The 56,503-nt window shown below is 72.8% G+C and carries 50 protein-coding genes, 2 pseudogenes and 1 riboswitch (2 of these 53 running past the window's edge); of the genes and pseudogenes, 29 read left to right on the forward strand and 23 right to left on the reverse strand.

What is annotated here, in order from left to right; all coding sequences use genetic code 11:
• Positions 1-484, forward strand: the 3' portion of a protein-coding gene (locus LIX60_RS01755) for an aminoglycoside phosphotransferase family protein (protein ID WP_227956874.1). 422 nt of this gene lie to the left of the window's left edge; only the last 484 of its 906 coding nucleotides appear in the window; its start codon lies off the left edge, out of view; its stop codon occupies positions 482-484.
• Positions 485-519: 35 nt separating this feature from the next.
• On the opposite strand, the gene LIX60_RS31670 is transcribed toward LIX60_RS01755, so the two are convergent.
• Both LIX60_RS31670 and LIX60_RS01765 read right to left on the reverse strand, forming a co-directional pair.
• Positions 520-975: a barstar family protein gene (locus tag LIX60_RS31670; protein ID WP_227956875.1), complete on the reverse strand. Its 456-nt coding sequence runs from the start codon at positions 973-975 to the stop codon at positions 520-522.
• Between the two features lie 51 nt (positions 976-1,026).
• Entirely contained in the window at positions 1,027-2,238 is a 1,212-nt protein-coding gene (locus LIX60_RS01765) for an MFS transporter (RefSeq protein WP_227956876.1), read from the reverse strand.
• Between the two features lie 211 nt (positions 2,239-2,449).
• On the opposite strand from LIX60_RS01765, the gene LIX60_RS01770 reads away from it, so the two are divergent.
• Complete coding sequence (locus tag LIX60_RS01770) at positions 2,450-2,587, forward strand: hypothetical protein (RefSeq protein WP_227956877.1); 138 nt, start codon at positions 2,450-2,452, stop codon at positions 2,585-2,587.
• A 180-nt stretch (positions 2,588-2,767) separates the two neighbouring features.
• On the opposite strand, the gene LIX60_RS01775 is transcribed toward LIX60_RS01770, so the two are convergent.
• Positions 2,768-3,010: a DUF397 domain-containing protein gene (locus LIX60_RS01775; RefSeq protein WP_227956878.1), complete on the reverse strand. Its 243-nt coding sequence runs from the start codon at positions 3,008-3,010 to the stop codon at positions 2,768-2,770.
• Between the two features lie 26 nt (positions 3,011-3,036).
• Positions 3,037-3,879, reverse strand: coding sequence for a helix-turn-helix transcriptional regulator (locus tag LIX60_RS01780; RefSeq protein WP_227956879.1), 843 nt, complete (start codon positions 3,877-3,879; stop codon positions 3,037-3,039).
• A 349-nt stretch (positions 3,880-4,228) separates the two neighbouring features.
• Between LIX60_RS01780 and LIX60_RS01785 the strand changes: the two genes are divergently transcribed.
• The 4 genes from LIX60_RS01785 (at position 4,229) to LIX60_RS01800 (ending at position 7,821) form a co-directional block, all read left to right on the forward strand.
• Positions 4,229-4,810 (forward strand): GNAT family N-acetyltransferase, encoded by a 582-nt coding sequence (locus tag LIX60_RS01785; protein WP_227956880.1) that lies wholly within the window; start codon positions 4,229-4,231, stop codon positions 4,808-4,810.
• 214 nt (positions 4,811-5,024) lie between these two features.
• A complete protein-coding gene (locus tag LIX60_RS01790; RefSeq protein WP_227956881.1) occupies positions 5,025-5,618 on the forward strand; it encodes an ALF repeat-containing protein in 594 nt (197 codons plus the stop codon).
• Positions 5,619-5,777: 159 nt separating this feature from the next.
• Entirely contained in the window at positions 5,778-6,320 is a 543-nt protein-coding gene (locus tag LIX60_RS01795) for an ATP-binding protein (protein ID WP_227956882.1), read from the forward strand.
• 370 nt (positions 6,321-6,690) lie between these two features.
• Complete coding sequence (locus tag LIX60_RS01800) at positions 6,691-7,821, forward strand: PP2C family protein-serine/threonine phosphatase (RefSeq protein ID WP_227956883.1); 1,131 nt, start codon at positions 6,691-6,693, stop codon at positions 7,819-7,821.
• Positions 7,822-7,863: 42 nt separating this feature from the next.
• Here the strand turns inward: LIX60_RS01800 and LIX60_RS01805 are convergent, their stop codons facing one another.
• Together LIX60_RS01805 and LIX60_RS01810 are read right to left on the reverse strand one after the other, a co-directional pair.
• A complete protein-coding gene (locus LIX60_RS01805; RefSeq protein ID WP_227956884.1) occupies positions 7,864-8,790 on the reverse strand; it encodes a transporter substrate-binding domain-containing protein in 927 nt (308 codons plus the stop codon).
• 15 nt (positions 8,791-8,805) lie between these two features.
• The gene (locus LIX60_RS01810) at positions 8,806-9,429 is read right to left on the reverse strand and encodes a hypothetical protein (protein WP_227956885.1); all 624 of its coding nucleotides are present in this window, start codon (positions 9,427-9,429) and stop codon (positions 8,806-8,808) included.
• Between the two features lie 658 nt (positions 9,430-10,087).
• On the opposite strand from LIX60_RS01810, the gene LIX60_RS01815 reads away from it, so the two are divergent.
• From LIX60_RS01815 to LIX60_RS01835, 5 genes and pseudogenes are all read left to right on the forward strand, one after another.
• On the forward strand, positions 10,088-10,729 hold the full coding sequence (locus LIX60_RS01815; protein WP_227956886.1) for a DUF4956 domain-containing protein: 642 nt from the start codon (positions 10,088-10,090) through the stop codon (positions 10,727-10,729).
• Positions 10,726-11,559 (forward strand): polyphosphate polymerase domain-containing protein, encoded by an 834-nt coding sequence (locus LIX60_RS01820; RefSeq protein ID WP_227956887.1) that lies wholly within the window; start codon positions 10,726-10,728, stop codon positions 11,557-11,559. The genes LIX60_RS01815 and LIX60_RS01820 overlap by 4 nt, the downstream gene beginning before the upstream one ends.
• 253 nt (positions 11,560-11,812) lie before the next feature.
• Positions 11,813-13,648, forward strand: coding sequence for a CotH kinase family protein (locus tag LIX60_RS01825; protein WP_227956888.1), 1,836 nt, complete (start codon positions 11,813-11,815; stop codon positions 13,646-13,648).
• Positions 13,649-13,887: 239 nt separating this feature from the next.
• Positions 13,888-15,774 (forward strand): CotH kinase family protein, encoded by a 1,887-nt coding sequence (locus LIX60_RS01830; RefSeq protein ID WP_227956889.1) that lies wholly within the window; start codon positions 13,888-13,890, stop codon positions 15,772-15,774.
• A gap of 216 nt (positions 15,775-15,990) precedes the next feature.
• Positions 15,991-17,109, forward strand: a pseudogene (locus LIX60_RS01835) (glycoside hydrolase family 43 protein); the annotation flags it as partial.
• A gap of 27 nt (positions 17,110-17,136) precedes the next feature.
• Here the strand turns inward: LIX60_RS01835 and LIX60_RS01840 are convergent.
• Positions 17,137-18,183 (reverse strand): helix-turn-helix domain-containing protein, encoded by a 1,047-nt coding sequence (locus LIX60_RS01840; RefSeq protein ID WP_227956890.1) that lies wholly within the window; start codon positions 18,181-18,183, stop codon positions 17,137-17,139.
• A gap of 375 nt (positions 18,184-18,558) precedes the next feature.
• Here LIX60_RS01840 and LIX60_RS01845 point away from each other — a divergent pair, with 375 nt between their 5' ends.
• The 3 genes from LIX60_RS01845 (at position 18,559) to LIX60_RS31355 (ending at position 20,916) form a co-directional block, all read left to right on the forward strand.
• Positions 18,559-19,515, forward strand: a complete 957-nt coding sequence (locus LIX60_RS01845; RefSeq protein ID WP_227956891.1) for a hypothetical protein — start codon at positions 18,559-18,561, stop codon at positions 19,513-19,515.
• Positions 19,516-19,595: 80 nt separating this feature from the next.
• Entirely contained in the window at positions 19,596-20,069 is a 474-nt protein-coding gene (locus tag LIX60_RS01850; protein WP_019708175.1) for a hypothetical protein, read from the forward strand.
• 283 nt (positions 20,070-20,352) lie between these two features.
• Positions 20,353-20,916, forward strand: coding sequence for a peptidoglycan-binding protein (locus LIX60_RS31355; RefSeq protein WP_265584778.1), 564 nt, complete (start codon positions 20,353-20,355; stop codon positions 20,914-20,916).
• A gap of 46 nt (positions 20,917-20,962) precedes the next feature.
• Here LIX60_RS31355 and LIX60_RS01860 read toward each other — a convergent pair whose 3' ends face one another.
• The 5 genes from LIX60_RS01860 to LIX60_RS01880 form a co-directional block, all read right to left on the reverse strand.
• Positions 20,963-22,372, reverse strand: a complete 1,410-nt coding sequence (locus tag LIX60_RS01860) for a HAMP domain-containing sensor histidine kinase (RefSeq protein ID WP_227956892.1) — start codon at positions 22,370-22,372, stop codon at positions 20,963-20,965.
• 22 nt (positions 22,373-22,394) lie between these two features.
• Positions 22,395-23,072: a response regulator transcription factor gene (locus tag LIX60_RS01865; protein ID WP_039818088.1), complete on the reverse strand. Its 678-nt coding sequence runs from the start codon at positions 23,070-23,072 to the stop codon at positions 22,395-22,397.
• A 19-nt stretch (positions 23,073-23,091) separates the two neighbouring features.
• Positions 23,092-23,352, reverse strand: a complete 261-nt coding sequence (locus LIX60_RS01870; protein ID WP_227956893.1) for a hypothetical protein — start codon at positions 23,350-23,352, stop codon at positions 23,092-23,094.
• Positions 23,353-23,992: 640 nt separating this feature from the next.
• A complete protein-coding gene (locus LIX60_RS01875) occupies positions 23,993-26,212 on the reverse strand; it encodes an NADP-dependent isocitrate dehydrogenase (protein ID WP_227956894.1) in 2,220 nt (739 codons plus the stop codon).
• Between the two features lie 515 nt (positions 26,213-26,727).
• Complete coding sequence (locus tag LIX60_RS01880; protein ID WP_227956895.1) at positions 26,728-27,789, reverse strand: hypothetical protein; 1,062 nt, start codon at positions 27,787-27,789, stop codon at positions 26,728-26,730.
• Positions 27,790-27,923: 134 nt separating this feature from the next.
• Between LIX60_RS01880 and LIX60_RS01885 the strand changes: the two genes are divergently transcribed.
• Positions 27,924-28,571, forward strand: coding sequence for a TetR/AcrR family transcriptional regulator (locus LIX60_RS01885; RefSeq protein ID WP_227956896.1), 648 nt, complete (start codon positions 27,924-27,926; stop codon positions 28,569-28,571).
• 69 nt (positions 28,572-28,640) lie between these two features.
• Here the strand turns inward: LIX60_RS01885 and LIX60_RS01890 are convergent, their stop codons facing one another.
• Complete coding sequence (locus LIX60_RS01890) at positions 28,641-28,964, reverse strand: Rho termination factor N-terminal domain-containing protein (protein ID WP_227956897.1); 324 nt, start codon at positions 28,962-28,964, stop codon at positions 28,641-28,643.
• A 201-nt stretch (positions 28,965-29,165) separates the two neighbouring features.
• Between LIX60_RS01890 and LIX60_RS01895 the strand changes: the two genes are divergently transcribed.
• The 7 genes and pseudogenes from LIX60_RS01895 (at position 29,166) to LIX60_RS01925 (ending at position 35,117) form a co-directional block, all read left to right on the forward strand.
• Positions 29,166-30,068, forward strand: a complete 903-nt coding sequence (locus LIX60_RS01895; protein ID WP_374117952.1) for a Scr1 family TA system antitoxin-like transcriptional regulator — start codon at positions 29,166-29,168, stop codon at positions 30,066-30,068.
• Positions 30,065-30,274, forward strand: a complete 210-nt coding sequence (locus LIX60_RS01900; protein WP_227956899.1) for a DUF397 domain-containing protein — start codon at positions 30,065-30,067, stop codon at positions 30,272-30,274. The genes LIX60_RS01895 and LIX60_RS01900 overlap by 4 nt, the downstream gene beginning before the upstream one ends.
• Before the next feature lie 157 nt (positions 30,275-30,431).
• A pseudogene (locus LIX60_RS01905) lies at positions 30,432-30,848 on the forward strand (class I SAM-dependent methyltransferase); the annotation flags it as partial.
• A 214-nt stretch (positions 30,849-31,062) separates the two neighbouring features.
• A complete protein-coding gene (locus LIX60_RS01910) occupies positions 31,063-31,977 on the forward strand; it encodes an ABC transporter ATP-binding protein (protein WP_227956900.1) in 915 nt (304 codons plus the stop codon).
• A gap of 140 nt (positions 31,978-32,117) precedes the next feature.
• The gene (locus LIX60_RS01915) at positions 32,118-32,846 is read left to right on the forward strand and encodes an ABC transporter permease (RefSeq protein WP_374117778.1); all 729 of its coding nucleotides are present in this window, start codon (positions 32,118-32,120) and stop codon (positions 32,844-32,846) included.
• Between the two features lie 55 nt (positions 32,847-32,901).
• The gene (locus tag LIX60_RS01920) at positions 32,902-33,609 is read left to right on the forward strand and encodes a response regulator (protein WP_227956902.1); all 708 of its coding nucleotides are present in this window, start codon (positions 32,902-32,904) and stop codon (positions 33,607-33,609) included.
• On the forward strand, positions 33,606-35,117 hold the full coding sequence (locus tag LIX60_RS01925) for a HAMP domain-containing sensor histidine kinase (RefSeq protein ID WP_227956903.1): 1,512 nt from the start codon (positions 33,606-33,608) through the stop codon (positions 35,115-35,117). The genes LIX60_RS01920 and LIX60_RS01925 overlap by 4 nt, the downstream gene beginning before the upstream one ends.
• Before the next feature lie 485 nt (positions 35,118-35,602).
• Here the strand turns inward: LIX60_RS01925 and LIX60_RS01930 are convergent, their stop codons facing one another.
• On the reverse strand, positions 35,603-36,451 hold the full coding sequence (locus LIX60_RS01930; RefSeq protein WP_227956904.1) for an alpha/beta fold hydrolase: 849 nt from the start codon (positions 36,449-36,451) through the stop codon (positions 35,603-35,605).
• A gap of 70 nt (positions 36,452-36,521) precedes the next feature.
• On the opposite strand from LIX60_RS01930, the gene LIX60_RS01935 reads away from it, so the two are divergent.
• Together LIX60_RS01935 and LIX60_RS01940 are read left to right on the forward strand one after the other, a co-directional pair.
• Complete coding sequence (locus LIX60_RS01935) at positions 36,522-37,472, forward strand: GlxA family transcriptional regulator (RefSeq protein ID WP_227956905.1); 951 nt, start codon at positions 36,522-36,524, stop codon at positions 37,470-37,472.
• A 359-nt stretch (positions 37,473-37,831) separates the two neighbouring features.
• Entirely contained in the window at positions 37,832-38,758 is a 927-nt protein-coding gene (locus tag LIX60_RS01940) for a hypothetical protein (RefSeq protein WP_227956906.1), read from the forward strand.
• 126 nt (positions 38,759-38,884) lie between these two features.
• On the opposite strand, the gene LIX60_RS01945 is transcribed toward LIX60_RS01940, so the two are convergent.
• Positions 38,885-39,970: a hypothetical protein gene (locus tag LIX60_RS01945; RefSeq protein WP_227956907.1), complete on the reverse strand. Its 1,086-nt coding sequence runs from the start codon at positions 39,968-39,970 to the stop codon at positions 38,885-38,887.
• Positions 39,971-40,239: 269 nt separating this feature from the next.
• Between LIX60_RS01945 and LIX60_RS01950 the strand changes: the two genes are divergently transcribed.
• Positions 40,240-41,088: an alpha/beta fold hydrolase gene (locus LIX60_RS01950; RefSeq protein ID WP_227956908.1), complete on the forward strand. Its 849-nt coding sequence runs from the start codon at positions 40,240-40,242 to the stop codon at positions 41,086-41,088.
• A gap of 63 nt (positions 41,089-41,151) precedes the next feature.
• On the opposite strand, the gene LIX60_RS31675 is transcribed toward LIX60_RS01950, so the two are convergent.
• A complete protein-coding gene (locus LIX60_RS31675) occupies positions 41,152-42,219 on the reverse strand; it encodes a transglycosylase family protein (RefSeq protein ID WP_374117779.1) in 1,068 nt (355 codons plus the stop codon).
• A gap of 6 nt (positions 42,220-42,225) precedes the next feature.
• A riboswitch (cyclic di-AMP (ydaO/yuaA leader) is annotated at positions 42,226-42,440 on the reverse strand.
• Positions 42,441-43,359: 919 nt separating this feature from the next.
• Between LIX60_RS31675 and LIX60_RS01965 the strand changes: the two genes are divergently transcribed.
• The gene (locus tag LIX60_RS01965) at positions 43,360-44,583 is read left to right on the forward strand and encodes a PP2C family protein-serine/threonine phosphatase (protein ID WP_227956909.1); all 1,224 of its coding nucleotides are present in this window, start codon (positions 43,360-43,362) and stop codon (positions 44,581-44,583) included.
• Positions 44,584-44,760: 177 nt separating this feature from the next.
• On the forward strand, positions 44,761-45,696 hold the full coding sequence (locus LIX60_RS01970) for a F510_1955 family glycosylhydrolase (RefSeq protein ID WP_227956910.1): 936 nt from the start codon (positions 44,761-44,763) through the stop codon (positions 45,694-45,696).
• A gap of 117 nt (positions 45,697-45,813) precedes the next feature.
• Here LIX60_RS01970 and LIX60_RS01975 read toward each other — a convergent pair whose 3' ends face one another.
• From LIX60_RS01975 to LIX60_RS01990, 4 genes are all read right to left on the reverse strand, one after another.
• Positions 45,814-47,079: a cellulose-binding protein gene (locus tag LIX60_RS01975; protein ID WP_227956911.1), complete on the reverse strand. Its 1,266-nt coding sequence runs from the start codon at positions 47,077-47,079 to the stop codon at positions 45,814-45,816.
• Positions 47,080-47,499: 420 nt separating this feature from the next.
• Complete coding sequence (locus tag LIX60_RS01980) at positions 47,500-48,258, reverse strand: SDR family NAD(P)-dependent oxidoreductase (protein WP_019708156.1); 759 nt, start codon at positions 48,256-48,258, stop codon at positions 47,500-47,502.
• Positions 48,258-49,442 (reverse strand): acyl-CoA dehydrogenase family protein, encoded by a 1,185-nt coding sequence (locus LIX60_RS01985; RefSeq protein WP_227956912.1) that lies wholly within the window; start codon positions 49,440-49,442, stop codon positions 48,258-48,260. Before LIX60_RS01985 ends, LIX60_RS01980 begins: the two co-directional genes overlap by 1 nt.
• A 212-nt stretch (positions 49,443-49,654) precedes the next feature.
• A complete protein-coding gene (locus LIX60_RS01990) occupies positions 49,655-50,227 on the reverse strand; it encodes a TetR/AcrR family transcriptional regulator (RefSeq protein WP_227956913.1) in 573 nt (190 codons plus the stop codon).
• 223 nt (positions 50,228-50,450) lie between these two features.
• Here LIX60_RS01990 and LIX60_RS01995 point away from each other — a divergent pair, with 223 nt between their 5' ends.
• A complete protein-coding gene (locus tag LIX60_RS01995) occupies positions 50,451-51,851 on the forward strand; it encodes an MFS transporter (RefSeq protein ID WP_227956914.1) in 1,401 nt (466 codons plus the stop codon).
• Between the two features lie 225 nt (positions 51,852-52,076).
• On the opposite strand, the gene LIX60_RS02000 is transcribed toward LIX60_RS01995, so the two are convergent.
• From LIX60_RS02000 to LIX60_RS02010, 3 genes are all read right to left on the reverse strand, one after another.
• Positions 52,077-54,050, reverse strand: a complete 1,974-nt coding sequence (locus LIX60_RS02000; protein WP_227956915.1) for a GAF domain-containing protein — start codon at positions 54,048-54,050, stop codon at positions 52,077-52,079.
• 149 nt (positions 54,051-54,199) lie between these two features.
• Positions 54,200-55,033, reverse strand: a complete 834-nt coding sequence (locus LIX60_RS02005) for a 3-hydroxybutyrate dehydrogenase (protein WP_227956916.1) — start codon at positions 55,031-55,033, stop codon at positions 54,200-54,202.
• 56 nt (positions 55,034-55,089) lie between these two features.
• Complete coding sequence (locus LIX60_RS02010) at positions 55,090-55,569, reverse strand: NUDIX domain-containing protein (protein WP_227956917.1); 480 nt, start codon at positions 55,567-55,569, stop codon at positions 55,090-55,092.
• Positions 55,570-55,746: 177 nt separating this feature from the next.
• Between LIX60_RS02010 and LIX60_RS02015 the strand changes: the two genes are divergently transcribed.
• Positions 55,747-56,503, forward strand: the 5' portion of a protein-coding gene (locus tag LIX60_RS02015; RefSeq protein WP_227956918.1) for an O-antigen ligase. Its footprint extends 359 nt past the window's final position; 757 of the gene's 1,116 nt are visible here — the first part of the coding sequence; the start codon lies at positions 55,747-55,749; its stop codon lies off the right edge, out of view.

Genomic DNA, 56,503 nt, shown 5'->3' on the forward strand with positions numbered 1-56,503 from the left:
ACCCGGAGTTCCGCGGGCACACCGCGGCGGGCCGGTCGCCTCCCTGGATACGGAGACCCGGGCGGCGATCGGCCAATTGCGCGGGATCCCGCAGGAGGGCGTCGACTGCGACGCCGTGACCGCCGTGTGGGAGGACGCGCTGCGGGCCCCGGGGTGGGGCGGCCCGCCGGTGTGGCTGCACGCCGATCTCATGCCGGGCAACCTGCTCGTGGACGGCGGCGGCAGGCTCACCGCGGTCATCGACTTCGGGTGCACGGGGACGGGCGATCCGGCCTGCGATCTCTTCCCGGCGTGGAATCTCCTGCCGCCGGGGGCACGGGAGGTCTTCCGCGAGACGCTCGGCGCGGACGACGCGTCCTGGCGCCGCGGCCGGGGGCGGACGCTCTCGCAGGCGGTGATCGCCCTGCCGTACTACCGCAAGACCAACCCGGCCATGGCACGCAACGCCCGGCATGTGATCCGGGCCGTGCTGGAAACCCAGTGAAACGCCGCCTCCCCCGCAGGAGTGGTGAGCAGCGGTCATGTGCCGATGTACACGCAGAGATCCGTGGGCCGCCTCGTGGTCGCCTTGTCGTCCGAGAGCAGTTCCGCGACGTCCGTCAGCACGTTCACGGCCGTACGGAATTCCTCGGGGCTCGCCTCGGCGAACGAGGCCGCGTCCGGCCAGAGGAGGACGACCCGATCTCGCTCCAGCGCGTGGATGCCCTCCCACAGCGAATCGGCGAGGGCATCCCAACTGCGCGACCCCGCAAGCGGCGGGTCGAGGGGAAGCGTTCTCCGGGCGGCGTCGAAGAACGCCTTGATTCCTGATCGCCCCTCCGTGGAAAGCCGAAAGAGGAGGCAGTCCTCGGAGGCGGCGGCCCGTACGACCTCGTGGGCTTCCTCCGGCCCTATGACCGTCACGCCGGGGTCGGCTTCATGTTCCCTGCCCCCGTAGAGGGGCCGACCGTAGGCGCAGCCGTCGGACCACTCCACGACTCCCCCTGATACCGGAGCCCTGTCACCGGGCCCCGGCCATCCCGCCTCTCAGAAACGCCCCTCCCCCTCCACGGCACCGGGAGCGGTCTCCAGAGTCCTGCGGAACAGCGCTCCCGTGCCCAGCAGGACGGCGATCCAGCAGGCGCTGAGCGCGAACGCCTGCCGGTGCCCCAGGCTCTCCGTGACGGCTCCGCCCACCGCGTTGCCCAGCGCGCCGCCCACCAGCCAGGCGCTCACCAGCAGGGTGTACGCCCTGGTCAGCGCGGATCGCGGAGCCAGCGTGTCCAGCAGCGCGGAGGACGCGATGGCCGACGGGCCGCCGCACACGCCCACAAGGAAGAGAGCGGGGAACAGCAGCGCGAGGCTGCTCGCGGCCCACGCCGCCAGACCGGCCGTCACCGCCGAACCCGCCAGGGCAGCCAGCAGCAGCCGTGCCGCTGACCAGCGCCACCGGCGGGCGCCGAAGGCCAGCCCCGCGACGATCTCTCCGGCCGAGACCGTCGCGATCAGCACGCCGCTGTCCGCGGCGGTGCCCAGGGCGAGGGCGGCGGCCGGCACGGCGACGAGGACGATGCCGGCCGAGAGTCCCGATCCGGCGGCGAGCAGCAGCAGGACGGCCAGTCCACGGTTTCCGCGAACTCCGCCACCCCGGGCGGCGGTTCGGGCCGGGCTCCAGTCCCGGGAGGCTCGTGTCGTGGAGAAGAGCAAGGCCGCCCCACCGGACAGCAGACCGCCCGTCACCACGGCCGCGCCCGGTCCCGCCAGGACCAGCAGCAGCGACGTGACCAGCGGCCCGGTCAGCAGCGCGAGCTGGAACAGCACCGCCAGCAGTGCGTACCCGGCCGTGCGGGCCTCGGCCCCCCGGACCGATTCGGCCAGCAGCACTCTCATGCTGCCGGTGGTCGCCGGAACGCAGGACCCCATCCCGGCACTGGCCGCGACAGCGAACCCCTGCCAGGGCACAGCGGGCGCGGCGGCGACCAGCAGGACGCCCCAGGCCGCGCAGGCGGTGCCCACGAGCGCGAGGATCCTCGCCTGGCCGTACCGGTCGATGAGCCGTCCCTGCACCGCCATCCCGGCGGCGTTACCCAGGCCGAACGCTGCCGCGGCCAGGCCACCGGCGGCGAGCGAGCCGGTCAGCCGGTGCACGTACAGCAGCAGGGCCAGGCCCAGCATGCCGATGGGAAGGGCGCCGAGCACCATGGCCAGCAGCGGGACGCGAAGACCCGAAGTCCTGAGGACGTTGAGATAGCCCTGCATGGGGCATGCCTTTCCAGGCAGCCCACCCACCCGGGAGCCGAACTCCCAACGGCCCGCCGTCACGGAGGACGGCGGCTGACACGCCCAGACCCTACGGCCAATGCCGAAGCGGCCTCAAGGGCCGGCGGCCCGGCACACCCGGCGAACGCACCCGGCAGGGGCCGGACACGGCCCGCACGGTACGGGTGCGCAGGACGGCTGGAAGGAACGGATGCCCCTCTTCCAACTCCGGGAACTGCTCGCAGTCATCGCCCATGGTCACGACGACTGGGGCGCCGCCGAGGCCGTCCGGAGCATCATCAGACCGTTCCGGCGCGGCGGTGAGCCCGGCGCGGGGTGCAGGACCTGACGTCGCCCTCCTGGTCCGCTTCTCCGTGGGCCGCATTCCTCACGAAGTGCTCCTGGCGGGAGGCGGAGCCGCGCGTACGCGCGCATGCGGGCGGTCACCCGCCGCTCGGTTCGTCAGCCCGTAGGCGCGTCGGTGCCCTGCACCCCAGCCGAGGGGCACAGGGCACGGACACTGCGACTGTCAGACGTCCGCGCGGGACGCGAAGCCGACGAAGGAGGACCAGGCGCCCGGGCCCACCGCGAGGCCGGGCCGGGCTATGTCCTTGGAATCCCGGACGTGAACCCTGTTCGGACAGGCGGCAACCTCGACGCACTCACCGCCCTCATCACTGCTGCGGCTGGACTTGCGCCAGGTCATAGCAACCTCGACGCAGTCGCCGCCCTCATCACTGCTGTAGCTGCTTTTGAACCAAGCCAGTTTCATCGCGCGCGCTTCGGGCTTTCGATCGCTCATGTGTCCACCAGCAACCCTTCAACGAAGGCCATCGACTCACTCGGAGTGAGCGCCTGAGCACGGATGATCCCATACTTCGCCTCAAGCACCCGAACGGTCTTTCGGTCCGTGTACAAATGGCTGCCCATCTGGGCCTCGGCGTAGGCGACGCGCCGACCTTGACTCGTCTCGATGAGCTTGAAGGGTCCGGCCAGCCCTGCGTGCTCCTGACGCTTGATCGGCATGACTTGGATGTCCACGTTCCTCTTCTGCCCCGCGAGAAGGATGTGTTCCAACTCTCCCCGCCATACCCCTTCGCCCCCAATGGGTCGCAACAGCGCGGCTTCCTCGATCACGAAGCTCATCATCGGCGCCGGCCAGCGGCAGAAGATCTCCTGCCTTGCCATACGGGCAGTCACAAGCTGATCAATCACCGCATCGTGAAGCAGCGGTCGGCGCAGGGAGAGGACGCATCGCGCATACTCCTCCGTCTGCAACAGCCCATTGATCACATGCGTGTCGTAAGCATGAACCTCGGCCGCACCCGCCTCCTGCTTCGCGGCGTCGCGGAAGAAGGCCGGAAACTGTGCCTTCTCCACCTCCTCCTTCATCTCCTGCAGGACCCCGCCCGCGTCCAGCAGTTCATCGGCCTTGTCGATGAAGCGGGGCGGCGGGATGCGGCGGCCCTGTTCGAAGGACGCGATGGTCGACGCCGAATATCCCGTCGCGGCGCCGAAGTCCGGCCGCTCGATGCCCGCCCGTACCCGGAACCGCTTCAGTTGGCGTCCGAACACGCACAGCGTCCCCGCGCCCTGTTCGCAGACCAACTCCGTGCCCTCATCCGGCTCTTGCTCGCTCATGCCGTTCACCTCCACAGCCGCCAACGCACCCCCGTACGCCCGGACACGCCTCACGGTGCGTACACCTGCGGTCGGGCGCGGACACATTCCGCGTGTAGGCGCCCACCGCGCCGTCACCGTAGAAACGAACTAACCGGCATGTCCTATGAACAGCGGAAATTCCCACCCGTGGGTGACCACACGCGCCGGAGGCCTCCCCGGGCTTCAAAGGAGAGCTGTGGCAGCAGGCCCGGCATCTCGGTCCGCCCCGGCCATGGTGCAGCTCATGCGGCCCTTAACCAGTTGGCGGCACCCATGACCAGGGCTCTAGCGTGGGGCCGACCGTCATCGCCGCCGCCCGGGAGTCCGCGTGTCCACCGTCACCACGTCGATGTTCACCTTCCCCCTCGGGGACGACGCCGCCCTCATCCCCCGTACGCCCGCGATCACCGCCGCGTATCACGAGGTGTTCACGGCGAACTTCGAGCGGATCACCCGCTGGAACCCGAGCGCCGAAGGGCGGCCCACGCCCGAGGACACCCGGCGGAATCTCGCCGAGGCGGGGCGGGCCTGGGTGGACGGAACGCGCCTGCCGCTGGCCATCGGGGTGAAAGCGGAGGGCGGGTGGCGGCTGGTCGGCGCGGTGGGCCTGGAGATCAACGGCATCGCCGGGACGGGCGAGGCGGGTTACTGGCTCGACGCCTCCGCCGAAGGGCGCGGCCTGGCCACCCGGGCCATGGCGGCCCTGCTCGACGAGGCGTTCGGACCGGTCGGCCTGCACCGGGTGGAGCTGCGCATCGATCCCACGAACGAGCCCAGCCGGAGGATGGCCCGGCGCCTGGGCTTCACGCAGGAGGGCGTACTCCGTGAAGCCCTGGCCTTCCCCGAGGGGCGGCACGACGAGCTGGTCTACGGCCTGCTGGCGGAGGAATGGCGCACGGCACGCGGCTGACGCGGGCCGGCGACCGGCTCTCTCCGTCCCTCCGGACCGGGCGGCCGGGCGAAGCCCGGTGTCGGCGGCCGGCCGCCCCGTCACCCTCACCGGGTCGGCGGTCGGCAAAGAGGCACCGGTGAAGACTGCGTGATCCGGGCAGTGGCCCGTCCCGGCCCCCCTGAGAGGATGCCTCCCGCCGCACACCACGCCTACGACACAAGGTGGTTGACCCTTGAGACCGACCCGCGCGACCCTCGCCGTGACCGCCGTCGCCCTCGCCCCGGCCCTGCTGCTCGCCACGCCGTCCCCGGCCACCGCCGCGACGCCGACGACGGCCGCCGTGGCGTCGGACGTCGGTTCCCCCTACGACGACATGGACGCGGACGACCTGCGCATCGCGATCCTCCGCATCCTGTCCGACCCCGACAGCGGCAGGCGCGTTACCCAGGAGGCCAACGAACTCCTCGACCACGGCACCGTGGAGGAGATGCGCACCTGGCTGGAGACCGGTTACCGCCTCGCCCAGGCCGAGGACGACCGCGTCGCCGTCTTCCGCATCCTCGCCGACCCCGACAGCGGCAGGGCCGTCATCCGCGAAGCCAACGAGGCCCTCGACGACGGCAGCCCCGAGGCCGTACGCGCCTTCCTCGAAACCGGCCTCCGCCTCGCCCAGGCCGAAGACGACCGCGTCGCCATCTTCCGCATCCTCGCGGACCCCGGCATCAGCGACGCCCTGCGCGCGGCGGCGAGCGCCGCCCTGGACGACGGCACCCCCGAAGCGCTGCGCCACTTCCTCGAGGTCGGCCAGTACGAGGTCGGCGGCTGAGCCGTCTCGGGTGTCCGGAGATCCACCCCAGCGCTCCCCTCGTGCCGTCCGCCGCGCGGCGCACACTCCGCCTACGCCGGCCGGGTGCCCGCCCACGATTCCGGACCGTCAGCGCGTCCCTCCTCCCCACGGGACGCGCGGGGCGGAACCGTGGACGCCATGAACAGCGCACGTCCACATCCACACCCGAACCTCCCGCTCGCGGCCGGTGACACCGGTGGCACCGCCGCCGCGGCCCCGGCCGGACCCGTACCGGCGTCCGGGGAAACGCCCCGCACCCTGCGGGAGTTCGCCATGAGCTTCACCGCCACGCCGCGCGGGGCGCGGCTCGCGCGGCGGCTCGTCTCGCACCGGCTGCACGAGTGGGGCCACCCTTACACCTCGCGGGTCAACGAGACGCTGACCCTCATCACCGGTGAGCTGGTCTCCAACGCCGTCCGCCACGGCCGCGTACCGGGACGGGACTTCCGGGTGGTCCTCACGGAGGGCACCGGCGCCCTGCGGGTGGAGGTGACCGACACCCGCGCCGAGCGGGTGCCGCCGCAGTCCCCCGCCGAGCCGCCCGGGGACGCCGAGTCCGGCCGGGGCCTGCTCCTCCTCTCCCGGCTCGCGGACGGCTGGGGCGTCACCCGGCGCGCCGGTGCCCCGGGCAAGACGGTCTGGGCGCGGCTGGCGGTGGGCGGGCGGGGTCCGGCTGAATGATCGGCGGCCCGGCGGCCCGGCGCCGAGGAGGGCCGCGGGCGGCGGCCGCACTCGGGTTCGTGCGTGCGTGCACCTCGGGGGCGACCGTGCCCGTGCCGGGGACCGGCCGGGGCGCCCGCCGCGTGGGTACTCCATGCGTGCGGCCTGCCGGGTTCCCGGCTCGGCTCGCGCGGGCGCGGGAACCGGCCGGGGCGGGCGTCATCGTGGCGCTTCGGCCCCTCGGGACGGGGCCGCTCGCGTGTCGTGGCGGCACGGCGGGATCTGCGGCGCGCCTCGGCCGCGTGGTAGGTGTCAGTCCTCGCAGGATGTCTCAGACACCGCCGGACGATCACCTCAGGGACACGGGATGCGCAAGGGCCGCACGGAAGCGATGGAAGCGACGGAGAGGCGTCGGCGGCTCCGGTGGCTGCCGGCCGCGGTGATCGCGGGCGCGGTCGTGCTCGACGTGGCCACCCCGAGGAGCATCAGTGTGTTCCCCCTGCTCGCGGCCGCCCCGAGCGTGGCCGCGCCGCTTCTCTCCCTGCGCGGGACGATCATCACCGGTGTGGCGGCGACCCTGGTGGGGGCCGGCGATGTGGTGTATCTGGAGAGGGATCTGACCCAGCGAAGCGTCGTGGCGCTCGTCAGCCTGGCCGTTCTCACCTGCACCGCGGCGGTCCTCAACGTGCTGCTGACGCGGGACCGGCGGCAGTTGAGGACGAGCCGCGAGGTGGCGGCGGCGGTGCAGCGGGCGGTGCTCGCGGATCCGCCTCCCCGGGTGGGGCGGCTGGCCGTGGCGTCCCGGTACGAGGCCGCCCACGAGGAGGCCGCCATCGGCGGAGATCTCTTCGCGGTCAAGGAGACCCCCCACGGCGTCCGGATGGTCATCGCCGATGTGCGCGGCAAGGGACTTCAGGCCGTCCGTACGGTCAACGCCCTGCTCGGCTCGTTCCACGAGGCCTGTGACCACCGCCCGGATCTGCCGGACGTCGTCCGGCAGCTGGAGGACCGGATGCAGGCCACCATCGGGCAGGCCGGCGGAGAGGAGGCCGAGTCGTTCGCCACGGCCGTCGTCGCGGAACTCTCCCCGGACGGCTCGGTGGTACGGATCGCCAACCGGGGCCACCCCGCGCCGCTGCTGGTCCATGACGGCCAGGCGAGCCCGCTGGAGCCGGCCACCCCGTCACTGCCCCTTGGCCTGGGCGTCCTGGGCGGCGACGACGTCCCGGTCGACCGCTTCGACCTGCCGGCCGGAGCGACCCTGGTGCTGTTCACCGACGGCGTCGACGAGGCCCGTGACGCGGACGGCGCCTTCTTCGACCCCGTTCCGGTGCTGTCACGGCCCTTCCCGCCCGATCCGGGCGCGGTGCTCGACGCCCTCCTCGCCGCCCTCTTCCGGCACACCGGGGGGAACCTGCAGGACGACGCCGCGCTCCTCGCCGTCACCCCGGACGGGGACGGCGCCGTCACAGGGGGCGGACAGCGGCACGACGCGGTGGCGCGCCCACGGCATGGCGGGTAGGCCGGCCCGCCCCTCGTTCCGGTCCGTCCGGCCCGCCGGTCATCAGTCGTCCAAGCACGAGTAGTCGTCGACGGTTTCCGGCGCCGGCTTGTAGTGCTGTTCAAAGTCCGGGTCCTCCTTGGCCAGCCGGGGAAAGTGGCTCCGGAAGGCGTTGCGCCAGTCCTGGTCCGTCCCGAGGAATCGGCGCAGCGCGTCGGCGATCTTCCGGCAGTCGCCTTCCCTGCCTTCCTGGACGCCCACGCCGTAGCGCTGGGGGGAGCCGAGTTCCAGCTTCTCGACCACCTTGATGTCGTCGTAGCGTTCCATGAATCCGTAAAGTACCGCGCGGTCCGTCCAGACGGCGTCGAAGTTGCCGCGCCGCAACTGGTCGACGCACTGGGAGTAGCTGTCGCGCAGGTCGACACGGGCCTTCGGCAGCAGCTGGGCGAGTTTCTTCCCGGCGCCGGACGTCTCCGGTGCCGAGGTGGAGCCCGAGACGGTGCAGATGACCTTGCCCGCCGTGGTCTCCCGGGAGGTGATGTCCTTGTTCCCGGCGCGGACGAGGAGACCCTGCCTCGTCTGGAAGTAGGGTCCGGCGAAGTCGACTTGCTCCTCGCGGTCCTCGGTGATGGAGTACGTGGCGATCACCAGCTGGGACGTGCCGTTCTCGAGCACCTTCTCGCGGCGGTGGGACGGCTCGTCCTTGAGGTCCATGGTGAACTTCAGCTCGCTGCTCAGGTACTCCGCCAGGTCCTTCTCGAAGCCGGCGTAGGCGCGCGTCTCCTGGTCCTGGAAGTTGAAGCCGGGCTGGTCGTACTTCACGGCGACGCGCACCGCGCTGTCGAAGATGGAGTCCTTCTCCTTCTCCTCCGCCGGGGAGGACGTGGGCGGGGGCTGGGGAGCGGGCCCTTCCCGCCCGCCGCCGCAGGCCGTCGCCAGAAGCAGGACGCCGCCCACCGCCGCAGCGGTGAGCCGGGTGATCGGGCTCATCGGGTCTCCCGCAGATCAGTCGTTGTCGAGTACGGCCCGTGCCACGCGGAGCGAGAGCTCGCAGCCGGGGTCGGACACGAGTTCCGCTTCCAGGCGGACGGTGCGCTTCTCCGGGTCGAGGGCCACGGATATCTCCTCACCGATCCGCGCCTCCGGACGTCCTCCGTCGGCGCCCCCGGTGACCCGCAGAGAGCTGGAGGGGACACACGGCGACCCATAACCGAGGTCATCGGCCTCGAAGGTGAGGCGGAGCCGGTCCCGGGGCGCGGGGGTCCGCAGCCGGATGACGGCCTTCTCGCCGGTCTCCAGGGAGGCCGCCCCCTTGCTGAGCTTCACGGATTCCGTCACGGGGAGGGAGCGCGACTCCTCGACATACCGCCATGCGACCAGTCCGATGCCCACCGCGACGAGCAGCAGGCACAGGACCACGACCAACTGCCAGGCGGAGTAGGTGTCGTGGACCAGGCCGAAGAGGGCGAAGACGAGGAGCACGATGCTGCAGACCGTGGCGAGCGCCGTCTGCGTGGTCGTGACGGTGTCCGGGAAGAGGGCGAAGGGGAGAACGGACAGCGTGATCGCCAGCAGGATGATCAGTACCACGGCCCACGGCGCGCGCCGCCCGAGCTCAGCAAGCTTCATCCCGCCCCCCGTCGGCGACACTGCCCCGTCAGTGTCCTTTCATGGTGCCGCACATCGCCTGCCGCGGTCAGCGGTTGCCGCCACTGGCGCCCCGGAACCTTCGGCGCGTCTCCGGGGGCGTCGGATCAGGCTTCCCGTCCGGCGCTCACGCCTCCGTGGTCACAGCAGCAGCCGTCCGCCCCGACTCTTCACACGGTGCGCAATTTCGTTCCGGAAGGTTTCCGGTAACTGGACGGTGCGCAGCCTCTTCGGCGAGCAGCCGAACCGCTCTTATCGGCCAGGGCCGCGCCCTGAGGGAAGCGGCTGAGCTGCGTGATCCAAGAGCGGAGAGAGCGAGAGAAGCCCTCGTTTCCCGCCGGAAACTTTCCGGTAACCACAGCGCGACCAACAGTTCCGGTCACCTGGGAACGTGATCCCCGCCACAGGGGCGTTCGACCCGCCGACCCATGGCCTGAGCTGCCGCGACGCCTTGCGGACGAGGAGCCGCACGGCCCGGACGGCCGCCGGTATCCGGAACGTGACCTGCGCGTTTCCCGGATCATGATGGGCCGGAAGTGGATGGCGGCCGCAGTCTTACCACATTTACCGTTCTTGTCATCGCCAGGCCGGTGCTGGTTCACCGCGCGTACACCCCCCACATCACCGGAAGGGACCCGCCATGGCCCAACCTGTCCTGTTTCTCTGCGATATCGCCGCAGTGAGCCTCCTGGTGTTCGGCCTCTACTTCCCACGCCACCGCCGCCGGGACCTGGTGGTGGCCTTTCTCGGTGTCAACGTCGGTGTGCTCGCGGTCGCCAGCTCCCTCGCCAACAGCGGCTCCAACACCGGGCTCGGCCTGGGCATGGCCCTCTTCGGCGTCCTGTCGATCATCCGGCTCCGTTCCACGGAACTCGACCAGCACGAAGTCGCCTATTACTTCTCCGCGTTGGCCCTCGGCGTCCTCGGCGCCATGGCGACCAGCAATGTCTGGCGGTCCGTCGGGCTGATGGCGCTGATCCTGGCCGTGCTCTACGTGGGCGACCATCCGCGGCTGTTCCGCAGCTACAGACGCCAGGTGATGGTGCTGGACACGGCGCTGCCCGACCACACCGCGCTGGTCGCGCACCTGGAGAACACCCTCGGTACCCGGGTCCACTCGGCCACCGTGCAGCGGCTCGACCTGGTCAACGACACCACCGTGGTGGACGTCCGCTACCGCAGCCTCCCCGCGGGCCGCGGCGCCAAGGGCGACACCACGGCCCGGACCGGGCCGGCGCCCACCGCCGGCACGGGTGCGTCCCCGCTGACGGTGCGGCCGTGAGCGCCCCCGCACCGCTCGGTGCCGCGCTCGGCGAGCTGCCGTCCATCGGGCTGGACGAACTCCTCGCCTGCGCCATGCTGCAGACCCGCGTCGACCGCAAGTACGTCCTGCCGGCCGACGCGCTGACCACCCTGCTGACCCGGTTACCCGCCGACACCAGGGTCCTGGAGATCGACGGCGACCGCCGCTTCGCCTACCGGTCGCTGTACTTCGACACCCCGGACCTCATCAGCTACCGCCTGACCGCGCACCGCCGGCGCCGCCGGTTCAAGGTCCGCACCCGGGTCTACGAGCAGTCGGACGAGTGCTGGCTGGAGGTGAAGACCCGCGGCTCCCGCGACAACACCGTCAAGGCACGCCTGCCCTACGCGCCCGACGACTACGACACGCTCGCCCCCGGGCGGCGGTTCGTCGACACCACCCTGGCCCAGAACCGTATCGACGGCAGCCACCGGTTCACGTTCGTGCCGACGCTGACCACCCGCTACCACCGCGCCACCCTCTACCTCCCGGGCACCAACAGCCGCGTCACCATCGACACCGGGCTGATGTGGCAGGACGGCGACCGCGAGCTGCGCCTGCCGCACATGGCGGTCGTGGAGACCAAGACGGGCTCCACCGCCTCCCCCGTCGACCGGCTGCTGTGGCAGAACAAGTACCGGCCCAGCCGCATCTCCAAGTACGCCACCGGCCTCGCCGCGCTGCGCCCGTACCTGCCCGCCACGCCCTGGCGCCGCACGCTGCGCCGGGACTTCCGGGAGGTGACGTCCGCCGCCGACGACGCGTACCCGCCGGCGATGGAGCTGTCGGGCGCCTGCGCGTTCGGCTGAGGTCCCGGACGGCTCAGATCCCGGCCGGGGACACGGGCCGCCGTCAACGCCTCCGGCGCGGGCGGGGGTTCGGGTGCCGGTGCCCCGCTCCGCCGCCCGGCGCACGTACCAGCACAGCACGTACCAGCACGTGGAAGCACTCACACGTACGCACACACAGATAGAGGAACGCGGGCCCGGCGGCAGCCAACGGCGTCTGCCGCCGGCACGCCGTGCCCCTTCGCGGAACTCCAGACGATCGAGGTGTTGCTCTGTGCGCAGAACACGGATGGGCGCGGTGGGCCTGCTGGCCGCGGTGTCCCTCGTCATGACCGGCATGACCGGTCCCGCCGGCGCGGACGGTGATCCGGCGCCACCCGACAGATCCTGGGCCCAGGAGGCCCGGGCAGCCCAGGAAGCGGGGATCAAGAAGACGTCCGGCGGTGACGCGGCCAAGACGCCCGCGCCCACCAAGGCCGACATCGCCGCCGGCAAGCAGTCGGCCGAGGACCTCACCGGGGACATCACCTTCTCCACCCCCGGCGGCACCTTCCAGAACGAGGTGTCCGTCTCCCTCAGCACCACCATCGCCAACGCCCAGATCCGCTACACCACCAACGGTCAGCTGCCGACCGCCTCGTCGACGGTGTACTCGGGCCCGCTGCGGCTCACGAGCACCACACAGCTCCGCGCCCAGGCCTTCGTGAACGGCGCCGCGAGCGGCGAGCCCGGCACGGCCCTGTACGTCGCGCGCAGTGTCAACGCCAACCACGATCTGCCGCTCCTCGTGCTGGACGCCTACGGCGGCGGGAAGCCGGACCGCGAGTGGGCGGATGTCGCCGCCATGGTCATGGAGCCGCAGGGCGGGTCCACCTCGCTCGGCGCGGCCCCGGCGGTGTCCACCCGGGCCGCCTTCCATCTGCGCGGGCAGTCCTCGGCGACCTTCGAGAAGGCCCCGTACCGGATCGAGTTCCGCGACAACGATGACGACGACGCCGACTACCCGGTGCTGGGCATGCCGGCCGAGTCCGACTGGGTGCTGCGCGGCCCGTTCCCGGACAAGACCCTGGTCCGCGACGCCTTCGCGTACACCCTGGGGCAGGAGATGGGGCTGCAGACGCCCCGCCACCGGTTCGTCGAGGTGTATCTGAACCTGGACGGGCAGCCGATGGGCGCCGACGACTACCAGGGCGTCTACCTGCTCGACGAGAACATCAAGGTGTCACCGGACCGCCTGGACATCGCCAAGCTCAAGAAGAGCGACCTCACCGAGCCCGCCGTCACCGGCGGCTACGTCATGAAGTTCGACGCCTGGGCGGCCGAGGAGCCGAAGCTGCCGTGCACCGGGCAGGAGTGCTGGTCGGATCTGGAGGTCACGGAACCGGACGACCTCCAGCCCGAGCAGCAGACGTGGATCACCCAGTACGTCCAGAAACTCCACAACGCGCTGCGCAGCGCCAACCCCTCCGATCCACAGACCGGATACCCCGCCTACATCGACGTCGACTCGTTCGTGAACCTGATCATTCTCAATGAGATGGGACGGCAGGGCGACTCCTACCTCCGCAGCATGTACATGTACAAGGACCGGGGCGGCAAGCTCACCGCCGGTCCGCTGTGGGACTACGACCTCGGGTTCAACGCCATACCGAACGGCAGCCCGGTCGACGGCTGGCAGTTCCAGCCGTTCTTCGGCTTCGGCACCACCGACTGGTTCCTGAAGCTGATGCAGGACCCGTCGTTCAACCAGAAGGTGCAGGCCCGCTGGCAGGAACTGCGCCGCGGCGTGCTGTCCGACGCGCAGCTCCGCAACCGGGTCACGCAGCTGTCCTCGCCCCTGGCCAACGGGGCCCAGCGCAACTTCCAGAAGTGGCCCAACCTCAACACCAGGACGGTCGGGCCGTTCCAGACCCAGACCACCCAGACCTGGCAGGAGCAGCTGACGCTCATGCAGAACTGGCTGGTGCAGCGGGCGAACTGGATCGACTCGTCCGGATGGCAGGTCGACCAGGGCGGCGGTCAGACGGCACCGGGAGCGCAGGAGAAGGCGGCACCGCTCCTGCCGCATCTCCGCGAGGCGGCCGAGCGGCGGCAGGGTTCCTCCGGCTGAGGAACCGGCACCGCCGCAGCACAGCGGCACGCCCCCGCGGTTGAACCCGCACACCGCACATCGCACATATCGGCACCGGGGCCGTCGGCAAGCGCCGGCGGCCCTCCGCCGTATCCGGAACCCTTCCCGGCGGCGGGCGGTGGGCGGCGTCCGCGCGCCCCGGCCCCGTCGCCCCTTCCCGCATCCCCGCATCACCCCTTTCCCCTTTCCCCCGACGTCATGAAGTGAGGTGTCGAACGGTGCGCAGAAGACGAACCGGCGGCGCGGTCGGCGTACTCGCCGCGCTGTCCATACTGCTGACCGGTCTGACCGGTCTGACCGGTCTGACGGGCTACGCGGCCGCCGGCGGCGAACCCGCCCCGCCGGCCGCCGGTCCCCCCGGGCAGGCCGCGACGGCCACCAGCACGGTTGGCGGCGGCCCGGCGGCGGCCGCGAAGACTGTCCGGACCACCATCGGCGAACGCGCGGCGAACACCACCACCATCACCACCGGCACCGGCACCGGCACCGGCACGGCCGAGGCCCCGGCCCGGCCGGAGACGGCGGACGACCTGTCCGGTGACATCGCCTTCTCCGTGCCGAGCGGCACCTTCGAGGGCGAGGTGTCCGTCACCCTGGACACCGCCGTCACCGGCGCCGAGATCCGATACACCACGGACGGGACCCCGCCCACGGCGGACTCGTCCCGCTACTCCGCGGGGACTCCCCTCCGGTTCACCGCGACCACGCAGCTCCGCGCGCAGTCCTTCGCGGACGGTGCCGCGAGCGGCGAGCCGGGCACCGCGATGTACATCGCCCGTTCCGTCGACGCCACCCACGACCTGCCGGTCATGGTGATGGACGCCTACGGCGCGGGCGCACCCGGCCGCGACTACCAGGACGTCGCCACGCTGCTGATGGAGCCCGTGAGCGGGTCCGCCTCGCTCGGCGACGCGCCGGCGGTCTCCTCCCGGGCCGCCTTCCATCTGCGCGGGCAGTCCTCCGCGACCTTCGAGAAGGCCCCGTACCGGCTCGAACTCCGCGACAACGAGGACAAGGACGCCGACCACGCGATGCTCGGCATGCCCGCCGACTCCGACTGGGTGCTGCGCGGCCCGTTCTCGGACAAGTCCCTCATCCACGACGCCTTCGTCTACAGCCTGGGCCGGGACATCGGGATGCAGGCACCGCGCTTCGAGTTCGTCGAGCTGTATGTCAACACCGACGGGGAGCCGCTGGCCGCCGACGACTACCGGGGCGTCTACATGCTCGTCGAGACGATCAAGGTGTCACCCGACCGGCTCGACATCACCCCGCTGCGCGACGCGGACGTGACGGAGCCCGCGGTCACGGGCGGCTACGTCTTCGCGTTCGAGTGGTTCGCGGCCGAGGAGCCGACCCTGCCGTGCACCGGCACCGGCTGCTGGCAGGACCTGGAGGTCAAGGTGCCGTCGTCGCTCCAGCCCGAGCAGCGGACCTGGCTGACGGAACACGTCCGGGCCTTCCACGACGCCCTGCGCGGGCCGGAGCCGTCCGATCCGCGGACCGGCTATCCCGCGTACATCGACGTCGGCTCGTTCATCGACCAGATCATCGTCAACGAGCTGACCCGCGAGATGGACTCCTACATCCGCAGCCAGTACTTCCACAAGGACCGGGGCGGCAGGATCACCGCCGGTCCGCTGTGGGACTACGACCTCTCCTTCGGCACCGGCGGCTACTTCGAGAACCATCTGACGGAGGGCTGGCAGTTCGAGCAGACCCGGCAGCCGGTGGCGAACGACTGGTTCATCCGGCTGATGGCCGACCCGGCGTTCGCCCGGCAGGCCGAGGCGCGCTGGCAGGAGCTGCGCCGGGGGCCGCTGTCCGACGAGCGGCTGAACAGCCGGATCGACGCGCTGGCCGCGCCGCTCGGCGACGCCGCCCGGCGCAACTTCGAGCGGTGGCCGAACCTCACCGATCCCGTGGTGGGCTTCTTCCGGACCCCGACCGCCGACACCTGGGAGGGGCAGGTGGAGTTCATGCGCGACTGGATGACGCGACGCGTCGCGTGGCTGGACACCTCCGGCTGGCAGCCGGGCACGGCGTCCGCCCCGGAACGGGGTACGGGCGCGGCGGTCCCGGGCTCGGGGGCCCAGCGGTACTGATCCCGTCCCCGGGCGCACGGCCCGGCTCCCGGTTCCCGGTGGCGGCGGCCCGCGCCGCCGCCACCGGGGCACGCCCGGCGCGGTGTTGACCGACACCGCAGTAAGCGCATACTGGCGGACAGCGACGCGCGCCCGCGCCCCACTCCGCGTCGCCGCCCCTGCGCACGGCCATTCCGCAACCCTCCCCCCACACACTGGTTCGGGAAAGTGGGACGTATGCCCGGGACCCCCCGTTCACCGCGCCGCGGCCTCGGTGCCGCCGTGCTGACCGGCGCCCTCACCCTTCTCCTCGCGCTCCTCGCCGCGACCGCCGGGCCCCCGGCCGCCGCCGGCCCCGGCCCGCTCCCCGGCTCCCCGCCGGGCGCCGGGGGCACGCCCGCCGCCGAGCCGTACGCCGGATACGTCTTCACGTACTTCACCGGTGAGGGCACCGCCGACGGCGAGCAGGTGCACATGGCGCTGAGCGACGGCAACGACCCCCTGCGCTGGCGGGAGCTGAACGGCGGCGCCCCGCTGCTCCGTTCCACGCTCGGCGACCGCGGCGTGCGGGACCCGTTCCTCATCCGCTCCCCGCAGGGCGACCGCTTCTATCTGATCGCCACCGACCTGCGGATCCACGGCAACGGCGACTGGGACCGCGCCCAGCGCCACGGCAGCCGCTCCATCATGGTGTGGGAGTCGGCCGACCTGGTGAACTGGTCCCCGCAGCGGTCCGTCCGGGTCTCCCCGCCCACGGCCGGCAACACCTGGGCCCCGGAGGCGTACTGGGACGAGAGCCGCGGCCAGTACGTCGTCTTCTGGGCGTCCAAGCTGTACGCGGCCGACGACCCGCAGCACACCGGCAGCAGCCACAACCGCATGATGTACGCGACCACGAAGGACTTCACCACCTTCAGCGAGGCCCGGGTCTGGCACGACCCGGGCCACTCGGTGATCGACTCCACCGTGATCCGGCACCAGGGCGTCTACCACCGGTTCACCAAGGACGAGCGGAACCAGAGCCCGTCCGCCCCCTGCGGCAAGTTCATCACCCAGGAGCGCTCCACCGACCTGCTGGCCGCCTCGTGGAGCCCGGTGGCCGACTGCGTCGGCCGCGAGGGCGCGGATGGCCCGGGGATCAGCCGCGGCGAGGGCCCGGCGGTGTTCAAGTCGAACACCGAGGAGAAGTGGTACCTGTTCATCGACGAGTTCGGCGGCCGCGGCTACGTGCCGTTCGAGACCACCGACCTCGCCTCCGGCCGCTGGACGATGTCCCCCTCCTACGACCTCCCCGCCTCGCCGCGCCACGGCACCGTGGTCCCGGTCACCCGGGCCGAGTACGACCGCCTGGCCGCCCGGTAGGGGCGCGCGGGCACGGCCGGGTCAGGTCGCGGCCGCCTCCGGGGCCGCCGCGGCCGGTCCGCCGGCCGGTCCGCCGGGCGGGGTGCCCGCGCCGCGCGGGGCCGCCAGGGCCAGCTGCCGGTAGGCGCTGGGCGGCAGGCCGTACGTGGCGCGGAAGCTGCGGGTGAAGTCGCCGGGGCGGGTGAATCCCCAGCCGGCGGCGATGGCCCGGATGGGACGGGACCGCTGGCGCGGGTCGGCCAGGTCACGGCAGGCGTGTTCGAGGCGCTGGCGCCGGACGAAGGCGGCGACCGTGGTGCTCTGCTGCTGGAAGAGCCGGTGCAGGGAGCGGAGGGAGATGTGGTGGGCGCCGGCGATGCGGGCCGCTGTCAGCAGCGGGTCGCCCAGATGCTGCTGGATGAAGGTGTGGATGTGCAGGGTGAGGGCCAGCCGGCGGTTCTCGTCGGGGAGGTCCGCGGACTCGGCGAAGCACTGCGTGACGGTGGCCGCGAACAAGTCGCGTAAGACGGCCGACAGTCCGGCGGTGTCGGCGGGGCCGTACTGGTCGGCCCGGCCGGTCACCTGGGTGAGGAACTGGACGAGCAGCTCGGCGAAACCCTTGTCCCCGGGGATGCGAATGGCGGTCATGCGCTCCGCGGCCCCGGCCGGCAGCGGCACGAGCCGCTTGGGGATCTGCGCGACGATGTGTCTCGCGCGCCCGGACGGGGCGGAGACCCGGCCCTGGAAGGGCCGAGAGGAGTCGCAGAACACCAGGTCGCCACCGCGCAGTTCGGCGTTCCGGCCGGACTGGGAGAGCTGCATCCTCCCGCTCAGGGGGAGGGAGAGCTGATAGCACTCCGGGTCCGCGCCGCGGATCAGTTCGGGCGTGCGCGCGATGCTCAGCGGCTGGACGGTCAGGGCGGTGATCCGGGCACTGCCGAGTTCCAGGACCTCGGCGCTCGCCTGGAAGTCGCCGGTATGGCCGCTGCGCACCACGACGGGCAGCAGCGCGGCCCGCGCCTTCTCGTACCACCAGGTGAAGCGTTCGGCTGCGGGAAGGCCCTCGGTCGTCAGGCGTGTCACGATCATTCCGCTCCCTTGTCCGGACCACGGTGCTGTCGTCGGTGACCGGGGCCGCGGGTCCGCCGGCGGACGCGGTGGGTCGGGCCGCGCCGCACGATGACCGGCGAGCGACCACAGTGACCGGTCGTGGGTTGCCCACGCGGCCGGGTCGGCAAACGCGCCGGTCGGAGCGGTGGCCGGAGAGCGCGGCGGCCGGGCACGGGCCGTGGGCCGTTCCGGAGGGAGGGCGCCGGCCGTGGCTGGCACGGGGTGCGCACGGGCTGGCGCTGCTTGCTCAGCAGCGGGGGCGCGCCCTCCCCGAGACTCGTCCCGCAGGCACCGGTGACCCCACGCCTTACGGGCGTGACACGGGTCCGGGCTGTTCGCTCCGGGGGGTGGCACATGATTCCACGGCTTCGCGCCGCGGTGGGCAAGGGCTTGGCGGCCGCATGCGCGGGGGTGGTTCTCACCACCACGGCCCTGCTGTCGGGATGCGGCCGGGCGGACGCGGGCGCGGCGGCGGACGGACCGGCGGCCGTCCGGGCGGCCGGCACGATGCCCCGGGAACTGACCCCGGCCGAGCAGGCCGTGGTGGAGCGGGGCGAGGAACGGCTCGTCGAGTCCTGCATGCGGAAGAAGGGCTTCCGGTACTGGGCCGGGCGCGTCGCCGGCGCCGCCGAGCGGCAGGGCCACGGTTACGTCCTGCACGACGTGGACTGGGCCGAGCGGCACGGCTACGGCGGGCGGTTCGCCGCCGAGGCGGAGAAGGCCCGGCTCGCCGACCGGAACACCGCGTACGCCCGGTCCCTGCCGAGGGCCGAACTCATCCGCTACAACAAGGCGCTCGACGGCACCCCGGAGCAGGGAGTGGTCGGCGTCGAACTGCCGGCGGGCGGCACCGTCCGGACGTTGCGCGGCGGCTGTCTGGAGACCGCCGCGGAGCGGCTGTACGGCGACTTCCCGGCCTGGTTCCGCGCCAAGAAGACCGCCACCGGGGTGGCGCCCCTGTACACCCCGGGCATCCTCGCGGACGAGCGCTTCCGGCGCGCGCTCCGGGCCTGGGCGTCCTGTATGCGGGAGGCCGGTCACCCGTACGCCGCGCCGCCCGAGATCCGCGAGAAGCTGCCGGCCCTCACCCGCGGCATGGACGCCGCCGGAGCACACGCCGCGGAAGTGGAGCTCGCCGTCGCCGAGGCCACCTGCGCGACGGGCACGCCCCTGTACCGCACCGCCCGCGCGCTCGACCGCGAGTACCGGGCCGAGAAGCTCGGGCGGTACCGCGACGAGATCACCGCCCACCGGCGCATGGGCCTCACCGCGCTGAAGCGGGCGAGGGCCCTCCCGGGCGCGGCGGACTGACCGATCCCCCAGGACTCCCCCGGCATCCCGCCGCGGGGCGCACCGATCCACGGACCACGCAGCAGAAGGAGCACCACACCATGCGCAAAATCCCCGCCGTCCTCGCCACGCTCGCCCTGGCGGCTCTCGGAGCGGCCGTTCCCGCGACCACCGCGCAGGCGGCCCCCACCGGTGCGCTCGCCGGCTGCGCGGACGCCTGGCCCTCCGCGACCTCCGGCTACTTCTACGCGTACTCCGGTTACGGCTGCAGCGGCTTCCTCGGAAAGGCCTACGGCAACGACTCCAACTGGGGTGACAGCGGCGGCTCGTTCCAGGGAGGCGACACCAACAGCGCGAGCTCGATCCTCCACAAGGGGACGTCCGGGAGCGCCGTCGCCGTCTACAACGGCACCGGTACCGGCTGGACCGGCGGCTACGCCTGCATCGCCAAGTCCGAGTACTACGTCAGTGACCTGAGCGACAACTACTTCACCAGCGGGGCGAAGGCCGACAACGCCATCAGCTCCCACCGGTGGGTGTCCAACGCCGCGTGCAACGGGAACTGGCTCACCTGATCCCTCCCCGCGGGCCCGGCCCGTCCGGCGCCCCGGCACGGCGGAGTCCGCCTGCCGGGGCGCCCCCGCGTCCCCCGGAGCGGCCGGGGCGGTGACCGGCCGCCCCGGCCGGGAGCACCGCGCCGGCGGCGGCTGAAAATTTCAACTCGCCGCGGGCGGAGGGTCGCTGACGCCTACAATCGCCAACGAGTCCACCGGCCGCCGGCCGGAGCGGAAGACAGGGGGATCGCCGACTCGCGGGTGGCAGCGGACCAGCCGCCTCAGCGAAGGAAGGCTGGCAACGATGCCTGTTGGGCGGCACAAGAACGCGGAGCTGTCGCACCGGCGGTGGCGCGGGCGCCTGCTGCCGGCCGCCGGAGTCGCGGCCCTGGCACTGCTGGCGTTCGCCCTGGTCCGGATGCTGGGTGCCCCGATCGACCCGCCGGAGTCCCCGACGATCCAGGCCAAGCCCAGCCCGGTGCCGTCCGCCACCACGACCGTGACCGCCCGGCCCTCCCCCGCGCCCGTGATCACCACCACCGTTCCGCCGACGGCCCCGCCACCGCGGATCGCGCCGAGTTCCGCCCCGCCGTCCGCGCCGTCCCCGCCGGAGGCCGGCGGTCCGTCGGGGACGGCGGGCACCGGGGACGCCGGCCGGACGATGCGGCGCGGCGACGAGGGGGCCGAAGTGCTGCGCCTGCAACAGCGGTTGCGCGAGGTCGGGGTCCAGACGGCTCCGCTCAACGGCACCTACGACCAGCCGACCGAGGCCGCGGTGCAGAACTACCAGTCCATGCGCCGCATCGAGGCCGATCCGGCGGGCGTGTACGGGCCGGCCACCCGCAGCGCCCTGGAGGCCGAGACCTGACGGGCCCCGCCGGGCGGGGGCCGGCCCGGGTTCCGGCGGCGGCGGTTCAGGTCTCCGCCGTGCCGCCGCCGGTCGCGTTCCGGGGCGGGCGGCCGTTCGCGTTCCGGTGGCCGCTCCGACCCGTCCACCGGTGGCCGTTGCCGCTCGCGTCCACGGCCCCGCCGTCCGGTACGGGCCCGAAGACCATCGTGACCCGGGCCCCGCCCCACGGGCTCCGGTCGACCACCAGGCGTCCCCCGGCGGCCTCGGCCGCCTTGGCGGCGATGTCCAGCCCCAGGCCGCTCGATCCGCCCTCGCTCGCGCCGCGGGCCGCCGCGAGGGCCGGGCTCTCGATGCCCGGTCCGGCGTCCTCCACCACGAGGCGGGGGGCGCCCGACAGCAAACCCGCCTGCACCCCGCAGCCCGTGCCCGGCGGCGTGTGCCGGAAGACGTTGCCCAGCAGCGCGTCGAGCGCCGCGGTCAGGTCGTCCGCGGGGAGGTCCACCGGCAGCGGACCGCGCCCCAGCCACACCCGGCACTCCCGGCCCTGCGCCTCGGCCAGCGCCGACCAGAACTCCATCCGGCCGCCCACCACCGCGGGCAGGTCGCTGGACGCGCGGCCGGGCAGCCGCTCCCGGGCCGGTCCGCTCCGGGTGGTGCTGATCAGGCTCGTCACCTCGCGGTCCAGAGCCGTCAGCCCGGCCCGGAGGCGGGAGTCGGCGGGGACGGCGAGCAGGTCCGCCTCCAGCCGCAGGGCCGTCAGCGGTGTGCGCAGCCGGTGCGAGAGGTCGGCCAGCAACTCCCGCTCGGCGCGCATCAGTTCGTCGATGCGGTCGGCCATGGCGTTGAAGGCCCGGCCCACGCGCCGGACCTCGGCCGGGCCCTCGACCGCGACACGCCCGCGGAAGTCCCCCTCGCCCACCGCCGCGGCGGCCCGCGCCAGCTCCGTGGCGGAGCGGTTGAGCCGGCGCGCCATGCGGTCGGCGCCGGTCACCGAGATCAGGGTCAGCGCGGCCACGGCCCCGGCGAGGAGCAGCCAGGCCGTGAGCACGCCCTCGGAGCGTTCCTCCTCCCGCACCGCCGACTCGACCACGGCCGTCCCGCCGTCCGGCAGGGAGACCGGCAGCAGCAGGACCTCCTCGCGGCCCGGTGGCCGGACCCACAGGGCGCGCCGCTGTTCCGCCGCCCGCTCGGCGTACGCGGCCGGGGCGGGGCAGCGGCCCACCACGCCGCCGCCGAGGCGGACGCAGGTGGACAGCGCGTCGTCGCCGGAGCTGCGCCAGGCGGCGGCGAGTTCGCTCCGCCGCTGGGTGGCGCCGAGGACGGTGACCAGGGTCGCCGCCCGCCGTTCCGAGGTCTGCTGCGCCCGTTCGGCCGCCTGCTGGCGGGCGAAGAAGGCCAGCGGCAGTGCGAAGGCGAGGGCGGTGAGCAGGGAGATGCCGAGGGAGAGCCGGGCGTGCCAGCCTCGCAGCGTCATGGCGTCCGCCACCCCCGTGCGGTCATGACCGGGGCGCTTCGAGCCGGAGTCCGACGCCCCGCACGGTGTGCAGGTAGCGGGGGGCGGCGGCGGTCTCCCCCAGCTTGCGGCGGAGCCAGAAGAGGTGGACGTCGATGGTGCGTTCGTAGACGTCGCTGCCGCGCCAGACCTCGGTCAGCAGTTCGCGTCGGGTGACGACCGCGCCCGCGCGCCGGGCCATGTAGGCGAGCAGGTCGAATTCGCGCCGGTTGAGTTCGATGGTCTTCCCCTCCAGGGTGACGCCGCGCGCCTGGAGGTCGAGGACGAGGTCGCCCACCTGGAGCCGGGAGGGCGGGGCCTGTCCGGACCTCCGCAGCACGGCGTGCACGCGGGCGGCCAGCTGCTCGCTGGAGAACGGTTTCACCAGGTAGTCGTCGGCGCCGTCGCGCAGCAGCCGGACGATCTCCGCGTCCTCGTTCCGCGCGGTCGCGATGATGACGGGGACGCGGCTGACGGCCCGCAGCATGCGCAGCACCTGGCTGCCGTCCAGATCGGGCAGTCCGAGGTCGAGCACGACGAGATCGGGAACGGGCGGGGTGATGCGGCGCATCAGCTCGATGGCGGTGCCGACCGCCGTGACGTCGTAGCCCGCGGCGGTGAGGGAGCGGGTGAGCACGTCACGGACCAGGTCGTCGTCCTCGACTACAAGTACCGTGGGCATGCCGGAACGGTAGACGAACTCAGCGGGGCAGACCGGCGGTCGGCGGGGAAACACTGCAATCGGGGCCGTTCCAGGGGGAGATGACGAGTTTCTCCACCAGCAGCGCCGCTCCCCGCCGGTGGCGGAGGGCCGGGGCTCCGGCGGCACGGTCGAGGGCCGCGCGCCGGGCGAGCCGGGGGTGCGGGGCCTCCACCACATAGAGCTGGACACCGGGTATCCGGCCTCCGGGTTCGCCGGGTTCGTCGCGCAGGGTGGGAATGCTGACGATCCACTTGGTCATCCCGGGACGCCCCTTCCGCCGGTGCTTCCGCGGCGTTCCGGGTGCGGGGCCGGGCGGCCGCCGGTCTCCGCGGCACCCTCGCACATGGGCCTTACCGTCCCTTCGTCGCCACCTCCGCCGGGGGCGCCCGGGCGGTGGTGAAGTCCAGCGGTCGCGCGGTGCCGCCCGGGGGCCCGGCCCCCGAGGGGGCGCTGGGGACCGGGCCGGGGCCGGGTGCGTCGTCCGGCCGGGTGCCGTCCGTCCGGAGCGGGAAGCCTGCGCACGGGGGTGGCGCTTCCCGGGTGGACGGTGCGGAGGATGCGTCCGATGGAGGGTTTCGGTGACCGCACCCTGAGCGGCGGTTCTCATCATGCCGAAGAAAACCGCGCGCCATGGGGCGGGGTGGAGCGGAAAAATCCAGGGAGAACGTGCGGTAAGACGCAGTTAACACAGCGGGGCCGCGTCCGGGTGCGAGCGGCCGGCGCCCGGACGTCCGCCGCGTCCTCTCCGCGGCGGGCGCCCCGGCGTCCGCGGCCGCACACACCACCGCCCGCACACACCACCGCCCCGGCCGGGCGGGATGCCGGCCGGGGCGGGGTTCTGCGGGTGCGGGCCGGGGCGGAGACCCGGAAGGTCCCGCCCCGGCGCCACGGCTGCCGGGTCAGCTCAGGCTCGCCAGCGCCTGGTTGAGGGTCTTCGACGGGCGCATGACCGCCGAGGCCTTGGCCGGGTCGGGCTGGTAGTAGCCGCCGATGTCGGCCGGGGAGCCCTGCACCGCGGCGAGCTCGTCGACGATCGTCCGCTCCTCGGCGGCCAGCGTCTCGGCGAACGGCGCGAACGCCTCCGCGAGCTTCGCGTTGTCGGTCTGCCGCGCCAGCTCCTGGGCCCAGTACAGGGCCAGGTAGAAGTGGCTGCCGCGGTTGTCGATGCCGCCGATCTTGCGGCTGGGCGACTTGTCCTCGTTGAGGAACGTGGCCGTGGCGCGGTCGAGGGTGTCGGCGAGTACCTGGGCGCCCGCGTTGTCCGTGGTCTGCGCCAGGTGCTCGAAGCTCACCGCGAGGGCCAGGAACTCGCCCAGGCTGTCCCAGCGCAGGTAGTTCTCCTTGACGAGCTGCTGGACGTGCTTGGGCGCCGAGCCGCCCGCGCCGGTCTCGAAGAGCCCGCCGCCGTTGATGAGCGGGACGACCGAGAGCATCTTGGCGCTGGTGCCCAGCTCCAGGATCGGGAAGAGGTCCGTCAGGTAGTCGCGGAGAACGTTGCCGGTCACCGAGATGGTGTTCTCGCCGCGGCGGGTGCGCTCCAGCGAGTACGCGGTCGCGTCGACCGGGGACATGATCTCGATGGTCAGGCCCTCGGTGTCGTGCTCCGGCAGGTACGCCCGGACCTTCTCGATGAGGTTGCGGTCGTGGGCGCGGCTCTCGTCCAGCCAGAAGACGGCCGGGTCGCCGGTGGCACGGGCGCGGGTGACGGCCAGCTTGACCCAGTCGCGGATCGGCACGTCCTTGGTCTGGCACATGCGGAAGATGTCGCCGGGGGCGACGCTCTGCTCCAGCACCGTCTCACCCTTGCCGTCCACGGCGCGCACGGTGCCCGCCACCGGGATCTCGAAGGTCTTGTCGTGGCTGCCGTACTCCTCGGCCTTCTGCGCCATCAGGCCGACGTTGGCGACCGAACCCATCGTGGACGGGTCGAAGGCGCCGTTCGCGCGGCAGTCGTCGATGACGGTCTGGTAGACGCCCGCGTAGCTGCTGTCGGGGATGACGGCGAGCGTGTCGGCCTCCTCGCCGTCCGGGCCCCACATGTGGCCGGAGGTGCGGATCATGGCCGGCATGGAGGCGTCGACGATGACGTCGCTCGGGACGTGCAGGTTGCTGATGCCGCGGTCGGAGTCGACCATGGCCAGTGCGGGTCCGTCGGCCAGCTCCGCCTCGAAGGACTCCTTGATCTTCGCGCCCTCGGGCAGCGCGTCGAGACCCTTGTAGATGGCGCCGAGGCCGTCGTTCGGGCTGAGGCCGGCCGCGGCCAGCGCCGGGCCGTACTGGGCGAAGGTCTTCGGGAAGAAGGCGCGCAGCACGTGGCCGAAGATGATCGGGTCGGAGACCTTCATCATCGTGGCCTTGAGGTGCACGGAGAACAGCACGCCCTCGGCCTTGGCCCGGTTCACCTGGTCGGCGAGGAAGGACCGCAGCGCCGCCGCGCGCAGCACGGCCGCGTCCACGACCTCGCCGGCCAGCACGGGTACGGACTCGCGCAGGACGGTGACGGAGCCGTCCTCGCCCACCAGCTCGATGCGGAGCGAGCCGTCCTCGGCGATGACGGCGGACTTCTCCGTCGAGCGGAAGTCGTCCTCGGCCATGGTGGCGACGTTGGTCTTCGAGTCGGCCGACCAGGCGCCCATGCGGTGCGGGTGCGCCTTGGCGTAGTTCTTGACCGAGCCGGGGGCGCGGCGGTCCGAGTTGCCCTCGCGCAGCACGGGGTTGACGGCGCTGCCCTTGACCTTGTCGTAGCGGGCGCGGATCTCGCGCTCCTCGTCGGTCTTGGGGTCGTCCGGGTACGCCGGCAGCGCGTAGCCCTTCTCCTGCAGCTCGGCGACGGCGGCCTTCAGCTGCGGGATGGAGGCCGAGATGTTCGGCAGCTTGATGATGTTGGCACCGGGCGTCTTGGCCAGCTCGCCGAGCTCGGCGAGGGCGTCGTCGATCCGCTGGTCCTCCTTGAGGTACTCCGGGAAGACCGCGATGATCCGGCCCGCCAGGGAGATGTCACGGCTCTCCACGGTGACCCCCGCCTTCGAGGCGTAGGCCTCGACCACCGGCAGGAACGAGTAGGTCGCCAGGGCCGGGGCCTCGTCGGTGTGCGTGTAGATGATGGTCGAGTCAGTCACCTGGTGCTCCGCTCCACGTCACGTCGATAACATTGCTCGACATCAAGATATCTCCTGACCCCGGGTGCCACGACAGGGCCCTGCCCGGTGCGGCGACGGGTTCCCCTCCGCCGTTCCCGGCGGGGGCGGTGGGCACCGGGCGTACGCGGCCGGGCGCAGACCGGACGGGCATACGCCCAACCGCTCGGGACGCGTCCACGGCCGGTCTCAGAGCTGGGTGAACGGTGGAATCACCCGGGTGATCGCGATGAGCCGCAGGCGGGGAAGGGGCAGCACGGAGAACCAGCCGTCGGCGAGGAGCGGGATACGCCGCACCCCTCCCGGTACGCCTCTCCGGGGCCCCTCCCCCAGGTCGGTGACATCGATGCCGACCCCGGCCAGCCAGGTCCGCTGAATCCCATACGTTAGGTCGCCGCTCCGACGCCGCGCAGGGCGGAACCGGATCCTGTCACGGTTCATCCGGCCGTATCCGGGCCGGGGCCGTTGCCGTGACAGGGCTGGAGCCGCGTCCCGCCTCACCCTGCCGGATCCGGGGTGGTGCTCGCGCCGACGCTTCGGCTGCGGCCGTACCCCGCGAGCGCGTGGAAAGCGGCCTTGGGCTCCCACGGGAGGTCCGCGCACGCGGTGCCGGTGCGGCCGCCGCCGAGGACCTTGACGATGCCGAAGGACGCCTTGTCGAAGTCGCGATCGCCGCCGTCCTCCGAGTGCGGGAGGTCGTAGCGGGCGAAGGTGTTGACGAAGGCCGTGTCAATGCCGCACCCGTCAAAGATGTCGAGGAGTTCGCGCAGGTAGACGGCCTGTTCCTGTTCATCGCGGACGACGGGGGTGGTGAACCGTGCGGGACGGGCGCGGTCGTCCCATGCGATGACCGCGTCACCCCGGCCGCCCGCCCCGGCGGCCCCGCGGTAGGTGGTGCAGCCGAACTCCGTGACGGCGGCCGGCCTGCCGTGTGCGGTCAGGGCGCGGAGCCCGCCGGCCAGCCGGTCGGCGGTCCCCGCGTCGCGGTAGCCGGCGTCGGTGGCGACGATGTCGAACGGCGCCCAGTCGACACCCTCGAACGGGAGCGAGGCGTACCCGATCCGGCCGCCGAACCGGGTCCGCACCGCGGCGACCGCCTCGCCGAGGAAGGCGTTGATCCGGGCCGGGAGCCCGGGCAGCGCGGCCCGCAGCCGCCGCGGGTCGGCCAGGACGGCGGTGCGCTCCTCCAGGGTGTCGCCCGGGAGGAAGCCGGCGGTGAAGAGGGAGATCTCGGAGCCGGTGAGGAAGACGATCTCGGCGCCCGCGCCGCGCAGCCGTTCGGCTCGTTCGGCACTGTCGGCGAGGAAGTCGAGGAGTTCTCCCCGGGCGAGGCCGTTGGTGAACGGCGAGTACCAGACCTCCAGTCCGGCGTCGGCCGCGTGCCGCGCGGCCGTCTCCAGCCGGTCGCGGTTCCCGCCGGTGACACGGACGGCGTCACAGCGCAGCTCGTCGCGGATGACCTGCATCTCGCGCCGGACGGTGGCGGGATCGAAGGGTTCGCGGGTGCTGGTTCCCGCGGAGAGGAAACCGGTGTCGTAGGTGACTCCCCATGCGCGCACAACAGGCCCCCTCCAGAATTACGGTACGACTCGTACCCTAACACCGTCCGGGACCGGGGAGCAGCGGTTTTCCGGACACGCGGCCCGTACCGTAGAGCTCGGTGGAGACCCGAGCGCGCAAAAACGGAGGACCGGTGGCACGAGCCGGGCAGGAACGGCGGGCCGTGGCGACGCGGCGGCGCGGAGCCGTGCTGGAGGAGGCGATCCTGCACGCGGCGGCCGAGGTGCTGAAGGAGTCCGGCGTCTCGGGCCTGACCATGGAGGAGGTCGCCCGGCGGGCCGGAACGAACAAGAACGCGCTCTACCGGCGCTGGCCGAACCGCCTCGCGCTCGGCGTCACGGCGTACCGCCGCCTGGCCGCGTCGGAGACCGCGCCGCCGGACACCGGCTCACTGCGCGGTGACGCCCTGGAGATGCTGCGGCGTGCGAACAGCACCTGGTCATCGCCGTACGGGGAGATCCTGCGCGGCCTGATCGCGGCAGCCGACGGCACTCCGGAACTCCTGGCCGAGCTGCGGCGCGACCCGGCAGCCGGCGGCGGCGCGTACGAGACGGCGTGGCTCACGCTGCTCGGCCGGGCGGTGGCCCGCGGCGAGGCCGCGCCCGAGGCGCTGCACCCCCGGGTCGCCGCCGCGCCGACGGCACTGCTGCGCAACGAATACGTGACGGGGGGCGTCCCGGCCGTGCCGGACACCGTCCTCGTGGAGATCGTCGACGAGGTCTTCCTGCCGCTGGTCCGCGGCCGGGGCCCGGCCGGCGGCGTGCCGACGCTCCCATCGTGAGCCCCGCCCGCGCCGCACCGGCATCCCGGCCGCGGACCGGATCGACCGGTACCGTGCCGCAGCCGCGGGTCAGCGGCCGAGCGCCCGGGCGAGCTCCTGCTTGTTCATCGAGGAGCGCCCCTCGACACCACGCTTCTTGGCCTCCGCGTAGAGCTCGTCCCGCGTCTTGGAGCTGCCGGAGTTCTTGGAGCCACCGGAGCTCTTCGAACCGCCGGAACGGCTGGAGCCGCCGGAACCGCTGGACGACTTGGCCTCCCCCGCCTGCGCCCGCTTCTTGTTCACCGTGCGGCCCGCCAGCTCCTTGGCCCGCCCGGTGGAGGCACCGCGCTCCTCGGCGCTCTCCTTGATGTGCTCGTACTGCCGCTCGCGCTTGGATCCGGACTTGCCCGGCATGGTTGCTCCTCCTTCGGAACGCTTGTCCGTCTTCCCCCAGTACCCCGGTCAGGGTCGATAACCCTCTCCGGGCGGGCTCCGGACACTGCCCGCCCGGCAGCCGGTACAGGCGGCGGGTGTACCGGCGCACCCCGGCCGCCGTCCGCCCCGACGGCAGTAACCGGACGGGCGCGGATCGGTTGAGCGATGGGAGAGGGGGCAATCACCATGGCAGAACTGGAATCCCGGCCCGAGACGGAAGAACAGCAGGAAGCGGAACAACACCTGGTCCCGCTGGACGACAGCGACGGCACAGCGGACCTCTTCCGCGCACTCGGCAAGCAGATCAAGCTGCTGCGCGAACGGGCGGGCCTGACACAGAGGGAACTGGGCGAGCGGCTGCGCTTCGGCGAGGACCTGATCTCGTCGGTGGAACGCGGCCGGCGCGTCCCGCAACCGGAACTCCTGGAAGCGGCGGACCAGGCCTTGGGCGCGGGCGGCCTGCTGAAGGGCGTCACGGACGACGTCGTCAAGGCGAAGTCCCGCGCCCGCGTACGCCATCCGTCCTGGTTCCGCGACTACGCCCGCATCGAGGCGGAGGCGGTGGAAGTCAACTTCTTCAGCACGCTCACCGTGCCGGGGCTCCTGCAGACGGAGGACTACGCGCGGTTGATCTTCTCCGCTTACCAGCCGCTGCTGTCCGAGGAGACCATCGAACGACGAGTGGCGGCTCGGCTGGCGCGCCAAGAAGTCCTGACACGGTGGCCCGCGCCACTGGTGACCGCCGTTATCGAGGAATCGGTGCTGAGAAGGTGCCTCGGCGGCACAGAAGTACTGCGGGGGCAGTTGAGTCACCTCCTCACTCTCGGCCGCCTCCGCAGCACCACCCTTCAGGTGCTGCCGATGGCATCGCGTGAACACGGCGGTCTTGAGGGGCCGTTCATCCTGCTCACACCGAAAGGCAGGCAGCAGGTCGGTTACGTGGAGGCACAGGGCGTCAACCGGCTGATTACAGAACCGGACCAGGTCCGTATCCTGGCGGCACGCTACGGAAGCATCCGGGGCCAGGCCCTGACTCCCCATGAGTCTCTGGCCCTGGTCGAGAAGCTGCTAGGAGAGCTATGAACGCCGAACAGCCCATACAGGACAGCTCGGAACTGGTCTGGCGCAAGAGCAGCTACAGCGGCGGCGACGGCGGAGAGTGCGTCGAGGTGGCCGTGGAGCCCGCCACCACCGTCCATGTCCGGGACTCCAAGAACGCGCAGGGGGCCCGCCTGTCGTTCGGCAGCGCCCCGTGGGCGGCCTTCGTGGGCTTCGCCGCCGGGCGCTGATCGCAGCAGCCCGGCATTCGGGGGCGTCGCGGACGTTGGTCCGTGACGCCCCTTCTCCGTCCGGAAGTTCCCCGGAAAGCCGCTCCGGCGCCGCGCTGGAACCCCGCTCCAGAGCTCTCGGCAAGGGCCGGAAACCACCGGGCGCGTACGGGCCGGGGCGGGGGCGGACGTCCGCTTCCACCGCGGCGACGCCTTCGGCCTCACCGCAACCGAACTGACGGGCCCCTACGACCTGATCCACGACTCCGGGTGCTTCCACCATCTGCCGCCCCACCGCCGCGTCAGCTATCTCGAACTCCTCGACCGGGTCCTCGCCCCCGGCGGCCATCTCTCCCTCACCTGCTTCGCCGCCGGCGCGATGGGCTCCGAGCTCCCCGACGCGGCCTTCTACCGGCAGTCCGGGCTGCACGGCGGCCTCGCCTACACCCCGGAGTCCCTGCGCTGGATCTTCTCCGGCTTCACGGAGACCGAACTCCGCCGGATGCGCGACGAACCCCCCGAGTCCCCGCGCTTCGGTGAGCCCTTCCTCTGGACGGCCCTCTTCCGCCGCGGGCCCACGGCGTCTTCCCGGTAGTGGGCGCAGGACTCCTGCCACGACCGGTTTCTGTGAGTTTCTGTGAACTCGCGGTGCGGCGCGCCCCTTGGCCCGGGCTTTTCCGAGGGGCGGGGCTTCCGGCTCCCACAGTGCTCCCATCCACGTGCAGGTCCGGCACAGACGGGCGGACGAGGGTGGGGCCATGCAGGCGGCGATCGCCCGCACGGCACACACCACCGGTTCTGGAGCCCTGATGATCGAAGTTCGCGGACTGACCAAACGCTACGGCGAGGTCCTCGCCGTGGATGACCTGACGTTCACCGTCCGCCCCGGGGAGGTCACCGGGTTCCTGGGACCCAATGGCGCGGGGAAGTCAACCACGCTGCGTCTGATCCTGGGTCTGGAATCCGCCGATTCGGGGACGGCCACGGTGGGCGGCCGTCCCCACGCCGCGCAACCCGCGCCCTTGAGGGCGGTCGGCGCGCTGCTGGACCCGGGGGCGGTGCTGCCGAGCCGCACCGCGTACCACCACCTGCTGGCCCTCGCGGCGGGCAACGGGATCCCGCGCAGCCGGGTGGACGAGGTGCTGGACGACGTCGGCCTGGGGAACGCGGGCCGGCGCAGGGCCGGGTCCTTCTCGTTGGGGATGCGGCAACGGCTGGGGATCGCCGCGGCGCTGCTGGGCGATCCACCGGTTCTGATCTTCGACGAGCCCCTCAACGGCCTCGACCCGGAGGGCATCGTGTGGATCCGTCACCTCATGCGCCGGATGGCCGCCGAAGGCCGCGCCGTGCTGATGTCGAGCCATCTGATGAGCGAGCTGGAGCTGACCACGGACCATCTCATCGTCGTCGGACGCGGCCGCCTGATAGCGGACATGACGATGAAGGACTTCATCGCAGCGCACTCCGACCGCGAGGTGCTGGTCCGCAGCCCCCGGGCCGGATCGCTGCGCCGGGCGCTGCCCGCTGCCGCGACGGTGCGCGAGGAGGGTGTGGACACCCTGGCGGTAACGGGTCTGGACACGGCGGAGATCGGAGCGCTGGCCGCGGCGAACGATGTGGAGCTGCACGAGCTGACGAGCCGCCGGGTCTCGCTGGAAGAGGCGTTCATGGAGCTGACCCGCGATGTGCAGGAGTACCGGGCGGAGAGGGAGGCGAGCCGATGAACCGGACGGGAACACGGCCCCGGCCGGCGGCGGACGCAACGGCACCGGCGCGGCAGGAGAGGCTGCCAGCGGCCCCGGGCACGGCGGGCCGGGCGACGTTCCGGCACTGCCTCAGCGCCGAGTGGATCAAGATCCGTACGATGCGGTCCACCCTTTACGTGGTCCTCGGGACCCTGGCGTTCTGCATGGGGCTCGCCGCGCTGAGCAGTACGTCCGCCGGGGAGGAGTACGCGGCGATGACGAGTGCCGACCGGGTGGTCTTCGACCCCCTGGCCATCAGCCTGCGCAGTTATCTGCTCGCACAGATCGCGCTCGGTCTGCTGGGCGGCCTGGTGATCACCTCCGAGTACGGCGCCCGCACGATCGTCGGCACGCTGACGTCCGTGCCGAACCGGGTCCGCCTCCTGGCGGCCAAGGCCCTGGCGCTGGTGGGTGTGACGCTTCCGGTCGGGCTGCTGGTGTCCCTCGGCGGGTTTCTGATCGGGCAGGCGTCGCTGGAGGCGGCGGGTGCTCCGTATCTGGAACTGTCGGACGGCACGGCGCTTCGCGGCGTCGTGGGCTGCGGGCTGTATCTGACACTGGCGGGTCTGTTCGGGCTCGCTCTCGGTACGGTGATCCGCAGCACGACGGCGACGGTGACGACCCTGTTCGGTGTGCTGCTGATCGTGCAGGCGTTCGCGCCGGCACTGCCCGGGGCACTCGGCGACTGGCTGGCGACGTACTGGCCTCCCGTCGCCGGAGGTCAGATCATCACCGCCTACCGTGACCCGGCGCTGCTCGCACCCTGGTCCGGGCTCGCCGTCATGGCGGCGTGCGTCGCGGCCCTGCTGGCCGCCGCGTTCGCCGTCTTCCGCAGGCGCGACGCGTAGCGGGCCGCGAGCCCGGAAGTGAACGACCGGTCGGGGACGGGACGGGACGGGACGGATGACGGCATCACCCAGGCTCCTGGTCGTGGAGGACGAGCCGACGCTGCGGGAACTGCTGTCCGCGAGCCTGCGGATCGCCGGCTTCGACGTCCTCCCGGCCGCGACCGGCGCCCAGGCCCTGGCCGCCGTACGCGAGCGGCGCCCCGACCTGATCGTGCTCGACGTGATGCTGCCCGACATCGACGGTTTCGAGGTCGTGCGCCAACTGCGCGACGGGCGTTCCCCGGTGGCGGCGAGCCATCCGCCGGTCCTGTTCCTCACCGCCCGCGACGCGCCCGAGGACCGGATCGGCGGACTGCGGGCGGGCGGCGACGACTACGTCACCAAGCCGTTCAACCTGGAGGAGCTGATCCTGCGGATCCGGGCCGTCCTGCGCCGCACCAGCGGCCTGCAGGAGGACGGCCGGCTGACCGTCGGCGACCTGGAGCTGGACCCGGACAGCCACCAGGTGACGCGGGCCGGGCAGCCGGTACACCTCTCCCCCACGGAGTTCAGCCTCTTGCGCGTGCTGATGGAGAACGCCGGACAGGTGCTGTCGAAGGCCCGGCTTCTCGAACTCGTGTGGCACTACGACTTCGGAGGCGACGACTCCATCGTCGCCTCCTACATCAGCTATCTGCGCCGCAAGATCGACGCGGGCGGGGAGCCCCGGCTGATCCGTACGGTGCGCGGCACCGGCTACGTCCTGCGCAAGCCCCGGCCGTGAAGGGGCCCTCGGTACGCGGCCGGGGCGGCCGGCTCCCGCTCCGTGGCCGGGGCGGCCGGCTCTCGCTGCGCGGCCGGCTGCTGACGATCTCCGTGCTGCTGCTCGTGGCGGCCCTGCTCGCCAGCACCGCCGTGCTCGTCACCCTGCTCCGGCGGGACCTGGTGCACCAGGTGGACGACCGGCTGCGCACCGCCGCCGCGGTGGCCGCCCGCGTACCCGTGCCGTCCGGCGTGGCGGGCGGCCCCGTGGAGGGGGCGCCGTCCGGGGACTTCTACCTGGCCTACCTCGACGCGGACGGCCAGGTGCTGCGCGTCGTGCGGTCGGCCGAGGGAAACGCCCCCGGGCTGCCGGCGCTCGACGCGGCGGCGGTCGGCGCACGCGGCGGCCGCCCCTTCGAGGCCCCGTCCGCCGGCGGCGGCGACGCGTGGCGGGTGATCGCCGAACCGGTCCTGGGGGCTGACGGGGAGGCACCGGGCGAGGGGGCCGCGCATGGCGGCAGTGTCGTCGTCGCCGGCTCCCTCTCGCAGGTCGGCGCGACGATCCGGCAGCTCGGCGTCCGGGTGCTGGTCATCGATTCCCTGGTGCTCATGCTGCTCGGCGTGGTCGGTTGGTTCGCCGTACGCGCCGGGCTGCGCCCCCTGCGCCGGATCGAGGCGACCGCGGCGGCCATCGCCGGCGGCGACCTGACGCACCGTGTCCCTCACCCGGCTTCGGCACGCACCGAGTTGGGCCGTCTGTCCGCCGCGCTCAACGGCATGCTGGACCGGATCGAAGCGGGCGACGCCGCCCGGGGCGCGACCGAGCAGCGCATGCGCCGCTTCCTCGCGGACGCCAGCCATGAACTGCGGACGCCCCTCTTCGGCATCAAGGGCTTCACCGAGCTGTACCGGATGGGCGGCATGCCCGAACGCACCGACGTCGACGCCGCCATGGGCCGCATCGAGCGCGAAGCAGGCAGGCTCGTACGGCTCGTCGAGGACCTGCTGCTGCTCGCGCGCCTGGACGAGGGCGCCGCCGGTGCCGACCTGCCGCTCCGCCTCACCCCCATGGACCTGCGCACCCTGGCCGCCGACGCGCTGCACGACCTGCGCGCGCTCGATCCCGGACGCCCGGTCACCCTTACGGGGCCCGGCGGCGGTCGTCCGGGCGGCGCGCCGGTCCTCGGCGACGAGGCGCGGCTGCGCCAGGTGACCTCCAACCTCGTCGGCAACGCCATCGCCCACACCGCGCCCGGCACCCCGGTACGGATCGGCGTCGGTACCGAGCAGGGCCAGGCGGTTCTCGAACTGCGCGACGAGGGGCCGGGCATGTCGGTGGAGCAGGCCGCCCGTGCGTTCGACCGCTTCTACCGTGCGGACAGCGCCCGCGGCCGGGCCGAGGGGGGCGGGGCGGGCCTCGGCCTCGCCATCGTCGACTCGCTGGTGTCAGCGCACCGGGGCCGAGTGGAGATCCACACCGCCCCCGGCGCGGGAGCCACCGTCCGCGTCCTGCTGCCCCTGGCCCCGTAGCCCGTGGCCGGGCCGGCCCGGCCGGACGGCGCTTCCCGGCTCAGAAGCCCGCAGTTCCCGAGCCCGTGCCGGGCGACCACGCCGGCCAGTGGCACAACCCGTTCAGTCGCGATTCCCGCAAGCGATCCCAGGGACGACACCCTGAACGAGTCTGTGACGGGTCGGTGGCCAGGCACCGTCGCAGAGGACCAGCCCGGCCCTGTGCAGGACGTTCAGCGAGCCCACGCGGTCGGTGTTGTCCACCGGACCGCAGTTGACGCACCCGGACTTCGCCCGAGTGACACGGTTCACCTTCGCCACCTACCCGCACCCGCCGATCCGGGGCGGACAGGTGCGGGTGGGGACACCCCCGGCGAACCCGGGGTGAGGCGGGCACCGCCGACTGCTGGGGCCAGTGGTCGAGGACAACGCGGCAGGCACCGTCTTGCCGGCCTCGCTCCAGCGCGACCCGGGAGCGGTGGGCTCACATGCCGCCACTCGGATCTCTACGGCGTGAAGAAGTCAATGAGCGCACGGGCGACCCGGTCAGGCGCGTTCTCCATCGGAATGTGCCCCGCATCCGGGATACGCAGAAGCGTGGTGTGCGGGATCTCCGAGGCGAACCGCTCGGCGTACTCCACCCTCTGGAAGCCGTCGTCCTCGCCCCAGATCAGCAACTTGGGCGTCGTGGACCGCTGCAGTGCGGGAACGAGACCAAGGGTATAGCGGCTGTCGGCCGCTCCCGCCATGGCCATCCAGGAGCGACGGACCCGCGGAGCGGTCCACGGATCCAGATAGTCAGCGATCCGCTGCTCGGTGGCGGCACCGGCCAGCGCCGTTGCCACAGCCTGCCGGCGGGCGGCCAGGAATTCATGGGCGGAGGTCGCCGCGACGACCTCCGAGTCCCGGAACCGGATCACGCCAGGCACTGGCCAGGAGTCATAGGTAACCGAGTTGGACAAGGCCAGTCGGGACACCTCCAGCCGATCTTGGGCGAGGAGGTGCTGGGCTACGGCACCGCCGATGTCATGACCTGCCACGGCGATCGACCCGGATATTCCCAGCGCGGACACGAATTGCGCCACCCAGTCCGCAAGAGCCGGCACCGTGGCCGTTTCCGGGGTGAGTTCGCCTCCCGAGCGCCCCAGTCCGGGGAGATCCACCGCGATCGGCCTCAGCCCCGCCGCCGCCAGGTGGTGCAGCACCGGAAGCCAGACCCGGCTCCAGTACGTTCCGTGGAGCAGCAACACGACCGGGCCGTCCTGCTCTCCGGTCTCCGCGGTCAGGTAGCTGGCCGTTTCGCCATCGACCTGGACTCCTGTCCTGAACACGTCCGTTTCGGTGATTGCACGCATGGGGCCACTGTGACCGGGGCCGGCCTCCTGTGACAGAGTCCGGAAAGACTCCCACGGGTACATTCCTGCCATGAGCCTTCATCGGGTGGTGGCCCTGCTCAGCCAGCCGCAGTCGCCCTTCGAACTCGCCTGTGCCGCCGAGGTGTTCGGCACCGTCCCGCAGGACGCGCCGGCCCGCTACAGCTTCCGGGTCTGCGCCGAGCACCCCGGTCCCCTGCCCACCACCGCCGGCTTCGCGATGCTCGTCGACGCAGGGCTGGCGGCCCTCCAGGAGGCGGACACCGTGGTCGTCCCCGGCCGGCAGCCGCCCGACACACCGGTGCCGCCGACCGTCACCGAGGCACTGCGGGCTGCCCACCAGCGCGGGGCGCGGATCGTCGCGATCTGCACGGGGGCGTTCGTCCTCGCTCAGGCCGGACTGCTCGACGGCCGCCGCGCCACCACTCACTGGCGCCGCACCGCCCAACTCGCCGCCTCTTTCCCCGAGGTGCGGGTGGACCCGGACGTGCTCTTCGTGGACCACGGCGACGTGGCGACCAGCGCCGGAACCGGCGCGGGCATCGACCTGTGCCTGCACCTGGTACGTTCCGACCACGGCGCGGCATACGCCGCCCAAATCGCCCGGAATATGGTTCTGCCGCCGCATCGGGAGGGCAGCCAACTCCAGTACGCCGCACAGCCCGCACCGGCCAGGGCGGACGAGTCACTGGCGCCACTGCTGGAGTGGGCCGCCTCCCGGCTCGACACCCGATTGACCCTCGGCAGCCTCGCCGAACGCGCCGGACTGTCCAGCCGGACTCTCGCCCGGCGGTTCACAGAACAGTTGGGCACCAGCCCGGGACAGTGGCTGCTCAGTCGGCGCCTCGACGCGGCGCGGGTACTGCTGGAGCAGACCGACCTTCCGGTGGAAGCCATCGCCACCCGGGTGGGACTCGCCTCGGCGGTCAACCTGCGGCGCCGATTCCGGGCGCATCTCGGCACCACACCCGGCGCCTACCGACGGACCTTCAGTGAGATCTGACGGCGGGACCGGGGTTCCTACACAGGCAGGCGTAACGCAGGTGCAGCGGAGTGTCAGCACGGCGGACGATCGAACGGAGGAGAGACGGCGCTGCTGGCCGTACCAGGGAGGTGAGTTGAGGAGCGAGAAGGTGACGGTGAAGCTGGACCGGCCGATCGGCGGCAGCTCCGCCTTCAATGTCACCAACGACTCCGGGGAGAGGTTCATGCTCACCGCTGGGCACTGCGTCACCGGCGGCAACAGCGAGCCCTCGGCCGCCATGCCGGAACCGGCCCCGGGGACGGCACGTCCCAAGGGCGGTACGGCCTCCGCCCTCACCGCACAGCGTCCATTCTCTCGCCGCCAGTTCGGGAAGGCCCATGAGCCGCAACATCGCACGTATCGCCAACATGGCCGTCACCCTCGCTCTCTTCACCGGTGGAACCGGTGTCCTGGCCGGCTGTGGCAGCGACAGGGCCGGCGACCGGCGCGAGGAGGTCCGCTCCTCCGAACCCACCCCGGCGCCGGAGGCGACGGCACGTGCGCGCCGGGTCGCCGACGCCTGGGACGGCTCCAGAGCTGCTGAGGTGTGGGGCAGGGGTTACCACCCGATGGGAGAAGAGGTTCAACTGCCCGAGAGCGCCTTCCACACCGAGGCCGACCAGCGCGCTTACGCGACCGGGAACTTCGTCCTGCGCAGCGAGCTTCCCGCAAGCTCGCCGGATCACGGCCGGGTGACATGGGAGCGCGGCGGCTCCCTCACGCTGCCGCTCATGACGGCCCGGGCGGCGTACGAGAGTGTCGACCGCGGCGGCGACGACGGGCCGCGCCTCACGGTGACCGGGGCGAAGCTGGGCGAGATGACCCTGGCCACCAGCCGCGGCCCGGCGATCGTCCCGGCATGGCTGTTCACGCTGGAGGGCTACGACACTCCTCTCAGGCGGGCAGCCCTCGGTCCGTCGAAACTCCCCGAGCCGCCCATCAAGCCCGTCGGGGAAACGCCCACCGACGAACTGGCGCCACTCGGCCGGCTGGTCGAGGTGGCCGGTGACGGCCGGTCCGTCACCGTGATGGCGAACCACGGGTCCTGTGACGACGGCCCCGCCGTGGACGTGCTGGAGACGGGCGGCAGCGTGGTGCTGTCGGCCTGGGTCGTCGATCCGGAGAAGGGCCCCTGTACTTCCGAGTTGAGGAGCGAAAAGGTGACAGTGAAGCTGGACCGGCCGATCGGCGGCCGTGTCCTCCTGGACGCGTTCACGGGCCGGCCTGTGGCGAACGGGGAGCGCGACGGGGGCTCGCCCGGCTGACGTCAGTCGCCGGCGGCCACCGATCCGCCAGTGCACGCACACGCCGCTGGACCACCGCCGCCGGAGACATCGAGCCCAGCGGGCGAGGCGCTCGGCGGGGGCCCTTGCCCCGCCGCCCGTCCGTCCTCACCAGTCCCCGTCCCGCACCGGTGAACCCGGCTGCGGCGCGTCGCCGAGCGGGTGGGTCTGGTGCGGGGACGGGGGCTGCCAGGGCGTGTGGTCGTCGCCCAGCCACTCGCCCACCGGCTCGACCCCGCCCAGGGTGTCCGTGGGCGCCAGGTCGGTGGCGTCCTCGTCGTAGTAGTCGTACCAGGGCAGGCCGGCGCGGGTGTACGCGGCGCGGTCCACCGGGGACGGGGGCGGCTCCTCGCCGGTGATGCGGCGCCATTCCGGCGGGGTCACCAGGTGGACGAAGACACGCCCGGCCGGCTCCTCCGACCAGTCGGAGAGCGGCCGGTCGTCCCGGTACACCTCCTGCCGCATCGAGCCCCCGACACCCAGGCCCATGGCCGCCGCCGCACGCGGGGCCGCCGCGCCGGGGGCCGGGGGCGCTCCGGCGGGTGCGGCCGCGGCGGCGAAAGCGGGCCCGTCGGCTCCGGCGGAGCCGGGAGGGGGCGCCGCGCTCCGGTACCGGGCGCGTACGGCCGCCTGGCGCTCGGCGCGCCGGCGCTGCTCCTCGCGCCACGCCGCCAGCGCCGGGCCGGAGAGGGGGAAGGACTGGAGCTGCACGCCGCCCCAGGTCTCCTCGCCCGTCACCTGGCCCTCCACCGTGGCGCCCATGCCCAGCGGTACGGCGACGAACTGACGCACCGTCCCCTTGCCGGAGTTGATGCCGTCCAGCCAGGGCTGCCGGGGCAGGACCACGTAGTTCTGCGGCGTGCGCCGCAGCCGGCCGGTCCACGGCTCGCCGGAGACGGCGCACACCTTGCCGACGCCGACCTGGAGTGCGGCCGGTTCGGCGCTGCCCGCGAAGCTCAGCCACATCGCCTCCCGCAGATACACGGGCAGCAGCACCCCGCCGCGCTCCCGCATCGCCTGCGGCGCGGTGCCGGCGTGGTCCTCGACGCGGCGCACGGGGAACTCGCCGAGGCCGGGCGGCAGCGGATGCGTCCCGGTCTCGGGCAGGCGCAGCGTCCGGATGAAGCGGACCCTCACCCCGCCGCCCAGCAGCAGACTGTTCCCGTCGATCCGCACCGCGCCGTGTCCGGCCATGCCGTCCCCTCCCGTTCCCGCCCCTCGGCCCCGCGTGTCCGCGGAGCCGTCTCCCGGTGCTTACCACGACGTACGGCCCGGAGCGGTTCCCTTCCGGGCAGCCGCCCGGGCCCGGGGGACGCCCCGCGTGCCCGCCGGGACAGCCGCCGCCGCGCGGCCGGGGGCGCGGTGCGCTTCCGCCCGGTGGTGCGCCTCCGCGGCCGGGCAACCCTTCCTGCCTACTCTCCGTCCATACCCGCATCGGACACCACGTCAGGAGAGATCCGCACATGCCCCTAGTGACCGTCGGCCGTGAGAACAGCACCGACATCGAGCTCTACTACGAGGACCACGGCGACCCCGCCGGACAGCCGGTGGTCCTGATCCACGGCTACCCGCTGGACGGCGACTCCTGGGAGAAGCAGCTCCCGGCCCTGCTGGAGGCCGGGTACCGGGTGATCACGTACGACCGCCGCGGCTTCGGCCGCTCCGGCCGGCCCACCACCGGCTACGACTACGACACCTTCACCGCCGACCTGCACACCCTGATGACCACCCTGGACCTGCGGAACGCGGTCCTCGCCGGGTTCTCCATGGGCAGCGGCGAGGTCGGCCGCTATCTGGCCACCCACGGCTCGGAGCGCGTGGCCAAGGCCGCCTTCCTGGCCTGCCTGGAGCCCTACCTGCTCAAGACCGACGACAACCCGGACGGGGTGGACGGCCAGGTCTTCGAGGAGATCGCGGCCGCGGTGAGCCGGGACCGCTACGCCTACTTCACCGAGTTCTACAAGGCCTTCTACAACCTCGACGAGACCCTGGGCAGCCGGATCAGCGAGGAGGCCGTCCGGGCGAGCTGGAACACCGCGGCCGGCGCCTCCCCGCACGCCTCCCTGGCCTGTGTGGCCACCTGGACGACGGACTTCCGCGCCGATGTGGCCCGTATCGCCGAACTCGCCCTGCCCACGCTCATCCTGCACGGCACCGGGGACCGGATCCTGCCCGTGGACTCCACCGCCCGGCCGCTGCGCAAGCTGCTCCCCCACGCCGAGTACGTGGAGATCGAGGGCGCACCGCACGGCCTGCTGTGGACCCATGCGGAGGAGGTCACCGAGGCGCTGATGAACTTCCTCGGGAACTGATCCCGCGACACGCGAGAGGGCCGGAAGGGGCGCACATGCCCTTCCGGCCCTTTCGCCCGCGGCTCAGTACGGGCCGTTGACGTTGTCGATCGATCCGTAGCGGTCGGCCGCGTAGTTGCAGGCCGCGACGATGTTGGCGACGGGGTCGTACTGGCTGTTGGCCGTGCCCGGGACGTGGTACGCGTCGAAGGTCGGCTTGATGACCTGCAGCAGGCCGATGGACGGGGTGCCCTTCTGGGCGTTGATGTCCCAGTTGTTGATGGCGTTCGGGTTGCCGCTGGACTCCCGGATGATGTTGCGGTGGATCCCCTCGTAGGTGCCGGGGATGCCGTGCTGCTTCATGATGTCGAGGGCCTCGCGGATCCAGCCGTCCAGGTTGTTCGCGTAGGACTTCCCGGAGGCGGACGGGGCGGGGGCCGCGGGCTTCGCCTGCTGCGCCGCATCGCCGCTGTGTCCGGCACCGCCGGGCCGGGAGGCGTCGAGGGAGAGCTCCTGGCCGGGGAAGATGAGGTGCGGGTTGTCGCCCACGGTCTCCCGGTTGGTCTCGTAGACGGTCTTCCAGCCTCCGTCGACGTCGTACGCGGTGGCGATCCGGTGGAGGGTGTCGCCGCTGACGACGGTGTAGGACTCCGGACCGGTCCGCTTCCGCCCGGCCTCGGGGGCGGCCTTGGGCTGCGCGGCCTTCGGCTTGGCCGGGGAGGCCGCCTCGGGCTGTGCGGCCGTGTCGATGTCCGGTGCCCCGGAGTCCCGGGACAGTCCGGCCTTGGGGCCGCAGGTGGGCCAGGCGCCCGGGCCCTGGACGGCGAGCAGCTTCTCGCCGGCGGCGATCTGCTGGTCCTTGGTGGCGAGGTCGGCGCGCGACGCGTATTCGGTGCCGCCGACCGACTCCCAGCTGGACTGGGAGAACTGCAGTCCGCCGTAGTAGCCGTTGCCGGTGTTGGCGGCCCAGTCGCCGCTGCTCTCGCAGGCGGCGACCTCGTCCCAGACGGCGACGGGAGCGGCGTTCGCGCTGCCCGCCGTCAGCAGGGGGGCGGCAACACCCGCGCCGCCGGCCGTGAGAACCACGGAAACGCGGGAGACCTGACGGGAAATCGTTGAAGTGCGCGGACGACGGTGGCGGCCACGAGACATAGTTGTGCGTCCTCTCCGACGCCTGCGAGGTTAGCTGTCGGATTCGGGCTGGAGTTGCCCGGCCAATTCCCCTGACGCCCGGGGCGTATTCGGGAATTGGCTTCACCCCTAGCCGGACCGGGCGGAGCGCGCGGTACGGCAGTTTGTGGTTTCCCCGCTCCTGCCGCGCTGATCTGCTGTTTCTCCACCGGCCGGGCGGCAGGACTCGGCGTGTTCCGGCGGTGGAGCCCCCGCCGTCGAGCGGAGGCGAGGACACATAAACACAGCGATTTGGTAAAGACAAGGTGAGGGAAAGCAACCCCATTCCGGACCGCGGCCGACACCGCTCATGCGAACACCGTGCGCACCGGATCTTCACCGGAGCGTGAAAGGGCCGGAACCCTTCGCGCGCTCAAATCTCGGCGGGGGAAAGAGAATCGGGGAATAACGCGGCCGGGGATCTCCCCGGGGTATGCGGACGGAGAGCGGAACATGTGATCCGGGACACACCTCAGGAGAGGTTTAGCTCAGACCGGCGCCATTCCGAACGGAGTTGACTTTCCTCCCGAACACCACCGAATCGGAAATTACCCGCGCAGATGGCTCTTCTCGGGCCGGTCCTCCCAGCTCCCGGCGCGCGGGCGCGGGGTGCCATGAGCAATCCGGGCGTCAACGAGTAGGGTGCGTCGGCGCGTTGGCCCATCGGGCCGGCCGGCGAAGTCGTGGGCGTGACGGGGGCGGGGCGGGGACGATGCGAGGCCGCGGTGCCGGCTGCCGTACCCCCCGGCCGGGCAGCTGGTCGCCGGGCCCTGCGCACGGGATGCCGCCGCCCGGCGGCGGCCCGCCGCTCCGGTACAGCCGCTCCTCCGCCCCGGTCACGCATCCCGACGACACAGCGACCGTCCGTACACGCACCCGCTCCGGATCGGCGGCCGGGAGTGGTCCGCGCCGGGGATGGAGAGGCCCGAAGAAGGGCTCTGACGTGCTGCTCAGCGCCGGTTCCTGCCCTCCCGGGGCGTGCCGTTCCAGAAGCACCGGGTGACATCCGGGGTGATGGGTAAACGGAACTATCTCCGCGGTCAAGGGCGGAACCGGCCGATGGCGTCCGGAAGGCCGCCGTACCGCCCGCGGAGTCTCCGTGACCGGAAGGAGGCGGACACCGTGACCGACGCGGTCCGGGTGGGAAAGGTGCTCACCGACCTGATGCAGGCCGGCCACACCACGGCGCTGGAGCAGCTGCCGGACGTCGTGGCCGCGCACGCCGAGACCGTGGGCCTGCACGACGTGGCGCTGTTCGCGGTGGACCTCCAGCAGAAGGTGCTGCGGCAGCTGACCGGCCGGGGAGCGGACGCGGGCGAGGGCGGAGCGGAAGTGGCGGTCGACGGCACGCTGCCGGGCCGCGCGTACCAGAACGTGACCGTCGTCAGCGAACCCGCCCCGGAGAGGGCTCACGGCCGGTGCCGGTGGTGGGTCCCGGTCACCGACGGGGTGGAGCGCCTCGGCATGATGCGCGCGGACACCGCCGCGGAGGACCGGCAGAGCCGGGAAGCGGTCCGCCATCTGGCCTCGATGGTGGCGTTGCTGCTGCTCAGCAAGCGGTCCTTCAGCGACTCGTACGCCCGTCTCGTGCGCAGCAGGCCGATGAACGTGGCCGCGGAGATGCAGTGGAACCTCACGCCGCCCCCCGCTTTCGCCGGCCACAACGCCATCGTCACCGCCGCCCTGGAACCGGCCTACGAGGTCGGGGGCGACGCCTACGACTATGCCCTCACGGGCACCAATCTGCACCTGGGCATCTTCGACGCCATGGGGCACGACACCACCGCCGGGATCACCGCCAACGTGGCGGTGTCCGCCTGCCGCAACGCCCGCCGTCAGGGTGCCTCCCTGGCCGAGTCCAGCCGGCTGGTGGAGAAGACGCTCAACGAGCAGTTCGGGACCAGCCGCTACATCACCGGGATCCTGGCCGACCTCGATCTGGAGACCGGGCGGCTGGCCTGGGTCAACCGCGGCCACCACCTGCCGGTGATCATCCGTGCGGGTGGCCGGCCGTCCCAGCTGGCCTGCCCCCCGGCCGGCCCGATGGGCGCCTCCCTGGGGCTTCCGGTGACCGTCTGCGAGGAACAGCTGGAGCCCGGCGACCGCCTCCTGCTGTACACGGACGGCATCACCGAGGCTCGCGGCGCCGACGGCAAACAGTTCGGCATGACCCGTTTCGTGGACTTCGTCATGCATCACCACGCCAACGGGCAACTCCCCCTGCACGAGACCCTCCGCCGTCTGATGCACGCGGTGCTCGAGCACCACGACGGCAGGCTCGACGACGACGCGACCGTGCTGCTGGCCGAGTGGGCCGGCGGCCGCCAGGAGAAGCTGGTCCCCTGAAGGCGGGCGCGTGGGCCCGTCCCGGTTCCGAGGCTCCCGCGCCCTCCGGGCCGGCACCGGCGGCACAGGCCGTACGTTGGAGGAGATGGTGGTGAACGGCTCCGCCCGGTTCACCACCGGGTGCGCCGCACGCCGGACCGCACGCAGCCCACGCCGTTCCGACCCGAGGATCTCCGTATGCCCGCCCGCTCCCGTCCCCGCTCCGCGGCCACCGCGGCCGCCGCTGCCGCGATCCTGCTGGCCGCCGTCCTGACCGGCTGCTCCGACGACTCGAGCCCGGACGGGCGCGGCGGTGCGTCCTCCGCCGAGTCCGCCGAGTCCACCGAGTCCGCCGAGCACTCCCACGGCTCGGAGGGCTCGGTCAGCGGGATCAGCCACATCCACGGGCTCGGCGTCAATCCCGGCGACGGCAGGCTCTACGTCGCCACGCACCGCGGAGTCATCGCGGTGGACGACGACGGCTCCTCCGAGCGCGTGGGCGACACCGCCGACTACATGGGCTTCACCGTCGCCGGGAAGGACACCTTCCTCGGCAGCGGCCACCCGGCCGAGGGAAGCGGCGACCACGCCAACCGCGGGCTGATCAGGAGCACCGACGCCGGGAAGACCTGGACCTCCCTCTCCCTCGCGGGCAAATCCGACTTCCACTCCCTCGAAGAGGTCGACGGCACCATCTACGGCTACGACAGCACGGCCGGTCTGCTGCGCGTCAGCGAGGACGGCAAGAAGTGGGACGAGCGCGCCGAAGTGGCGGCCCTGGACATCGCCGTGAGCCCCGAGGACCCCGGCACCGTCCTGGCCACCACCCAGAGCGGCGTCGCGCGGAGTACGGACGGCGGCAAGACCTTCGGCGCCGGCAGCGAGCCGGTGCTGACGCACCTCTCCTGGGCGGAAGGCGACGCCCTGTACGGGATCGCCCCCGACGGCGCGGTGCACCGCAGCACCGACGGTGGCACGAGCTGGAAGAAGGCCGGGACCGTGCCGGGCGGGCAGGCGCAGGCGCTGACGGCCGTCGACGCCGACCGCGTCCTGGCCGCCACCCAGAGCGGGGTGTACGAATCCCGCGACGGCGGCAAGTCCTTCACCCGGCGGCTGGCGACGTCGGAGGACTGACACCGGAGAACACCGGAGCCCGGCGCTCGCACGCCGGGCTCCGGTACTCGCCTCAGGGCCGGTCGGTCACGGGGACGGGGACGGGCGGTTCCCGCCTCCCCATCGGCCCGGTCGGGGCTAGTCGGTCAGGGTCGGGGTCTGCCAGTTCCTCCACTGCGAGAGGTTGCCGGGCTTCTTGCTGGAGATCCTGATCGTGCCCGAGCTGCTGCCCGTCCCCAGCATGTACTTCTGGATGTGCTGCTGAAGCGGGCCGCGCCACTCGGACCGGCTGGCGCAGTGGTTGCCGTCCTGGATGTCGGACCAGTAAGTGATGTTGCTCCCGGCACCGAGCGCCTTGTAGATCTCCGCTCCGCCCAGGGCCGCCACGCTCCCGGAGCCGGCGCCCAGCCAGTCGATGTGCGGGTTCTCCATGATGAAGAGCCCGCGCGGCGCGACCATGCCCACGATCTCGTGGGTGTCCACCGGCAGCCTGGACGGGTCGCTCGTGTAGGAGCCGAAGGCGTCGCCCAGCCACGGCTGTTCTCCGTAGCCGCTGCTCAGCGGCTGCGCGCCGTTCTCCCGCGGGATGCCGCGGAAGATGGGAGCGCCGCCGGTGCCCGACTCGATCGGCATGGTCAGGGCGATGCGCTGGTCGAACGCACCGGCCACGAAGGCGCCCTTGCCGTACCGGGAGCACCCGGTGACGCCGGTGCCCTCGGCCTTGAGGACGCTGCCGTCCGACTGCTCGATGACGTCGATGATCCGGCTGACGCCCCAGGCCCAGGCCATCAGCAGCCCGGTGCTGCTGTTGGAGCCGTAGACGCTGTAGAAGGCGCCCTGCTTGTTGTTGCGGGGCGTGCCCTCCCGTCCGACCGCGAACGGGTCGAAGCTGATGACGGCGGCACCGGCGGCCTTGATCGTGGAGGTGTCCGCGCCGAAGCCCCCGTAGACGATGACGGCCGGGAAGGGCCCGGAACCGCTCGGCAGGTCGACGCTCGCCGAGAAGCTGGAACTCCTGCCGCTGTCCGACACATTGACAGTGATGTTGCTCCGGGAGACCGATCCCGAGACGCTCTGCGGCTTGGCGGGTTTGGTGCCGTAGACCGTCTTCTCGGCCATCTTCTTGATCTCGGCCCGCCGGCACCGCCAGTCGGACTTCGCGGTCACGCGTGAGCCGTCCAGCTTGGTGAACGGGTCGGGAAGCAGGGAGTTGGCGGGTGTGGAGCCCGGGTCGGGCACGTTGCAGTCGGCGCCGTCGTCCTCGACGTCGGCCGCGAACTGCGTGGCGGCTCCGGGGCCGGGTGCGGCCACCGCCTGTGGGCTGAGGGTGGCGGCGCCCAAGCTCGCGACGGCCACGAAGACCGCGGCGGCCCAGGCCCGGGGCCGGTATCGATGGAAGCGCATGTGGGGGAACCTCCATGGGAAAGGCGCGCAGCCGAGGGAACGGCTCTCCGGCCGACGCCATGGAGCCGTGAAGTTGCCACTGCACGCCGGATGGTGGGGAACGTCCCGGACCGCGATGCGGCCGCAGCTGCCCCCAGACTCCGGCCACGGCCCAGAACACTCGCACGGTACAAGGGCGTTGGCCGCCTCACAACCCCGCGCCGAACAGGCCGGACCCCCGGATCCCCGCCGTGGACGGCCCGGTTTCGCCGGCGCCGGATAGAACGATTCAGCACCTCCGGGGGCTGTCGCCCCCCGGGCCGGCCGCGCGGGGAGGACACCGCGGACGCGGAAAGGCGCCGCCGCACCCGGTCCTGGGGTGCGGCGGCGCCTCGCGGTGGTGTGTCCGGCCGGCCCGCGAGGGGCCGCGGCCGGTGGAGGCTAGCGCGGGGCCATGCGCAGGGCGCCGTCCATGCGGATCGTCTCGCCGTTGAGGTAGTCGTGGTCGATGATCGCGAGGGCGAGCTTGGCGTACTCCTCGGGGGCGGCGAGGCGCTGCGGGAACGGCACGCCGGCGGCGAGCCCGGCCCGGAACTCCTCGGACACGGTGGCCAGCATGGGCGTCTCGACGATGCCCGGCGCGATGGTGCAGACGCGAATGCCGTACTGGGCGAGGTCGCGGGCGGCCGGCAGGGTCAGCCCGACGATGCCGCCCTTGGAGGAGGCGTAGGCGGCCTGGCCGACCTGGCCCTCGTAGGCGGCGATGGAGGCGGTGTTGACGATGACGCCGCGCTGGCCGTTCTCGTCGGCACCGGTCTGCGCGATGGCCTCGGAGGCGAGCGCGAGGACGTTGAAGGAGCCGATCAGGTTGACCTGGACGATCTTGGCGTAGAGGCCGAGGTCGTGCACGCCCTTCTTGCCCAGGATGCGCATGGACGGGCCGATGCCGGCGCAGTTGACGACGGTGCGCAGCGGGACGCCGGAGGACGCCGCCGCCGTGACGGCGGCCCGGACCTCGTCGCCGTCGGTGACATCGGTCGGCACATAGGTGATGCCCGCCGTCTCCGGGGCCTTCTCGATGCTCCCGGGGAGGTCGAGGGCGAAGACCTTCGCCCCCTGCTTCACCAGGGCGGCGGCGGTCGCCGCGCCCAGGCCGGAGGCCCCGCCGGTGACGATGGCGGCGGTGTTCTCGATACGCATTACTGCTGCTCCTTGTTCCGCACGGTGATGATGCCGCGGCTGTCCTTCTTCAGCGCGCGGCTGATCACCATGCGCTGGATCTGGTTGGTGCCCTCGAAGATCTGCATCACCTTGGCCTCCCGCATGTAGCGCTCCACGGGGAAGTCACGGGTGTAGCCGTAGCCGCCGAGCACCTGGACGGCGTCGGTGGTGACCTTCATGGCGTTGTCCGTCGCGACCATCTTCGCCACCGACGCCTCGCGGCCGAACGGCAGCCCCAGGTCCTTCAGCCGGGCGGCGGCCAGCGTGACGGCGCGGGCGGCGTCGACGGCGGCGGCCATGTCGGCCAGGACGAAGGCCAGGCCCTGGTGCTCGATGATCGGCTTGCCGAAGGTCTCGCGCTCCTGGGCGTAGCGCAGGGCGTGGTCCAGGGCGCCCTGGGCGAGGCCGGTGGCCACGGCCGCGATGCCGAGCCGGCCGGAGTCGAGGCCGGCGAGGGCGATCGGCAGGCCCTGGCCCTCGGCCCCGATACGGCGGTGCCGCGGGACGCGTACGCCGTCGAAGCGCATGGTGGCGGTGGCCGAGCCGGTCAGGCCCATCTTGCGCTCGGGCGGGTCGGCGGAGAGCCCGGGGGTGTCGGCCGGGACGAGGAAGCAGGAGATGCCGTGCGCCCTGTCCTCGGAGGTGCGCGCCATGACGGTGTAGAAGTCGGCGTAGCCGCCGTGGGTGGTCCAGGCCTTGCTGCCGTTGAGCACGTAGTGGTCGCCGTCGCGGACCGCGCGGGTGCGCATGGCCGCGGGGTCCGATCCGGCGTGCGGCTCGGAGAGGCAGTAGGCGCCGAGGGTCTCGCCGCCGAGCATCCCGGGGAGCCACTCCTCCTTCTGCTCGTCCGTGCCGTACGCGGCGAGGGCGAAGCAGGACAGGGCGTGGACCGAGACGCCGACGCCGATGCTGGACCAGACCGCCCCGATCTCCTCCAGCACCTGCAGATAGACCTCGTAGGGCTGCTCGCCGCCTCCGAAGTCCTCGGGGTAGGGGAGGCCCAGGAGGCCGGCGCGGCCGAGGGTGCGGAAGACGTCGCGGGGGAACTTCTCGTTGGCCTCCCACTCGGCGGCGCGGGGGGCGAGTTCCTTCTCGGCGAGTTCACGGGTGAGACCGATGAGGTCGGCGGCTTCCCTTGTGGGGAGCGTTCGCGTTGCGGGCATGGTTGCCGTCCCTTGAGTGATACTGGAGCCGATACGAGAGTATCGCTACGGGTACGGGTCCGGCCAGCGGGGAGCCTGCCCGCTGCCGGTGACCTCCCCGGCGGGGCGGGGAAGAGAGAGCCGGGAGGACCGGCCGGGGCCGGGCGCCGGGCCCCGCCCGGTGGGAATCCGGATGGGAACCGGGTGGGAAACCGGGTGGGGAAGAAGCCGGGTCAGGAAGAGACGGCGTGCACGATGAGCGAGGCCAGTTCGGCGTACGCGTCGGCGTCACTCAGCCCGGTGTTCGCGGTGACCCCGCCCCGCTGGATCTCCTGCATCGTGGCCGCGACGACCTCGCCCACGAAGGCGGCGTGCACATCGCGGAAAGCCCCCGCGGCCACACCGTCCGTGATCAGCTGCCGTACCCGGGCGGACGCGTGGCGCGTGTTGGCCTCGTAGACCTCGCGGGCGGGGGCGAACTCGGCCATGTCGTCGAGGAAGCGCCGGGAGAGCGGCCTGAGCTGCTCGGACACGGCCTTCAGATAGACCACCACGCGGTCCGCCGGGGCCGAGGTGTCGGCGACCTGCTTCTCGACGGCCTCGGTCGCCGCCCGGAAGTAGTACTTCACAGCCTCCCGGACCAGCTCCTGCTTGCTGCCCGCGAGTTGGTACAGCGTCGTCTTGGAGCAGCGCAGCCGCACGGCCAGGTCGTCGAGGGTGAAGGAGGCGAAGCCCTCCGCCGCCACCAGCGCGACCAGGCGCCGGAGCAGATCGCTCTGGCGGGCGGTGCGGCGGGCGGACGGCATGGCGTCAGCGTATCCGGTGCCTCCGGCGGCGGGCCGGGCCGGCCGCCGGCGCCGTCCGCGCGGGTCTGCGTCCCGGCGGACGCCGTGCCCGGCCGAGGGCATGGGTGTCGCGCGCACCCCCGGCCGCCGAAGTGTGGTGTCCCACCACATGGGCCGGTGACCTGCGCGTTCCTACGGTGTGGCGACACGATCGTCCCCGAACCGCCCCCGGAAGTGGTGACCCATGGCTGCTACGGCACCCGCCCCACCGAACTCCAGCTCGCTCAAGCGCGTCGTCGCCGCGAGTCTCATCGGCACCACCATCGAGTGGTACGACTTCTTCCTCTACGGTGCCGCCGCGGCGCTCGTCTTCAACCAGCTGTTCTTTCCCGGCTCCGACCCGCTCGTCGGTACCCTGCTGGCCTTCGTCACCTACGCCGTGGGCTTCGCCGCCCGCCCCGTCGGCGCCCTGGTGTTCGGCCACTACGGCGACAAGCTGGGCCGCAAGAAGCTGCTGGTGCTCAGCCTGCTGCTGATGGGCGGCTCGACCTTCGCCATCGGCCTGCTGCCCACCCACGCCACCATCGGCACGGCCGCCCCGCTGCTGCTGACCGTGCTGCGGCTGGTGCAGGGCTTCGCACTGGGCGGCGAGTGGGGCGGTGCCGTCCTGCTGGTATCCGAGCACGGTGACGCCGAGCGGCGCGGCTTCTGGGCCTCCTGGCCGCAGACGGGAGCACCCGCCGGACAGCTGATCGCGACCGGTGTGCTGGCCCTGCTGACGGGCCTGCTGTCGGACGCCGCCTTCGTGTCCTGGGGCTGGCGCGTCCCGTTCCTGCTCTCCGGGGTGCTGGTCGGGATCGGGCTGTGGGTCCGGCTGGCCGTCGACGAGTCCCCCGTCTTCCAGCAGGCGCTGAAGCGGGCCGAGACCCGCAAGGCCACCGAGAAGCCGGCCGCCGAGAGCATGCCGCTGATCGCCGTGCTGCGCCATCACTGGCGGGACGTGCTGATCGCGATGGGCTCCCGGATGGCCGAGAACATCAGCTACTACGTCATCACAGCTTTCATCCTCGTCTACGCGACCTCCGAGGTGGAGCTGAGCAAGCAGACCGCGCTCAACGCCGTACTGATCGCCTCGGCCGTGCACTTCGCCACGATCCCCGTCTGGGGCGCCCTGTCGGACCGCTTCGGCCGCCGACCCGTCTATCTGCTGGGCGCCGCGGGTGTGGGGCTGTGGGCCTTCCCCTTCTTCGCGCTGATCGACACCGGGAGCTTCGGCAGCCTGCTGCTGGCGGTCACGGTGGGGCTGGTCTTCCACGGCGCCATGTACGCCCCGCAGGCGGCGTTCTTCGCCGAGATGTTCGCGACCCGGATGCGCTACTCCGGCGCCTCCATCGGCGCGCAGTTCTCGTCGGTGCTGGCGGGCGCCCCGGCGCCGCTGATCGCCACGGCCCTCCTCAACGACTACGGCAGCTCGACGCCCATCGCGCTCTACGTGATCGCCGCCGCGCTCATCACGCTGCTGGCGGTCTGGATCGCCAAGGAGACCCGCCACCGCGACCTGGCGGAGCTCGACCCGGAGGACGACGCCCCAGCGGAGCCGGCGGGTGCCGCCGCGGCGTCCGGGGCGACGGCCCGCACGGTCTGACCGGCGGCGCACCGCGCTGGACCGCAGGAGACGGCGCCTCCGCGCCCCTGGGACAGGGGGTGCGGAGGCGCTCTGCCGTCCCGGCGCTCCGGGGTCCGCGCCGCGTCGTGCCGGCTCCCGGCCCGTCACCCCCCTTTTCCCCGCCCGGTTGTCCTCGGCGGCGCCGCGCGGGCCGGCCGCCGACGCGTCCCGCCACCCCGGCCGGGGCCGGGTGTCACCGCGGTGTCAGCCGTCGATCGCCCCGGCCAGCCGGTGCAGGCGCAGGGCGAGCTGCACCTCCAGTGCGCCGGACGGGGAGTGCCAGCCGGCGCCCAGGAGCCGTCCGACGCGCTCCAGCCGCTGCGCGACGGTGTTCACGTGGACGTGCAGCTCGTCCTTGGTGCGGGCCGGGCTCATGCCGCAGGCGAAGTACGCCTCCATGGTGCGCACCAGTTCGGTGCCACGCCGCGCGTCGTAGTCGGTGACCGGTCCGATGGTGCGGCGGACGAAGGACGCGACGTCCCGGGAGTCGGCCAGCAGCAGCCCGAGGAACCCGAAGTCCTCGGCGGTCGCGCCCTGACCGGCCCGCCCCAGCAGGAGCAGCGCCTCCAGGCAGCGCCGGGCCTCGGCGTACGCGGTGGCGACAGCGCCCGGACGCGCCACGGGCGCCGGTACGGGCGCGGACGCGCCGACGGTGACGGTGCCCCGGACGGCGGTGCCGAGCTGCTTGGCGGCCTGCCGGGCGGTCTCGGCGGCGCTCTCCTCCGGTCCGGCCGGGAGCAGCAGCACCGCGCCGCCGTCGCGGGCGGCGGCCAGGCCGTGCCGGGTCGCCGCGAGGTGCGAGGCCGCCGACCAGAGGCGCTGCCGGTCGGCGGTCTGCCATGCCGCCGCGCCGCCGCCGGCTGCCCCGCCGGCCCCGTCGCCCGCTGCCCCGCCGGCCCCTTCGCCGGGCCCGCCGTCGCTCTCGACACGGGCCGCGAGCACGACATGCGGTGCGTCGAGGTCGGCCGTCAGCCGGGCCGCGCGCTCGCGCAGCAGGCTCGGATCACGGTCCGGGGCGTCCAGCAGGTCGTCCAGGAGTTCGCCCCGTACCCGCTGCTCGGCCTCGCCCGCCGAGCGGCGCGCGATCAGCAGCAGCGAGGTGACCATGGCGGCGCGCTCCAGGGTGCGCTGGTCGACGGGGTCGAGCTCCGGGTGCCCGTGCAGCACGAGGGCGCCGAAGAGCTCCCCGCCCGCGGAGACGGCGGCCACCCAGTCGTCGCCGTGCCGCACCGCGCGCCCCGCGGCGCGGGAACGCTCCACGACCGGGTCCGGCGAGGCGCCGGCCTCGGTGAACTCCACGGCCCCGGACAGCACTTCGGCCACCGCGTCCGCGACGTCGCGCACCCCGCCGCCCCGGAGCACCAGCTCGGTCAGCCGGTCGTGGACCTCCGAGGCGCGCTCGATGACGGCGCTGCGGTCGCCGATGACGCCGTGGGCGGTCTCCAGCTCGGCGAGCGCGGACCGCGTCTCGGACAGCAGGTTCGCGGAGTCGATGGCGACGGCGGCGTGCGCGGCGAAGGAGGCGAGCAGGGCGATCTGCTGGCGTTCGAAGACCCGGGCCCGCCGGTCCGCGGCGAACAGCACCCCGATCACGCTGCTGCCGGTCATCAGCGGGACGCCGAGGATCGCGACCAGGCCCTCGTCGCGCACCCCCGAGTCGATCGTCCGGGTGTGCTCGAAGCGGGGGTCGTCGAAGTAGCTGTCGGTGACGTACGGGCGCGCGGTCTGCGCGACGAGCCCGCCCAGCCCCTCCCCCATGCCGAGCCGGAGCTGCTGGAAGCGGGCGGACACCGAACCGTCGGTGACCCGCATATAGGTGTCGCCGGCCTCCGGGTCGTTGAGCGTCATGTAGGCGCACTCGGTGCCCAGCAGCGACCGGGCGCGCTGCACGATGGCCTGCAGCACGGCGTCCAGGTCGCGGAGCCCGGCGAGGTCGTGCGCGGTCTCGAAGAGGGCCGACAGCTCCGCCTCGCGCCGCCGGCGCCCCTCCAGTTCGGTCCGCACCCGCAGGGCAAGCAGCTTGCCGCGCTCCAGGGCGGCCAGTTCCTCCGGTCCGGCGCCGTCCGCGCGGGCGCGCTGCAGCGGCTGCTCGTACTCCTCGACGGGCGCGCCGCGGGACAGCAGCTCCAGATAGGGGGCTTCGGCGGCCCCGGCGGGACGGGGCTGGGATCCGGGCATGGACCCAGGGATACCCGGGGCGGGTCCCCGCGCGCCAGCCCGGTGCGGCGCCGGCCCCCGGGCCGGAGCGGCCGGGGAGGGGGGAGGGACAGGGCGTGGCCGGCGGCACGGCGGCTCGCCGTCTCCGCCGCCGCCCGGCCCGGTGGGGGTCAGTGCGCGGTCCATCCGCCGTCGAGGGGAAGGGACGCGCCGGTGATGAAGGATGCCTGCGGGCTGCACAGATAGGCCACGGCCTCGGCGACCTCCGCCGGCTCGACCAGCCGCTTGAGGGCCGAGTCGGCGAGCAGGATGTCGCTGACGACGCGCTCGGCGGGGATCCCGTGGGCGGCGGCCTGGTCGGCGATCTGCCGCTCGACGAGCGGGGTGCGGACGTAGCCGGGGTTGACGCAGTTGGACGTCACGCCGTGCGCGGCGCCTTCGAGCGCGGCCACCTTGGAGAGCCCTTCGAGGCCGTGCTTGGCGGCCACGTACGCCGATTTGAAGCGGGACGCGCGCAGGCCGTGCACCGAGGAGACGTTGACGATCCGGCCCCACCCCTGCCCGTACATGTGCGGCAGTGCCCCGCGGATCAGGCGGAAGGGGGCCTCCAGCATCACCGTGAGGACGGTGGAGAACACCTCGGGCGGGAACTCCTCGATGGGGCGGACCAGTTGCAGCCCGGCGTTGTTGACCAGCACATCGGTGCCGGCGGCCGCGCGTTCCGCCGCGTCGAGATCGGTGAGGTCGAGGACCCGCGGCTCCACGGTGCCGGGCAGTCCTCCGGCCCGGGCCCCGAGCTCCTCCAGGCCGGCGGCGTCCCGGTCCACGGCTCTGACCCCGGCCCCGGCCGCCGCGAGCCGCAGGGCGCACGCGCGGCCGATGCCGCCGGCCGCGCCGGTGACGAGGGCGGTGCGGCCGGTGAGGTCGATGTCGACGGAGAGCCGCGCGGGGGCGGTCGCGGGGGCGGGGACGGCGGCGAGGTCCGCCGCGGGGGGCACGGTCATGCCCGGCACCTTAGGCAGGACGGGCCGCGCGCACCGATGTGGTCCGGACCCACACTTCAGACGCCGGTCATGGGGTCGAACCACGCCGGGCCGTCGCCGAGGGCCTGCTTGATCCGGCTCACCGCGAAGTCCTCCAGGTCCGGCAGGCCGTCCACCGGGAACCAGCCCACCTCCAGCGACTCGTCGTCGTTGACGCGGGCCTCGCCGCCCGTGGCGCGGCAGCGGAAGGAGACGTCCACGAACTGGCACAGGTCACCGTTCGGGTAGCGCACCGGTTCGAGCGTCTGCACCAGCACCAGCCGCTCCGGCACGCACCGCACCGCGGTCTCCTCGTACACCTCGCGCACCGCCGTCCGCGCGGGCTGCTCCCCCGGCTCGATGATCCCGCCGATGATGGACCAGCGCCCGGTGTCGGCGCGGCGGACGAGCAGCACGCGCCGGGCGTCGTCGAACACGATGGCGCTGACGCCGGGGAGGAAGAGCAGCTGCTGTCCGGCCGTGGCCCGCAGGGCGCGGATGAAGTCGGGTGTGGGCATGGGGCGAGCCTAAGGGGCGTCCCGGCCCCGGGCTTTGCCGGTGGCACATGTCCGGACGCCGTTCCCGCCGGACACCTCCACACCCGGCCACCGCAGCCGTTACGGTGTGGCGCACCTTAAGCCCGCGCGCGGCCCCGTGCCGTGAACGGTGCCCGTTCGAGCTGGGGGGTCGACGGGATGGTTCCGTCCACGGGACGTCTCACGGAGGAGCCGCGCGGCAGCGCCTCGGACACCGCCGGTGTGGTGGTGTTCGGCTGCTGCGCCGCCTGGGCGCTCATCACCTCCGCCGGGCGCGACGCGCGCCCCGAGGGGATGCTGCTCGCGCTGCTGGCGGTCGCCGCCGGATTTGCGTTCGGCCGGATCGGCGGCGCGCTGCTGCCGGTCGCCGTGCCCGCGGCGGCGGCGCTCGCCGGCGCCTTCGCGGCCCTCGCGGCGCCGGAGAGCCTGCCGGGCGCGGTCGTCATGGTGCCCCCCGGCCACGGCGGGGCGGAGGCGGCCCAGTTGGCGCTCGCCGCCGGCAGCGCCTGCTGTGCGGCCTGGGCCGCGCGCCGCACGGCGACCCGGACGGTCCTGCGGCTCGCGGTGGCGGGAACCGCCGTGGCGGCGCTGCTGCTGGGCTCGCCGGTGGGCTGCGCGGTGATCGTGGTCGTCCTGCTGTGCTCGGCGGCCGTCGCCCCGGCGCGGCGCCGGGCGCCCGTGCTCGCTGGCTGCGCGCTGGCGGCGGCCCTGGTGGTCGGCGGCACGCTGGCGACGGCCGGGGGCGCGCTGCCGGAAGGGCTGTCGGCCGCCGTGGAGGGGCGGCTGACGGAGCACCGGGTGCTGCTCTGGCGGGACGCCCTCGGGCTGGCGGCCGAGCGGCCCGTGCTCGGCGTCGGACCGGACGGTTTCGGCGCCCTGAGCGAGACCGTGCGGAACACCCCGGGATCGGACGGCA

Origin of the sequence: Streptomyces sp. S07_1.15, from assembly GCF_020739505.1 — a bacterium.
Lineage (GTDB): Bacteria > Actinomycetota > Actinomycetes > Streptomycetales > Streptomycetaceae > Streptomyces > Streptomyces xinghaiensis.

What these genes read in the sequence shown, in the direction of transcription:
- LIX60_RS01975 (WP_227956911.1), bottom strand. Translation starts at nt 47,079, where the DNA reads ATGCGCTTCCATCGATACCGGCCCCGGGCCTGGGCCGCCGCGGTCTTC.
- LIX60_RS01800 (WP_227956883.1), top strand. Translation starts at nt 6,691, where the DNA reads ATGGAAGCGACGGAGAGGCGTCGGCGGCTCCGGTGGCTGCCGGCCGCG.
- LIX60_RS01930 (WP_227956904.1), bottom strand. Translation starts at nt 36,451, where the DNA reads ATGCGTGCAATCACCGAAACGGACGTGTTCAGGACAGGAGTCCAGGTC.
- LIX60_RS01950 (WP_227956908.1), top strand. Translation starts at nt 40,240, where the DNA reads ATGCCCCTAGTGACCGTCGGCCGTGAGAACAGCACCGACATCGAGCTC.
- LIX60_RS01915 (WP_374117778.1), top strand. Translation starts at nt 32,118, where the DNA reads ATGCGGTCCACCCTTTACGTGGTCCTCGGGACCCTGGCGTTCTGCATG.
- LIX60_RS01935 (WP_227956905.1), top strand. Translation starts at nt 36,522, where the DNA reads ATGAGCCTTCATCGGGTGGTGGCCCTGCTCAGCCAGCCGCAGTCGCCC.
- LIX60_RS01815 (WP_227956886.1), top strand. Translation starts at nt 10,088, where the DNA reads ATGGCCCAACCTGTCCTGTTTCTCTGCGATATCGCCGCAGTGAGCCTC.
- LIX60_RS01910 (WP_227956900.1), top strand. Translation starts at nt 31,063, where the DNA reads ATGATCGAAGTTCGCGGACTGACCAAACGCTACGGCGAGGTCCTCGCC.
- LIX60_RS01970 (WP_227956910.1), top strand. Translation starts at nt 44,761, where the DNA reads ATGCCCGCCCGCTCCCGTCCCCGCTCCGCGGCCACCGCGGCCGCCGCT.
- LIX60_RS01985 (WP_227956912.1), bottom strand. Translation starts at nt 49,442, where the DNA reads ATGCCCGCAACGCGAACGCTCCCCACAAGGGAAGCCGCCGACCTCATC.
- LIX60_RS02010 (WP_227956917.1), bottom strand. Translation starts at nt 55,569, where the DNA reads ATGCCCACACCCGACTTCATCCGCGCCCTGCGGGCCACGGCCGGACAG.
- LIX60_RS01780 (WP_227956879.1), bottom strand. Translation starts at nt 3,879, where the DNA reads ATGAGCGAGCAAGAGCCGGATGAGGGCACGGAGTTGGTCTGCGAACAG.
- LIX60_RS01995 (WP_227956914.1), top strand. Translation starts at nt 50,451, where the DNA reads ATGGCTGCTACGGCACCCGCCCCACCGAACTCCAGCTCGCTCAAGCGC.
- LIX60_RS01940 (WP_227956906.1), top strand. Translation starts at nt 37,832, where the DNA reads ATGAGCCGCAACATCGCACGTATCGCCAACATGGCCGTCACCCTCGCT.
- LIX60_RS01850 (WP_019708175.1), top strand. Translation starts at nt 19,596, where the DNA reads ATGCGCAAAATCCCCGCCGTCCTCGCCACGCTCGCCCTGGCGGCTCTC.
- LIX60_RS31355 (WP_265584778.1), top strand. Translation starts at nt 20,353, where the DNA reads ATGCCTGTTGGGCGGCACAAGAACGCGGAGCTGTCGCACCGGCGGTGG.
- LIX60_RS02000 (WP_227956915.1), bottom strand. Translation starts at nt 54,050, where the DNA reads ATGCCCGGATCCCAGCCCCGTCCCGCCGGGGCCGCCGAAGCCCCCTAT.
- LIX60_RS01980 (WP_019708156.1), bottom strand. Translation starts at nt 48,258, where the DNA reads ATGCGTATCGAGAACACCGCCGCCATCGTCACCGGCGGGGCCTCCGGC.
- LIX60_RS01770 (WP_227956877.1), top strand. Translation starts at nt 2,450, where the DNA reads ATGCCCCTCTTCCAACTCCGGGAACTGCTCGCAGTCATCGCCCATGGT.
- LIX60_RS01795 (WP_227956882.1), top strand. Translation starts at nt 5,778, where the DNA reads ATGAACAGCGCACGTCCACATCCACACCCGAACCTCCCGCTCGCGGCC.
- LIX60_RS01860 (WP_227956892.1), bottom strand. Translation starts at nt 22,372, where the DNA reads ATGACGCTGCGAGGCTGGCACGCCCGGCTCTCCCTCGGCATCTCCCTG.
- LIX60_RS01945 (WP_227956907.1), bottom strand. Translation starts at nt 39,970, where the DNA reads ATGGCCGGACACGGCGCGGTGCGGATCGACGGGAACAGTCTGCTGCTG.
- LIX60_RS01890 (WP_227956897.1), bottom strand. Translation starts at nt 28,964, where the DNA reads ATGCCGGGCAAGTCCGGATCCAAGCGCGAGCGGCAGTACGAGCACATC.
- LIX60_RS01810 (WP_227956885.1), bottom strand. Translation starts at nt 9,429, where the DNA reads ATGAAGCTTGCTGAGCTCGGGCGGCGCGCGCCGTGGGCCGTGGTACTG.
- LIX60_RS31675 (WP_374117779.1), bottom strand. Translation starts at nt 42,219, where the DNA reads ATGTCTCGTGGCCGCCACCGTCGTCCGCGCACTTCAACGATTTCCCGT.
- LIX60_RS01990 (WP_227956913.1), bottom strand. Translation starts at nt 50,227, where the DNA reads ATGCCGTCCGCCCGCCGCACCGCCCGCCAGAGCGATCTGCTCCGGCGC.
- LIX60_RS01865 (WP_039818088.1), bottom strand. Translation starts at nt 23,072, where the DNA reads ATGCCCACGGTACTTGTAGTCGAGGACGACGACCTGGTCCGTGACGTG.
- LIX60_RS01840 (WP_227956890.1), bottom strand. Translation starts at nt 18,183, where the DNA reads ATGATCGTGACACGCCTGACGACCGAGGGCCTTCCCGCAGCCGAACGC.
- LIX60_RS01805 (WP_227956884.1), bottom strand. Translation starts at nt 8,790, where the DNA reads ATGAGCCCGATCACCCGGCTCACCGCTGCGGCGGTGGGCGGCGTCCTG.
- LIX60_RS01870 (WP_227956893.1), bottom strand. Translation starts at nt 23,352, where the DNA reads ATGACCAAGTGGATCGTCAGCATTCCCACCCTGCGCGACGAACCCGGC.
- LIX60_RS01845 (WP_227956891.1), top strand. Translation starts at nt 18,559, where the DNA reads ATGATTCCACGGCTTCGCGCCGCGGTGGGCAAGGGCTTGGCGGCCGCA.
- LIX60_RS01765 (WP_227956876.1), bottom strand. Translation starts at nt 2,238, where the DNA reads ATGCAGGGCTATCTCAACGTCCTCAGGACTTCGGGTCTTCGCGTCCCG.
- LIX60_RS01920 (WP_227956902.1), top strand. Translation starts at nt 32,902, where the DNA reads ATGACGGCATCACCCAGGCTCCTGGTCGTGGAGGACGAGCCGACGCTG.
- LIX60_RS02005 (WP_227956916.1), bottom strand. Translation starts at nt 55,033, where the DNA reads ATGACCGTGCCCCCCGCGGCGGACCTCGCCGCCGTCCCCGCCCCCGCG.
- LIX60_RS01775 (WP_227956878.1), bottom strand. Translation starts at nt 3,010, where the DNA reads ATGAAACTGGCTTGGTTCAAAAGCAGCTACAGCAGTGATGAGGGCGGC.
- LIX60_RS01900 (WP_227956899.1), top strand. Translation starts at nt 30,065, where the DNA reads ATGAACGCCGAACAGCCCATACAGGACAGCTCGGAACTGGTCTGGCGC.